The organism is Micromonospora sp. NPDC000316 (genome assembly GCF_042898885.1).
GTDB lineage: Bacteria > Actinomycetota > Actinomycetes > Mycobacteriales > Micromonosporaceae > Micromonospora.
On record NZ_JBIAZG010000003.1, the window covers coordinates 1 to 56,270 of the forward strand.

Sequence of the window (56,270 nt, forward strand, 5' to 3'; positions counted from 1 at the left end):
CAAGGGCACGGCTGGTTAGCTACGTTCGGAAGGGATAACCGCTGAAAGCATCTAAGCGGGAAGCCTGCTTCAAGATGAGGTATCCCACCCACCTTTGGTGGGGTAAGGCCCCCAGCTAGACGACTGGGTTGATAGGCCGGAAATGTAAGCCCGGTAACGGGTTCAGTTGACCGGTACTAATAGGCCGAGGACTTGACTACTAAGCTGCTACGCGTCCACTGTGCAACTCTAGACAAACGAACAACAAACCCCTGTGTGTGGTGTTGTTTGATATGTCTATAGAGTTACGGCGGTCATGGCGGAGGGGAAACGCCCGGTTACATTCCGAACCCGGAAGCTAAGCCCTCCAGCGCCGATGGTACTGCACTCGTGAGGGTGTGGGAGAGTAGGACACCGCCGGACAATCTTTCCAGAATGGGTCACCCTCACGGGTGACCCATTCTGCGTTTCTGTATGTGCCGACGCAGTAAAGAGTCACCTGCATGGGTGACCCCTTATTGCGTACCCCTGCTTGGTCAGTCGCGGGTCTGCATGTCGGCGCGGAGGTCGCGCAGCAGGGCGCCGGCGTCGGCGACCGACCGCCCGGGGAACATGGCCATCACGACGCTGCCGTGGTCGGCCCAGCCGCACACCGCGAAGTCGCCCCCCTCGCCTGTGGTGCTGCCGCACTTCATCACACCGCCGAGGTCGCCCGCGGGCACCTCGCGCAGGCCCGTCACCGCGCCGGTCTCGTCGGACATCAGGCCGAAGAGGCTGTCCAGGTCGCGCTCCGGCTGCCACAGCAGGGTGGTGCCGCCGAAAATCAGCACCGAACGCTTGTCGTCTGCCGGATCGCGGTAGACAGTGCCGAAGCTGCGGTCCAGCTCGATGTCGGCGGCCAGGCCGCTGCGCAGGTAGTCAGCTGTGCTCTTCGCCCGCTCGCTGTCGTCCCGCGTCAGCCCCGCCACCTGGTCGGGTGAGGTCAACCGGGTGTCCTTCTGCTGTGCCACACGCCACCCACCGACGGCAAGCGTGCCCGCACCCGCGAGGCCGACGGCAAGGGCGATCGCCCAGCCGATCCGGCGACGCCGGGACCAGCCGCCGGAACGCTCGTCGGGCCCGCCCCCGGTGTCCCGGGTGCTCAGCTGGATCGGCTCCTCGGTCAGCTCGACCGGCTCGCGACCGTCGTCGAGCGGGCGCTCAGTGAGATGTGCGTCGGACATAGCCGACACCGTACGCGAATGGCAGGTGGCGCACGCCAGGTCCGCGGAAGCCCTCCGTAGACTTGTCAGGTGACCGAGAGACTGGATGCCCGACGCCCCGACGCCCCGACCCTTGCCAGCCAGTACCTGCCGGGCGAGGTAGAGCAGCGACGGTACGAGCAGTGGGTAGCCGCCGGACACTTCCGGGCCTCCGCGACCAGCGACAAGCCGCCCTTCACGATCGTGATCCCGCCGCCGAACGTCACAGGCTCGCTGCACATGGGTCACGCGTTCGAGCACACGCTTATGGACTCGCTGACCCGGCGCAAGCGGATGCAGGGCTTCGAGGCGCTCTGGCTGCCCGGCATGGACCACGCCGGCATCGCCACCCAGAACCTGGTGGAGCGTCAGCTCGCCGCCGAGGGCCTGTCCCGGCACGACCTCGGCCGGGAAAAGTTCGTCGAGCGGGTCTGGCAGTGGAAGGCCGAGTCCGGTGGGGCGATCCTCGGGCAGATGCGGCGCCTCGGTGACTCTGTCGACTGGGACCGCGAGCGCTTCACCATGGATGAGGGCCTGACCAAGGCCGTTCAGACGATCTTCAAGAAGCTCTTCGACGAGGGCCTGATCTACCGGGCCAACCGGATCATCAACTGGTGTCCGCGCTGCCTGACCGCGCTCTCGGACATCGAGGTGGAGCACACCGACGACGACGGTGAGCTGATCTCCATCCGATACAGCGACGAGGTCGTGGTGGCCACCACCCGCGCCGAGACGATGCTCGGCGACACCGCAGTGGCCGTGCACCCGGACGACGAGCGCTACAAGCACCTGATCGGCACCGAGGTCGAGCTGCCGCTTACCGGTCGCCGCATCCCGATCGTCGCGGACGCGCACGTCGACCCGGCCTTCGGCACCGGCATGGTCAAGGTGACCCCGGCACACGACCCGAACGACTTCGAGATCGGCCAACGCCACGATCTCCCCGCCCTGACCGTGATGGACGAGCGCGGCGTGATCACCGTGCCCGGCCCGTTCGAAGGGCTGGACCGGTTCGAGGCGCGGCCCGCGATCGTTGCGGCGCTGCGCGAGCAGGGCCGGATCGTGACCGAGAAGCGGCCGTACGTCCACGCTGTCGGGCACTGCTCCCGCTGCAAGACGACTGTCGAGCCGCGGCTGTCGTTGCAGTGGTTCGTCAACACGGCCCCGCTGGCCCAGGCCGCCGGTGACGCGGTCCGCGACGGCCGGGTGCGCATCGAGCCCGCCGAGTTGTCCAAGCGCTACTTCGCCTGGGTCGACAACATGCACGACTGGTGCATCTCCCGCCAGCTGTGGTGGGGGCACCGGATCCCGGTCTGGTACGGCCCGCAGGGCGAGATCGTCTGCGTCGGCCCGGACGACCAGCCGCCCACCGGTGACGGCTGGCACCAGGACGAGGACGTGCTGGACACCTGGTTCTCCAGCGCGCTCTGGCCGTTCTCCACCCTCGGCTGGCCGGAGCAGACCCCGGACCTGGCCAAGTTCTATCCGACAAGCGTCCTGGTCACCGGCTACGACATCCTCTTCTTCTGGGTCGCCCGGATGATGATGTTCGGCCTGTACGCGATGGACGGCAAGCAGCCGTTCGACGTGGTGGCCCTGCACGGCATGGTCCGCGACGAGCACGGCAAGAAGATGTCCAAGTCGTTCGGCAACGTGGTCGACCCGCTGGACTGGATCGACAGGTTCGGCGCCGACGCCACCAGGTTCACCCTGGCCCGTGGCGCGAACCCCGGCCAGGACGTCCCGGTCAGCGAGGACTGGTGCCAGGGCTCGCGCAACTTCTGCAACAAGCTGTGGAACGCCACCCGGTTCGCGCTGATGAACGGCGCGCACACCTCGGGTGACCTGCCCGCCGCCGAGCAGTTGTCCACCGTCGACAGGTGGATCCTGTCCCGGCTGGCGCACGTGACCGCAGAGGTCGACGAGCAGTTCGAGGCGTACGAGTTCGCGAAGGTGTGCGACCTGCTCTACCACTTCGCCTGGGACGACGTCTGCGACTGGTACGTCGAGCTGAGCAAGCCGGTGCTCGCCGAGGGTGGCGAGCGGGCCGAGGCCAGCCGCCGCGTGCTCGGGCACGTGCTGGACCAGCTGCTCCGGCTGCTGCACCCGATCATCCCGTTCGTCACCGAGGAGCTGTGGCTCGCGCTGACCGGCGGCGAGACGGTGCAGACCGCCGCGTGGCCGGTGGCCGACCGGGCGCTCATCGACGACGCCGCCGAGGCCGAGCTGGTGAGTGTGCAGCGGGTGGTAACCGAGATCCGCCGGTTCCGTTCCGACCAGGGGTTGCGTCCGACGCAGCGGGTGGCCGCCCGCCTCGACGGGCTCACCGGCGCTGGCATCGCGGCCCACGAGCCGCTGATCCGGTCGCTGGTCCGGCTCGACCCGGCCGGCGACGACTTCCAGGCCAGCGCCACGCTGGCCATGCCCGGCGCGGTAGGTGTCGCGTTGGACACCCGGGGGTCGATCGACGTGGCCGCCGAGCGGGCCCGGCTGACCAAGGACCGCGCCGCCGCCCAGAAGGAGGTCGCGCAGGCGCGGGCGAAGCTCGACAACCCCGCGTTCATCGGCAAGGCCCCCGAGCCGGTGGTCGCGAAGATCCGCGACCGGCTCGCCACCGCCGAGGCCGACCTGGTCCGGATCGACGCTGCTCTGGAGGCGCTTTCCTCGTGACCGACCGTACCGAATTCGCCGCCGTCGAGGCCGAGCTGAACGCCCGCGGTTTCACCCGCATGGCCTTCGAGCTGGACCGCATCGAGTCGCTGCTCGACCTGCTCGGCAGCCCGCAGCGGGCGTACCCGTCGATCCACCTGACCGGCACCAACGGCAAGACCTCCACGGCGCGCATGATCGACTCGCTGCTCCGGGCGTTCGGGCTGCACACCGGCAGGTACACCAGCCCGCACCTGGAGACCGTTCGGGAGCGGATCAGCCTGGACGGCGAACCGGTGAGTGAGGAGCGGTTCGCCTCGGTGTACCGGGAGGTGAAACCGCTGGCCGAGCTGGTCGACGCGCGCTCGGACGAACCACTTACCTACTTCGACATGACCACAGCGCTGGCGTTCGCGACGTTCGCCGACGCGCCTGTCGACATCGCGGTGGTTGAGGTGGGGCTCGGCGGCGCCGAGGACGCCACAAACGTCATCCAGGCCGGGGTCTGCGTGATCACCCCGATCGGTCTGGACCACACCGAGTGGCTTGGCGACACCCTCCAGGACATCGCGCTCGCCAAGGCCGGCATCATCCACTCCGGCGCCACCGTGATCGCGGCGGCGCAGGAGGAGGAGGCCGCGCAACCGCTGCTCGAACGCTGCTCCGAGGTGGGCGCCACCATCGCCCGGGAGGGCGCCGAGTTCGGCGTGCTGGGCCGGGCCGTGGCGGTCGGCGGGCAGGTGCTCACCCTCCAGGGCCTCGGTGGTGTCTACGAGGACGTGTTCATCCCGTTGCACGGCGCGCACCAGGCGCAGAACGCCGCAGTGGCGCTCGCCGCGGTGGAGGCGTTCCTGGGTGCCGGGGCTCGACGGCAGCTCGACGTCGAGGCGGTCCGGGAGGGCTTCGCGTCGACCAGCTCACCGGGCCGGCTGGAGCGGGTGCGCAACGCCCCGACCATTCTGTTGGACGGCGCGCACAACCCGCACGGCATGAAGGCCACGGTCACCGCGCTTCAGGAGGAGTTCGCGTTCAGCAAGCTCGTGGCAGTCGTCGGCGTACTCGCCGACAAGGACGCCGAAGGTCTGCTGGAGCTGCTGGAGCCGGTGGCCGACCAGGTGGTGGTCACCCGGAACAGCTCGCCACGGGCGATGCCGACGGCGGAACTCGCCGCGCTGGCCGCGGAGATCTTCGGTGAGGAGCGGGTCGCGGTGGCCGAGGAGATGCCGGACGCCATCGAGTTGGCGGTCGCGTTGGCCGAGGAGGACGTCCCCGGCGAGCTGAGCGGCGTCGGGGTGCTGGTCACGGGTTCGGTGGCCACGGTGGCGGACGCCCGCCGGCTGCTGAAGCGATGAGCGGCCCGGAGCGGGACCCCCGGACCGCAGAACACCCACCAACTGAGCAGCCGACCGCCGCGCAGCTCGCGGCCGACCCGTCGGCGGAGCAGCCCGCCGCCGGGCAGCCGCGCCGTTCCGGGTTGCGCAACCCGGAAGGGGCGGTCCGTGGCCTGGGCGCCGGGACACTCAGCCTGGAAGCGCTCGTGCTGCTGCTGGCCATCCAGCCGATCCGGGTGGTCGGTGGTGACTTCGGCGGCGCCGCGATCGGCGCGGTGGTGGCCCTCGCGGTGGCCGCCGCGCTGCTCGCCGGCATGATGCGCCGCCCCTGGGCCTGGCACGCCGGCACCGTGCTCCAGGGCCTGCTGATGCTTGCCGGTCTGCTGCACTGGTCGCTGCTCGCGCTGGGCATTATCTTCGCCCTGGTCTGGGCGTACGCGTTGCACGTTCGCCGGACCATCCTCGGCTGACGCCGCACTCCACCCCGCTCACTCCACCCCGCTGCGGGGGAGTGGGCCGGGTCAGGCGTCGGCGCGTTCCCGCCACTGGGTGAGGGCGATGCCGTGGCCGTCCGGGTCCCGGAAGGCCGCCGCCCACACCTCCAGCTTGCTGCCCCGGCTGATCACCCGGGGTGCGTACGTGAAGCGGACACCGGAGTCGCGCATCCGCTCGTACGCCCCCTCGATGTCGTCCACCTCGAGGTTGACGTGCACGAGCCGGCGGCTGATCGGCGCCGCTTCGGTCAGCTCGCGCAGCACCAGCCGGGTCGTGCCGGAGGCGAGCACGGCGTTGCCGGTGCCCTGGTCGACCTCTGTGAAGCCGAGCCGGTCGCGGTAGAAGGTGAGCGACCGGGCCAGGTCGGTGACCAGCAGGGTGAGGCCGACCCCGCTGATCGGGCCGGCCCGGTCCGCGACGGCCGCGCCGTCGTACCCGAAGATCGCCTCATCCAACTCCTCGGCGGTGACGGTCTCGCGGGCCGTTGCGCCCACGGCCGGGTCGTCCAGCGGCAGGTCCAGTGGGTCCAGTGGGTCCGCGGCGACCGGGCTGGTCCGCTGCGTCGGCGGCGGGTCGAAGCGCTGTGCTGTGGGCCTGTCGACGTGTTCCTCCGCAGGTGCGGGCCTGTCGTCCTCCGGTGGGCGCTGCGTGGGGGTGGTGGCCCGTCGGGGCAGCCCGCCCCCGGCCTGCTGCTCGACCACGACGCCCTCCAGCACCACCCGGCCGCTCGGGCTGTGGCTCATCACCACCGGCTCGTGCTCCTCCGGCGCGACGATGGCGTCGTCACGCAGCGGGTCGGAGCTGTGCGGGTCCCGGAACGGATCGCCGTGCGGGTCGCGGAACGGGTCGCCAGCGCGGGGGTCCCGAAACGGGTCGCCACCGTGCGGGTCGCGGAACGGGTCGCCACCGCGCGGGTCGCGGTAGTCGTCGTCCGCGGGGTGGTCGGCCCACGGCGGGGCGTCCTGCTGGATCAGCACCTCGTCCACGGCGTCGATGTCGGCGAACTCCGGTGGGAGGTCGGCGACCGCCGCCGCCGTCTCGGCGTGGGTCGGCACCTCGTCCCACAGGACCTTGACGTGCCGCTGGTCGTCCAGCGCGACCCGGATCGGCAGGGCCTGGCCCAACGACGGCCACTTGGAAACCGGCACGCGTGGCTCGATGATCTTCTTGGAACGGGGCGGCAGGCCCGGCGCGTCCAGCACCAGTTGCAGCTCGCAGCGGCCGAACGCGTACTGGGTGGGTGGTTCGGAGGCGCTGTGCACGTGGCCGACGCCCACCACCCAGGTGCGCCCACCGCCGCGTACGGTGGCCAGCGCGATCGCCAGCACCAGCAGGGCGACCCCGAGGGCCACGATGGCCCAACTGGTCATGCCCAGCCCGAAGAGGACGACGAACGTGGCCACGGTGCCGAGCACCATGCCGATCAACTTGCGTACCGGCGCGATGGGCCGGTTCCCGCCATTCGCCACAGTGGACCTCCCGGGGTCAGGGCCAGGCTAGGCCGGATCGGCAGCCGGGGGAAAGACCGACCGCCGCGCCGGCGCCGGGACCGGGTCGCTAGGCTGACCGTACCGAAGCCCGAGCGTTCTGCGCGTACAGGAGGAACTCAGCGTGTCCAGCAACAGCCCGGATGAGCGCAGCCTCGTTCTGATCAAACCGGACGCGGTTCGCCGTGGTCTGGTCGGCGAGGTCCTCTCCCGCTTCGAGCGCAAGGGGCTGCGGATCGACGCGATGACGCACCGGACGATGGACGCGGCGCTCGCCGACGAGCACTACGCCGAGCACGTCGACAAGCCGTTCTACCCGCCGCTGAAGGACTTCATGACCAGCGGCCCGCTCGTCGCGCTCGTGCTCTCCGGCGACCAGGTCATCGACGTGGTCCGTGGGCTGGTCGGCGCGACCGACGGCCGGAAGGCCGCCGCCGGCACCATCCGGGGCGACCTGTCGCTGTCCAACCGGGAGAACCTGGTGCACGCCTCCGACTCACCGGACAGCGCCAAGCGCGAGATCGCGCTCTGGTTCCCCGAGCTGGGCTGACCCGAGCCCGTCGACCGCGAGCCCGTCGACTGCGAGCCCATCGACCGCGAGCCCGTCGACCGCGAGCCCTCGACGCGGGCTCGCGGCGGCGGGTTCAGTCGACAGGCGGCAGCTTCGCCGGGTTGCCCACCACGTAGATCCCGGTGATCCGGCCGTCTGCCGCGGCGACGGTAAGCGTGTAGCGGTCGCCGTTCGCGCGGGTGAGCAGGGCGGCGGGTTCGCCGTTCAACTCCAGCCGCCGCACCGCCCATTCGCGGTCCGGGCCGTAGATCCCGGCGAAGAACCGGGCGACCCGGTCGGCGCCGGTGACCGGATTGCGGGCGGCCTGCACCCGACCGCCGCCGTCGTTCCACGCCGTGGCGTCCGCGGCGACCAGGCCGGTAAGCGCCGCCAGGTCCCCGTCCCGGGCGGCGGCCAGGAACGCCTCCAACAGCCGCTCCCGCTCCGACCGGCTGGCGGTGAACCGACGCCGCTCCTGGTGTACGCGGGTGACCGCCCGGTGGTGCAACTGCCGACAGTCCTCCGGGGTCCGGTCCAGGATCTCGGCGATCTCCGCGTATGGCAGTTCGAACGCGGTGTGCAGGACGTACACCGCGCGTTCCGGCGGGGTGAGCCGCTCCAACACGTGCAGCAGTGCGGTGGACAGCGAGTCGCGCAGCTCCGCGCTGTCGAGCGGCCCGAACGGAGAGGGCTCGGTCGGCACCGGCTCGGGCAGCCACGGCCCGACGTACGTCTCGCGGCTCGCCTGCCGCGCGCGCAGCCGGTCGAGGGCCAGCCGGGTCACGACGCGGGACAGGTAGCGGCGTGGCTCGGCCACCGTCGAGCGGTCCACGCCCAGCCAACGCAGGTACGCCTCCTGGAGCACGTCCTCGGCGTCGTACCGGCTGCCGAGCAGGCGGTACGCCAGCCCGAGCAGCATCGGCCGGTGCGCCTGAAGCGCACCGGCCGCCTGCGTCGCCTCGGTCGTCACACTTGCGCCGGGAGCTCCGTGCGCGTGGTGATCGCCACTCGGTTCCATACGTTGATTGTGGCAATCGCGAGGACCAGGTCCGCCAGCTCCTTCTCCGACCACACCTTCGCCGCAGCGTCCCAGACGTCGTCCGGTACACCGTGGTCGCCGAGGCGGGTCACCGCGTCGGTGAGCGCCAGCGCGGCCCGCTCCCGCTCGTCGAAGAAGGGCGCCTCGCGCCAGGCGGCAACCGCGAACAGCCGCCGGCTCGACTCGCCGGCAGCGAGCGCGTCCCGGCTGTGCATGTCCACGCAGAAGGCGCAGCCGTTCACGATCGACGCCCGCATCTTCACCAGTTCGAGGACTGTGTGGTCGACATTCGTCTGGACGTACTTCTCCAGGCCCAGCACGGCCCGGTATCCCTGCGGCGCTACCTCGGCCGCGTTCATCCGCTGCATGACTACCTCCTGGTCGGTTCTGACACCCACACGACGAACCAGCCGGGGTACGCCGTGACAGCTCCGGCTGTGATCCCGGTCATGTGGGGTCAGCGGTGTACGGCCAGGGCGCCTCCTTCGGGTGGCGCTGCAGCACGAACAGGCTTGTCAGAACCTCCCAGAGCGGGCTGGTGGCGATCCGCGTACGGGCCAGCGTCGATTCGTCCAACTCGATCCGGATCACGCGGCCAGCCTGGGGGCCCGGCACGCGGGTTTACTCGGCGGCGGGGCGGCGGGTGGGTCGAGTATCGTTGACCGTCGTAAGGCGATGACCCGGCTATCACCGGTGAGCCTCCGGAAGAACAGCCGGGTGACCGGCCCAGTAGAACCGGACGGGTGCGGCCCGTCACAGCCGGCAATGAGCGGGCGGTCGATCCTGACCGCCAAGCGGGGTGGTACCGCGGACCACCCGGGAGCGCCGTTTCAGGCGTACCCCGGAAGGTTCGTCCTCGCAGACCCACGTTGAGTGAGCTGCGCGAGGAGAGCGACAGGCGATGGCCTATCCGTTGCACGACCCGACCGCCGCCGGTGTCCCGGCGAGCCCGGACCTGCCCACGGTCGAGCGCCGGGTGCTGGAGCACTGGACGGCCGACAAGACCTTCGAGGCGTCCGTCGAGGCCCGTCCGGCCGGCGACGACGGCAAGAACGAGTACGTCTTCTACGACGGCCCGCCGTTCGCCAACGGCCTGCCGCACTACGGCCACCTCTTCACCGGGTACGTCAAGGACGTGGTGCCGCGCTACCAGACCATGCGCGGGCGGCACGTCGAGCGGCGCTTCGGCTGGGACTGTCACGGCCTGCCCGCCGAGGTGGTGGCCGAAAAGCAGCTCGGCATCACAAGCAAGGCGGAGATCATCGATCTGGGCGTGGCCCGGTTCAACGAGGCCTGCCGCACATCGGTGCTGGAGTTCACCCAGGACTGGGAGCGGTACATCAACCGGCAGGCCCGCTGGGTCGACTTCGCCAACGACTACAAGACCCTCGACCTGGACTACATGGAAAGCGTCATGTGGGCCTTCAAGACCCTGCACGACAAGGGTCTGATCTACGAGGGTTTCCGGGTGCTCGCGTACTGCTGGCGCTGCGAGACGCCGCTGTCGAACACCGAGACGCGGATGGACGACGTCTACCGCGACAGGCACGACCCGACGCTTACTGTGTGGTTCGAGCTGACCCCGGACGAGTCCGCGCCGGAACTGGTGCGCGGGCCGGTCAAGCTGGGCGTCTGGACGACCACGCCGTGGACGCTGCCGTCGAACCTCGCGCTCGCCGTCGGCCCGGACATCCGGTACGCGGTGCTGGAGCGCGACGGCCAGCGGTACGTGGTCGGGGAGTCCCGGCTCGGGGCGTACGCCAAGGAGCTGGAGGGCTACGAGCAGGTCGGCTGGGTGACCGGCAAGGCCCTGGTCGGACGCCGCTACACGCCGCTCTTCGACTTCCTCGTCGAGCACGCGGGCGAGAACGCCTACCAGGTGCTCGGCGCGGACTTCGTCACCACCGAGGACGGCACCGGGATCGTGCACCTCGCCCCGGCGTTCGGCGAGGACGACCAGAACGTCTGCAACGCCGCCGGCATCCCCACCATCGTCACCGTCGACGACCACACGCGTTTCACCGCGCTCGTCCCGCCCTACCAGGGTGAGCAGGTCTTCGACGTCAACAAGCCGGTGATCCGGGAGCTGAAGGACCGGGGGGTGGTGCTCAAGCAGGACACCTACACCCACTCGTACCCGCACTGCTGGCGCTGCGACACCCCGCTCGTCTACAAGGCGGTGTCGTCGTGGTTCGTCGCCGTGACGCAGTTCCGGGACCGGATGGTCGAGCTGAACCAGGAGATCAACTGGACGCCCGGCCACATCAAGGACGGCTCGTTCGGCAAGTGGCTCGCCAACGCCCGGGACTGGTCGATCAGCCGGAACCGGTTCTGGGGATCGCCGATCCCGGCGTGGAAGTCCGACGACCCGAACTACCCGCGCCTGGACGTCTACGGCTCGCTCGCCGACATCGAACGGGACTTCGGCGTACGCCTCACCGACCTGCACCGGCCCGCGGTGGACGACCTGGTCCGCCCCAACCCGGACGACCCGACAGGCAAGTCGATGATGCGCCGGGTGCCGGAGGTGCTGGACTGCTGGTTCGAGTCCGGGTCGATGCCGTTCGCGCAGGTGCACTACCCGTTCGAGAACGCGGACTGGTTCGAGCACCACTACCCGGGTGACTTCATCGTCGAGTACATCGGGCAGACCCGCGGCTGGTTCTACACCATGCACGTGCTTGCCACCGCGCTGTTCGACAGGCCGGCGTTCCGCAACTGCCTCAGCCACGGCATCCTGCTCGGCTCGGACGGGCGCAAGATGTCCAAGAGCCTGCGCAACTACCCGGACGTCTACCACGTCTTCGACGCGTACGGCTCGGACGCGATGCGCTGGATGCTCATGTCGTCGCCGGTGCTGCGCGGCGGGGACATGGCGGTCACCGAGGCGGGCATCCGCGACGCCGTCCGGCAGGTGCTGCTGCCGCTGTGGAACGTCTGGTACTTCTTCTCGCTCTACGCCAACGCCGACGGCCACACCGCCCGTCGTCGGACGGACTCGACGCACCTGCTCGACAGGTACGTGCTGGCGAAGACGAACGAGCTGGTGTCGACTGTCGGCGCGCAGATGGACGCGTACGACATCTCCGGCGCGTGCGCCACCGTCCGGTCCTACCTGGACGCGTTGACCAACTGGTACGTGCGCCGGTCCCGGGACCGCTTCTGGGCCGGCGACGCCGACGCGTTCGACACGCTCTGGACCGTGTTGGAGACGCTCTGTCGGGTGGTGGCGCCGCTGGCGCCGCTGACGGCCGAGGAGATCTGGCGGGGGTTGACCGGGGAACGCTCGGTGCACCTGACCGACTGGCCCTCTGCGGAGGAGTTCCCCGCCGACCACGACCTGGTCGCCGCGATGGACGCCACCCGGGCGGTCGCCTCGGCGGCGCTGTCGCTGCGCAAGGCCAAGGGGCTGCGGGTGCGGCTGCCGCTGTCCAGGCTGGTCGTGGCCTCGCCTGCGGCGGAGCAGTTGCGCCCGTTCGCCGACCTGGTCACCGACGAGGTGAATGTGAAGGCCGTCGAGTTCAGCACGGACCTGGCCGAGTACTGCCAGCAGGTGCTGACAGTGGTGCCTCGGGCGCTCGGCCCGCGCGTCGGCAAGCAGGTCCAGCAGGTGATCAAGGCGGTCAAGGCGGGCGACTGGGAGCTGGTCGACGGGGCCCCGGTGGCCGCCGGCATCACCCTTGCCGAGGGCGAGTACGAGCTGCGCCTCGTCGCCGCCGACGCCGAGCACTCGTCGCCGCTGCCCGGCGGTGAGGGCGTGGTGGTGCTGGACACCGAGGTCACACCGGAGTTGGCCGCCGAGGGGCTGGCCCGCGACGTGGTGCGGGTGGTGCAGCAGGCCCGCCGCGACGCCGACCTGAACGTCTCGGACCGGATCGTGGTGTCGGTGTCGGCATCGGAGGAGGTGCGCGCGGCGGTGGCCGCGTACGGCGACTTCGTGGCCGGTGAGGTGCTTGCCGACTCGGTCGACTTCGCCGAGGGCCTCGACGGCTTCGCCGGTGAGGTAGGCGACGGCGAGCGGGTGACGGTAGTGGTTCGACGGGTGTAAGGAAAGGCCCCTTTCTGACGCCTGATGTATCGAAAAGACCCTTCCTAACGGAACATCGTCAGGGTGCGGACGCCTCACCACCTCCGTCCGGGAGGTGTGGAGGCGTCCGCTACCGTGACACCGCCCATTCGTCTACCTGATCGCGCCGGAGGACCAGTGCCCCTGCTCTACACCATCGGCAAGCTCACCGTGGCGCCCACGCTGCGGTTGGCGTTCCGCCCGACCGTGGAGGGGCTGGAACACCTGCCGGCGACGGGCGGCGCGATCTTCGCCGGCAACCACCTCTCGGTGGCCGACGAGCTGTTCCTCGGCACTGTGGTGCCCCGCCACCTGGCGTTCTGGGCGAAGTCGGAGTATTTCAAGGGCACCGGCGTGAAGGGCGCGATCTCCAAGTTCGTCCTCACGGGCCTGGGTGCCATCCCGGTCGAGCGGGCCGGCGGGCGGGCGGCACTGTCCGCGTTCGACGCCGCCATCCCGGCGCTCAAGGGCGGTGACCTGGTGGCGGTCTACCCGGAGGGCACCCGTTCACCAGACGGCAAGCTCTACCGCGGGCGGACCGGCGCGGCCCGCCTGGCGATCTCCGCCGGTGTGCCGATCATCCCGGTCGGCATGATCGGTACGGACAAGGCCCAGCCGATCGGTGCCCGGCTGCCCCATCCCGGCACCGCCAAGATCATTATTCGGTTCGGCAAGCCGCTGGACTTCACCGGCCGCCCGGACGACCGCGCCTCGCTGCGGCAGATGACCGACGAGCTGATGAGCGAGATCCAGAAGCTCACCGGCCAGGAGTACGTGCCGCGCTACGCCCCGCCGCGCGCCCACCCCGACCCGACCCGCGACGCCTGACGCTCGCGGTTCCGGGCTCACGCCTTGGGTTGGACGATCTCGTTGCGCAGAGTGGACAGCAGGGCGGCACTGTCGGCGACGGAGAGCCGGGTGAACACGCCTGTCGCGATGCTGCCGTGGTCGACCGAGGTGCAGACCACCACGTCGGCACCGGCGGAGCGGCCGACCGCGCAGCGCTCGTGCCGGCCCCGTACGCCGGTCTTCACCGTCTCGGGTGCGCCAAGCGTGTAGCGCTCAGTGAGCCGGGTGATCTCCGCGTCCGCGTCCGCCTCCGGGGTCAACCGGAAGCCGGTGCCGCCGAACACCGTCACCCGCTTGCCGTCCTTCGTGCCGTAGACGCCGGCGAACGTGTCCTCGGCCAGCAAGTACTCCTGGCGTACCTCCTTCTCCAGCTCGCGGGCGGTCTTGGCGCTGCCGTCGTCCTGACGGAGGCTCAGGTCGGCCACCTGCTCGGGTAGCGCCGCGCCGGCCGGGTACTGGGCCGAGATCGGGAACCCGTAGTAGGCGGGGCAGCCGCAGCAGCAGGCCAGGGTGAGCAGCAGCAGCCACGGCCAGCGGCGACGTCGCCGCACCGGCACCGGCACGTACCCCTTCGGCGCCTGCCAGCCCGGCGGCGGCGGTGGCGGCGCGGCGGATCGCCGACCCCGGCGCTGCTTGGGTGGCCTGGGCGGTGCCGGCGGTGGTGCGGGCGGCGACATGGGCCGGCTCGGCATCGCGGGCCCCACGGCCTGCGGCGGCCTGGGCGCGGCCTGCGGTGGCCTGGGTCCGACGGCCTGCGGCGGCCGGGGTGCGGCCTGCGGGGGCATCGGGGGAGCCTGCGGCGACACCGGGTGCGCCCCGACCGAGGGAACGGGCGGGCCGGACCACTGCCGGGTCGCCGGCGGCACCGGGTAGCCCAGCGTCGGAGGCAGCGGGGGCAGTTCGGCGGACGGCAGGTCCCAGCCGCCGGTGTCCACGCCGGCCCACGGGTCGACAGGCGTCTGGTGCTCCGGCGATGCGACGGGCACGGGCGGTGGCGGGGTCGGCTCGGCCGACTCGCCCCAGGCGCGTCGACGCGGCAGCGGGGGAGGCACCGGAGCGGACCCGCTCCACCGGGGCGCGGGAACATCCTCGGTCGCGGCGACGGGCTCCGGCGTCGTCGGCTGCTCCGGGGCTTGCGGCTGGCCCGTGGGCCGCGGCTCGTCCGTCGGTTCGGGCTGCTCCCGGGTCTGGGGCTCGTCCGTCGGTTCGGGCTGCGCCGAGGGGTCCGGCTGCTGCGGCGGTACGGGTGGGGAGGTCGGCTCGTCGGCGACCGCCGGACCCTTGTCCGGCCCCGCGCCCGGGGTGTTCCCGTCGGCCGGCCGTGCTCCCGGCTGGGGCTCCGGCATCGCGGCAATCTCCTCTCGCGCCGGTCCGAGGTTAGTACCGCGTCGCCACCGCCGCTCAGCGGGCGTTGAGGCGGGGGCGACGGCGCGGGGTCGGTACGGCAGGAGAAGGTGAAGGCGCGTCGTGGCGGCGTGCGCGCGGCCGCCGGCGGGTGGGCGCGTACCCTTGGCCATCATGAGTGCCCCGTCCACGACGCCGCGTGCGGCCGCGACCAATTCCGTCTGGCCCCGGCTCGAGCCGCTGCTCCCTCAGGTCTCCAAGCCCATCCAGTACGTCGGCGGTGAGCTGGGCGCTGTGGTCAAGGACTGGGACACGGCGACAGTGCGCTGGGCGCTTATGTATCCCGACGCGTACGAGGTGGGCCTGCCCAACCAGGGCGTGCAGATCCTCTACGAGGTGCTCAACGAGCTGCCCGACACCCTCGCCGAGCGGACGTACGCGGTCTGGCCGGACCTGGAGAACCTGATGCGCACGCACGGCGTGCCGCAGTTCACTGTCGACGCGCACCGGCCGGTGCGTGAGTTCGACGTGTTCGGCATCTCGTTCTCCACCGAGCTGGGTTATACGAACCTGCTCACCGCGATCGACCTGGCCGGCATGCCGATGCTTGCCGCCGACCGCACCGACGCCGACCCGGTGATCGTGGCCGGTGGGCACGCGGCGTTCAACCCGGAGCCGATCGCCGACTTCATCGACGCCGCCGTGCTCGGTGACGGCGAGGAGGCCGTCCTGGAGATCACCGCGATCGTCCGGGAGTGGAAGGCCGAGGGCTCCCCGGGTGGCCGCGACGAGCTGCTGCTGCGGCTGGCCCGCACCGAGAGCGTGTACGTGCCGCGCTTCTACGACGTGGACTACCTCCCCGACGGGCGCATCCAGCGGGTCGTGCCGAACCGGGCGGACGTGCCGTTCCGTGTGCACAAGCGCACGACGATGGACCTGGACGCCTGGCCGTACCCGAAGAAGCCCCTCGTGCCGCTCGCCGAGACGGTGCACGAGCGGTACGCGGTGGAGATCTTCCGGGGATGCACCCGTGGTTGCCGGTTCTGCCAGGCCGGCATGATCACCCGCCCGGTGCGGGAACGCTCGATCACCACCGTGGGGCAGATGGTCCAGCAGGGGCTGGAGTTCTCCGGCTTCTCCGAGGTGGGCCTGCTGTCGCTGTCGTCGGCCGACCACTCCGAGATCGGCGACATGTGCTCCGGCCTGGCCGAGCAGTACGCGGGCACCAACGTCTCGCTGTCGCTGCCGTCGACGCGGGTGGACGCCTTCAACATCGACCTCGCCCAGGAGCTGTCCCGCAACGGGCGGCGCACGGGTCTGACCTTCGCTCCGGAGGGCGGGTCGGAGCGGATCCGCAAGGTCATCAACAAGATGGTGACGAAGGAAGACCTGATCCGCACCGTCGTCACCGCGTACAGCAACGGCTGGCGGCAGGTGAAGCTCTACTTCATGTGCGGCCTGCCCACCGAGACCGACGAGGACGTCCTCGAGATCGCCGAGATGGCCCACGAGGTCATCAAGGCGGGTCGGGCCGCCACCGGCTCCAAGGACATCCGCTGCACGGTCTCCATCGGCGGTTTCGTGCCGAAGCCGCACACCCCGTTCCAGTGGGCGTCGATGGTGCGTCCGGAGGTCATCGACCACCGGCTCAAGATCCTCAAGCAGGCGATCAACTCGGACCGTTCGCTGGGCCGGGCCATCGGCTACCGCTACCACGACGGCGAGCCGTCGCTGATCGAGGGCCTGCTCTCCCGGGGTGACCGCCGGGTCGGTTCGGTGATCCGCAAGGTGTGGGAGAACGGCGGCCGGTTCGACGGTTGGAGCGAGCACTTCTCCTACCAGCGCTGGGTGGACGCGGCGGCCGAGACGCTTCCCGCGTTCGGGGTGGACCTCGACTGGTACACCACGCGTCAGCGTGAGGAGTTGGAGGTCCTGCCCTGGGACCACCTGGACTCGGGCCTCGACAAGGACTGGCTCTGGCAGGACTGGCAGGACTCGGTGAGCGGTTTCGAGCAGGACGACTGCCGCTGGACTCCGTGCTTCGACTGCGGGGTCTGCCCGTCGATGGACACCGAGATCCAGATCGGCCCGACAGGCAAGAAGCTCCTGCCGCTAACCCCCCTGAAATCCCTCAAAGCCCCCACCGCCTAATCGGCCGGCCCGCCCCAGACCGCGTTGATCATGAAGTTGTTGCCTGCGGCACTGCGTGTCGCGGACAATAACTTCATGATCAACGGTTACTGAGTTCCGAGGAGCGAGACGATCAGTAAGAAACCACAGCCGGAGGGCGGGCAGGCGCCGATCGTTCAGCGCGTCCGCATCCGGTACGCCAAGCGCGGGCCGCTGCGGTTCACCTCACACCGGGACTTCGCCCGCGCCTTCGAACGCGCCCTGCGTCGGGCCGCCGTGCCGATCGCCTTCTCCCAGGGCTTCACCCCGCACCCGAAGATCTCCTACGCCAGCGCGGCGCCCACAGGCGTTGCCAGCGAGGCGGAATACCTGGAGATCGGCCTCCAGGCCCCGGTCGACCCGGAGGCGTTGCGCGCCGCACTGGACGCCGCGCTCTCGCCCGGGCTGGACGTGCTGGAGGCGGTGATCGCCGACGGTGGCAACCTGCCGGACCGGATCGAGGCGTCGCACTGGCACATCGTGCTGCCCGAGGTCGACCCCGAGGTGCTGCGCGCCGCCGTGGACGCCTTCAGCGCCGCCGACGAGGTGCTCGTCGAGCGGATGACCAAGCAGGGACGACGGACCTTCGACGCTCGCGCGGCCGTTATATCAATCAATGTCATGGCGTCGACAGAGACGCCTTCCGGGGCGCCGGCCGTACCGTGTGCGATACTCGAACTGGTCGTGCGGCAGGTCACCCCGTCCGTACGGCCCGATGACGTCCTTTCCGGCCTCCGCGTGGTGGCCGACCTGGAGCCGCCGGTCTCGCCGAGGGTGACCCGGCTGGCTCAGGGCACGTTGACCGCGCAGGGTGCGATCGTGGATCCGTTGGATGCGGACCGCGGCGGGGCAGCCATCGTTGGGCGCTGACCGACGGTCAGTGCTCTGGCAGGCAGACTTCGGCGGTCGCGCACCACGCGCGCCCGGCGGAAACACTTTTGCGGCAACCCTGCGTGGCAGCGCTCACCCGCGCCCGGGGCAGCCAGAACTGGAGAACGTCCATGCTCGAGAACGAGCCCGAGGGCGGCGAACGGACCGGCTCACAGCCGGCCGGTGACACCGCTGACCAGAGCACCACCGACGGCGCTTCCGCCACGGCCGCCGGCTCGGCTCCGCTGGAGCCGACGGATGCGCCGAGCGCGGAGCCCGCAGCTCCGGTGCGGCGTGCCCGGACGACCCGTCGTCGGGCCGCACCGCTCAGCCAACCGGAGCAGACCGACGCGCCGGTCGAGGCGTCCACCGGTGGAACGGGCAGCGCCGAGTCGCCGCAGGCGGAGGTCCTCGCCCCGATCTCCGGCGACCAGGATGTCGCCCCGAAGACCCCCCGGCGCCGCCGCAAGGCCACCGCTGTCGAGACGACAGCCGCGGAGCCGCTTGTCGCGGCCGCCGCCGAGGAGGCGTCCGCCGAGGTGGTGCCCCCGGTCAAGGTGACGCGTACGCGGCGGAAGAAGGCCACGCCGGCAGCAGTCGAGGAACCCGCAGCAGTCCAGGAGCCGCCTGCCGTCGAGGAGCCCTCCGTCGAGGAGCCCTCCGTCGAGGCGGAGGCCGTCGAGACGCCGGCGGAGTCGGACCTGCGCGAGGCGGAAGCCGAACTGAACGAGGTGGAGATCGACGCCACCGCCGCGCCGACACGCACCAGTGGCGCCCAGGCGAGTTCCGGCGACGTACCGCCAGGGGTTTCGGTGGCCAACGTGGCGAACGAGCCGATCGAGCCGGCCGAGGTCATCGAGCCGGAGCAGCCGCGGACCCGGCGTCGGCGGGCGGCGCTCTCCGCGCCCACAGTGCTGTTCATGGCGCCGCAGCCGGACGCCGTGCCGGTGACCCGACCGGCCGAGCCCACCCCGGTCGCCGACGAGTTCGCCGTCGAGGCCGAGCCGTCCCGTCGGCGGCGGCGCGGTCGCCGCGACGTCGAGCCGGTGGAGCCGGTCGAGGCCATCGAGGCCGAGGAGGAGCCCGTCGACGAGGTCGACGAGGCTGCCGAGGCGGATGAGGACGACGAGGACAGCGCCGCCGCGCGTCGGCGCCGCCGGCGTGGTCGCCGTGGCCGTGGCCGGGGCAAGGGCGGGGCCGACGACGCCGAGGACGAGGACTCCGAGGAAGCCGCGCAGGCCGACGAGGAAGAGACCGCCGAGGCCGAGGGCGACGAGGACGAGGAGTCCGAGGGTGGGGACGGGCTGACCCGTCGCCGCCGGCGTCGCCGTCGCCGTGGCGCCGGTGACACCGAGGGGGCCGCCGACGACGGCGTACCCACCGTTGTCAAGATCCGTGAGCCACGCCGTACCGTCGACGAGGTCCAGGGTGTGTCCGGCTCGACCCGGCTGGAGGCCAAGCGCCAGCGCCGCCGGGACGGCCGGGAGCAGCGGCGTACCCGACCGCCGATCCTCAGCGAGTCGGAGTTCCTGGCCCGCCGCGAGGCGGTCGACCGGGTGATGGCGGTCCGGCAGCGCGGTGACCGCACCCAGATCGCCGTCCTGGAGGACGGGGTGCTTGTCGAGCACTACGTCACCCGCAACTCCTCCGGCACGATGGCCGGCAACGTCTACCTGGGCAAGGTGCAGAACGTGCTGCCCAGCATGGAGGCGGCGTTCGTCGACGTCGGTCGGGGCCGCAACGCGGTGCTGTACGCCGGCGAGGTCAACTGGGACACCTCCGGTCTGGAGGGCCGCGCCCGCTCGATCGAACAGGCGCTGCGCTCCGGTGACTCGGTGCTGGTGCAGGTCACCAAGGACCCGATCGGGCACAAGGGCGCCCGGCTGACGAGCCACATCGCGCTCTCCGGCCGGCACCTGGTCTACGTGCCCAACGGCAACGCCTCCGGCATCAGCCGGAAGCTGCCGGACAACGAGCGCAAGCGGCTGCGCGACGTACTCAAGAAGTTGGTCCCGGACGGCGCCGGCGTGATCGTCCGCACGGCAGCCGAGGGCGCCAGCGAGGACGAGCTGGCGCGCGACGTCAAGCGGCTCCAGGCGCAGTGGGAGGACATCCAGGCCAAGGCCGCCGAGGGTGGCGCCCCGGTGCTGCTCTACGAGGAGCCCGACCTGGTCATCCGGGTGGTCCGAGACCTGTTCAACGAAGACTTCCGCGAGCTGGTGATCGAGGGCGAGCAGTCGTACGGCATGGTCGAGTCGTACCTGTCGCACGTCTCTCCGGACCTGGTCGACCGGGTGCGCAGGCACGTCGGCACGAGCGACATCTTCGCCGAGTACCGGATCGACGAGCAGATCATCAAGGGTCTGGACCGCAAGGTGTTCCTGCCGTCGGGCGGCTCGCTGGTGATCGACAAGACCGAGGCGATGACTGTCGTCGACGTCAACACCGGCAAGTACACCGGCTCCGGGGGCAACCTGGAGGAGACGGTCACCCGCAACAACCTGGAGGCGGCCGAGGAGATCGTCCGTCAGCTCCGGCTGCGGGACATCGGCGGCATCGTGGTGATCGACTTCATCGACATGGTGTTGGAGTCGAACCGTGAGCTGGTGCTGCGGCGGCTCACCGAGTGCCTGGGCCGGGACCGCACCAAGCACCAGGTCACCGAGATCACCTCGCTCGGCCTGGTGCAGATGACCCGTAAGCGGATCGGCGCGGGCTTGCTGGAGGCGTTCAGCGAGACCTGCGAGTGCTGCAAGGGTCGGGGCGTCATCATCCACACCGAGCCGGTGCCGGAGAAGCCCCGCACCGGTGGGGCGGGGGAGAAGGTCAAGGCGGTCGCCTCGTCGGCCCCGGTGGCCGCCCCCGCCGCCGAGCAGGCCACCGCGTCCTCCCGCCGCCGGGCGCGCAAGAACGCCCCGGCCGAGCGGGCGGTTGTCGAGGTCGTCGACACCGACACCGACATCGACACCAGCGCTGAGCCGGACGCCGACTACCAGGACACCATGGGCTACGACCTGTCCCGCTACGAGTCGGAGGCTGCCGCCGGGCCGGCGGTCACCGACAGCCAGCAGGGCGAGTCGGCCCGGCTGGCCGCGGCGGACGACCCGGACGCGCTCGCCGACGGCGACGCGGACGAGGAGAGCAGCGAGGGTGGCTCAGGGCGTCGCCGTTCCCGGCGGGGTGGCACCCGCCGGCGGACCCGCCCCTGACGCCTGACCCGCGGCATGTTTGACGAGGTCCCTTCTCCGGCAATCTGACGGGGGAGGGACCTCGCCGTTTCGGGCCCACCGTGCCGCTCCCGGTCAGCGTGCCGCTCCCGGTCAGGAGGAGAGGATGAGTCGCCTGCTCGCCGCGATCGTGCTTGTCGGCGCGCTCACCGCCGGGGCGGGTTGCGCCGCCGACCGGCCGGCCGGTGAGGGCACGGCCAGTGCGACCACAGCGGGGTCCGGCCCGACGGCGGCCGGGTCCGAGGGAGCTTCCGCCGGGTCGAGCGGTACGCCCCCGGCGGGGGACGCGCAGGTGTGCTCCGAGGCACGGCAGGCCGGCACGACCGCCCTACGGGTGTACGTGGAGGAGTTGGGCCGGATGGTGGCGGCGATGGGTGCCGGCGACAGTGCCGCTGCCCAGGCGGCCCGCACAAGGGCCGAGGCGGCGCTGGCACGGTGGCGTGCCGCCCTGCGGGAGCAGTCGGCCCGAGCCGTCGATCCGCAGCTCAAGGCACTGCTCACCGACATCGGCACCGAGGCCGCCGCGCTCGGCGCCGACGTCGAGTCGATCGACGAAACCGAACTCGACAGGCTCCAGCAGCGCCTCGACCAGCTCTGCGCACGCTGAGCAGGGCGGGCCGGTTTGGGGTCCGGGCCAGGCATGGCGTACTCTTGCCTGCGGCGCACCTTTGGTGTGCTGAGTTCCCGTGTGCCCGCGCCGCCGTGCACTGCTACCCGGCGAGCCGCCACGGGGACGACCGTCAGCAGCCTAACGACAGGGAGTCCGCCTCCGATGTACGCGATCGTCAAGACCGGCGGCAAGCAGTACAAGGTCGCCGAGGGCGACGTGATCGAGGTCGAGAAGCTCACCGGTGCCCCCGGTGACGCGGTGAAGCTCACCGCGGTGCTCCTCGTCGACGGTGACGACCTGGTGACCGACGCGGCAAAGCTTGCCGAGGTCGCGGTGTCCGGCGAGATCGCCGCGCACACCAAGGGCCCGAAGATCCGGATCCACAAGTTCAAGAACAAGACCGGCTACCACAAGCGCCAGGGTCACCGCCAGCCGTTGACCCAGGTCAAGGTGACCGGCATCTCCAGCGGGAAGTAGGTCGTCCTCCAATGGCTCACAAAAAGGGTGCGTCCAGCTCGCGTAACGGTCGTGACTCCGCGGCCCAGCGACTCGGCGTGAAGCGCTTCGGTGGTCAGGTCGTCAGCGCCGGTGAGATCCTCATCCGGCAGCGTGGCACCAAGTTCCACCCCGGTGACCTGGTCGGCCGTGGCGGCGACGACACGCTGTTCGCGCTGTCCGCCGGTGCGGTCCTGTTCGGCACCAAGCGCGGTCGTAAGACCGTCAGCATCGTTCCTCAGCAGTAGCTTTCAGGCTTTGCGGGCCGCGGACCTCCGGGTCCCGGCCCGCTTCGCTTTTTTCGAAGTGCGGGGTCGACCCTCGCTGGAAGGATTGACGCCGTGGCGACGTTCGTTGACCGGGTCGTCCTGCATCTGCAGGCCGGCGATGGCGGGCACGGGTGTGTCTCGATCCACCGCGAGAAGTTCAAGCCGTTCGGGGGGCCGGACGGCGGCAACGGCGGGCATGGCGGCAGCGTGTCGCTTGTTGTCGACCCGCAGGTGACCACGCTGCTGGACTTCCACTTCCACCCGCACGTCAAGGCCGACAACGGCAAGGGCGGCGCCGGGTCGAACCGGGACGGGGCCAACGGCCGCAACCTGGTGCTCAAGGTGCCCAACGGCACAGTGGTGCAGACCACCGACGGCACCGTGCTCGCCGACATGGTCGGCTCCGGCACCACCTTCGAGGTGGCCCGCGGCGGGCGCGGTGGGCGGGGCAACGCCTCGCTTGCCAACGCCAAGCGCAAGGCTCCGGGCTTCGCCGAGTTGGGGGAGCCCGGCGACCAGTTGGACATCGTGCTGGAGCTCAAGAGCGTCGCCGACGTGGGTCTGGTGGGCTTCCCGTCGGCCGGCAAGTCGTCGCTGATCTCGGTGATCTCCGCCGCGAAGCCGAAGATCGCCGACTACCCGTTCACCACTCTCGTGCCCAACCTCGGTGTGGTCCGGATGGACAACCACACCTTCACCGTCGCCGACGTGCCGGGTCTGATCCCCGGCGCGGCCACCGGCAAGGGGCTGGGCCTGGAGTTCCTGCGACACATCGAGCGCTGCGCGGTGCTGGTGCACGTCATCGACTCGGCGACCCTGGAGCCCGGCCGTGACCCGGTCGCCGACATCGACGCCATCGAGGCCGAACTGAGCCAGTACGGCGGGCTTACCGACCGGCCGCGGCTGGTGGCGGTCAACAAGGTCGACGTGCCGGACGGCCGGGACCTGGCCGAGATCGTGCGCCCCGACCTGGAGGAGCGCGGCTACCGGGTGTTCGAGGTCTCCGCGGCCACCCGCGAAGGGCTCAAGGAGCTGACGTACGCGATGGCCGAACTTGTCGACGCGGAGCGTAAGGCCGCGCCGCCGGCCGAGCCCACCCGGATCGTCATCCGACCCATGGCCGTGGACGACGACGGCTTCACCATCACTGCCGAGACGGACGGCTCCTTCACCGTCCGGGGCGTCCGGCCGGAGCGGTGGGTCAAGCAGACGAACTTCGACAACGACGAGGCAGTCGGCTACCTGGCCGATCGGCTGGCCCGGCTCGGTGTCGAGGACAAGCTGGCAAGGGCCGGCGCCAAGCCCGGTGACCTGGTGCGGATCGGCGAGCGGGAGTTCGACTGGCAGCCGACGCTCCACGCCGGCGTGGAGTTCGTGCCCGGCAACCGGGGCACCGACATCCGGCTGGAGGAGAAGTCGAACCGGGCCTCGGCGGCGGAGCGGCTCGCCGCGCGCAAGGCCCGCCGGGTGCGTTCGGCGGACGAGGTGGGCGCGGACACCTCCGACGACGACGACTTCGACGACGACTTCGACGACGACATTGACGACGACACCGAGTAGCCCGTTGCGCTCCGTGACCGGGTTGACTGCTGGAAACCTCCGCGAAATCCACCCGGCCTAACGTCGGATGATGCTGATCGAGTCGCGGCCCGCCACCGATCCCGAGATCGCCACCCTGGTCATCGCCCAGCAGCGTGAGCTGCGTGTGGCCGACGGCGGGCTGGACGGGCAGGTCACCATCACCCACGACGACATCCGCTACCTGGCGGTGGTAGCGAACGGCCAGGCGGTCGCGTGCGGCGGCCTCCAGCCGCTCGACGCCACCACCGGCGAGATCAAGCGGATGTACGTCCGTCCGGCGCACCGGGGGCGGGGGATCGCCCGCCAGTTGCTCGCCGCGCTGGAGGAGTTGGCGTTCCGGCAGGGCCACTCGGTGGTTTGCCTCGAGACGGGCACCTACCTGCCCGCGGCCCTCGGGTTGTACGCCTCGTGCGGGTACGACCGGATCCCGGTGTACGGCGAGTACGTGGGTAACCCGTACAGCGTCTGCTTTGCCAAGCGGTTGCCGGTTGCGGCCTGACGGCTAGGCCGGTTGCGGCCTGACGGTTTTGCCTGTCGCGGCCTGACGGCGGTGGTCAGGCGGCTCCGGTCTCGGCGTGCGCCACGGTGACCGGCTTCGACTCGGGCGAGGCGTGCTGGCGCAGGACGATGCTCAGCAGGATCAGGGCGCCGACCGCCAGGAACTCGCTCTGCCAGTTCTGCATCGACTGGAACCAGAAGTCGCTGGTGCCGAGGAAGTCCCACACCCCGATCGGTGGTGCCCCGCTCTGCAACGCCTGCTCCTGGTTGTAGGCGGCCGTGCCGCCGAGCAGGTGGCCGACGAACGAACCGGCGAAGATCAGCAGCAGTGCGATGGACAGGCTGTTGCGGTAGACCACCAGCGGCAGGCCGCCGACGCGCGCCGGCCAGGGTGACTGCGGGGTGGCCCGACGCTCGTCGTCCTCGGGCCGGTCGGTCTGGTCCACAGGCTTCGACTCGGCCGAGCCGCGCTGCACGAGATGCGCCGTGAGCAGGACGTACCCGCCCATCTGCAGGAACTCCGACTCCCAGTTCTCGAAGACCGCCTCGGCGAAGTGCCCGGTGGTCAGGTACGCCGGCCAACTCAACGGCGCGGCACCGAACTCGGTCAGCTCCTCGTTGTGGGTCTGCCACCCGAAGATGCTCTGCAACACCAGGAAGACCAGGAACGCCCCCAGCATGGCGACGGTCAGGGCGTTGTCACGTATCCACCGAGGCATCATCGACCTCCTTGACGGGATCATCGACGCGCTGATACCCATGCCGGTGCGGCCGTGAAACCCGGAACGGGCAGGTCAGGGCCGGTCGAGCGGGGTGTCCAGTCGCCCGCCGGTGCCCACCTGGTTGGACAACAGCAGCCCGAGCGCGACCATGCCGAAGCCGAGCGCGAGGTGCAGCCAGTTGTCGGCGTTGTTCACCGGCAGGATGTTCGCGCCACCCGCCTCGTCGAGCCCCTCGACCACCAGCCCGTACAGCCAGAGGGCGAGGTAGATGGCACCGCCGCCGGCCAGGAAGAGTCGAGCGCCGGCGATGCTGCGGGCCATCACCAGGCCGACCAGCCCGAACAGCAGGTGCACAGCATTGTGCAGGATCGACACCTGGAACAGCCCGAGCAGCTTGGCCTCCGAGTGGTGCCCCGCGAAACGCAACTCGCCGTAGTCGGTGGTGATGCCGGGGATGAAGCCGAGGACACCGATCAGCAGGAAGACCCCGGCCACGGCCAGCGCGGCCACCTGCACCCGGGGCCGCTGCGCGGCAGGTCGGCTACCTCGCGCGTCTCGTGCCATCCCCTGCCCCCTCCGTGGATCTGCCAGCCCCGCGAATCTCGCTGTCCGTAGCGGCGACGTGACGCAGCCCGACGATCCTCCATTTTGAAGTCGATCCGGCCCGCCGCGCAGAGAAATGCGCGAAGAGGTATGGAAGCGAAAACGCAGGGTAGGTGATTTGTCGGCGGCCACGGCGACGCGGCCGCATCCCCCAGCACAACCGCGACGACATTCCGAGCGGAAGGGAAATCATGACTTACGATCTTTCACCCACGTCTTCCACGTACGGGCAGGAGTCGACGAACGGCGGAGGCGTTCGCGAGCAGGCCCGCCAGGTCGGGTCCGAGGCGGCGCACGCCGGTGGGGCGGTCGCCCAGACCGCCAAGGAGCAGGGCACCGAGGTCGGCCGCGAGGCAGCCCGGCAGGCCCGCAACCTCTACGGCGAGGCGCGTACCCAGCTCGCCGGCCAGACCGCCGAGCAGCAGCGGCGCGCCGCTGGCGGGCTGCGCTCGATCGCCGACGAGATGCGCTCGATGGCCGAGCAGGGTGGCCAGGCCGGCCCGGTGAGCGAGCTGACCCGTCAGGCCGCCGACCGGGTGCACGGCGTGGCCGGCTGGCTCGAGGAGCGCGAGCCCGGCGACCTGATCAACGAGGTACGCAACTACGCGCGGCGCAACCCGGGCACCTTCCTGGTCGGCGCGGCGGTCCTCGGCGTGCTCGCCGGCCGTCTCACCCGTGGCATCTCGGCGGGCAGCGACGACACCGGCAACGGTTCCGCCGGCTACCGGGGCGCCGGGGCGTACGACCCGGAGCAGACCGCTGTGATCCCGACGCCGCCGCCGGCACCCCGCGCCGCGCCGAACGCGACCCCGCCGGGTGGCTACCTCGACCCGACTCCCGGCACGTACACCGAGCCGACCTCCGGCGGCTACACCGACCCGACTCCGGGTGGCTACACCGACCCGACTCCGGGCCGGGCCACCGATGACGGTCGAGACGACTACTCGGAGCCGACCAGCACCGGGCAGCCGCTGCCGCCGGTGACCCAGACCGACCCGCTGCCGGGCGTGCCGTCCACCGGTAGCCCTCGCCCGTGAGCCACCGAGTCATCCGAAGGGAGGCGACGGCATGACCATGCCGACGCAGGGGTCCGGACTGGACTCCGGATACCACCCCGACGCGGGTGCCCCGCACACCGCTGCGGAGGTGAAGGGCAGCTCGCTCGGTGACCTGATGCGTCAGGTCACCACCGACCTGTCGACGCTCATGCGCCAGGAGGTCGAGCTGGCAAAGGCCGAGATCCGCCAGGAGGGCAAGAAGGCGGGCAAGGCCGCCGGGCTCTTCGGTGGCGCCGGCTTCGGCGGCTACATGGTGGCGCTCTTCGTGTCCATCGCCGTGTGGCAGTTCCTGGACAACGTCATGGACTCCGGCCTGGCCGCGCTGATCGTGGCCGTCATCTGGGCCGCGGTCGCCGCCGTTCTGTACTCCAAGGCCAAGCAGAACGCCCAGCACGTACGCGGGCTCAGGCAGACCAACGACAGCGTGCAGCAGATCCCCGACGCGCTCAAACCCCACCCGGAGGGAGTCACCCGATGAGCACCGATCCCGACCAGATCCGCCGGGAGATCGAAGCCACCCGCAACAGCCTCAGCTCCGATGTGGACGCGCTGGCGTACAAGGTCAGCCCCAGCCGCATCGTCGACGACCGCAAGCAGCGGGCACGCTCCGCGCTGCAGAATGTGAGGGACAAGGTCATGGGAACCGCAGCTGACCTCGGCCACGGCACCGGCCACGCCGCACACTCGGTGGGCGACCGCGCCTCGTCGGCGGCGTCCAGCGTCAGCGACGCCGCGCACTCGGCGGCCTCGACCGTCAGCGACGCCGCGCACGACGCGCCCCGGGTGATCCGGCAGAAGTCCCAGGGCAACCCGCTTGCCGCCGGGCTCATCGCCTTCGGGGTCGGCTGGCTGGCCTCCTCGCTCATCCCGGCCTCCCGCCGGGAGCAGCAGGCCGCGACGCAGGTCAAGGAGAAGGTCAGCGAGCACAGCGGGGCGGTCAAGGAGAAGCTGAGCGAGGTGGCGAGCGAGCTCAAGGACGAGCTGCGCGAGCCCGCCCAGCACGCCGCCGACTCGGTGCGGACCACGGCACAGGACGCGGTGCAAACGGTCAGGGACGACAGCAGGTCCGCCGCGCACGACGTCAAGGACCACGCCCAGCAGTCCCGCTCCTGACTCCGCTCGATCCTGACAGCTCGCGGTCACCCCGGTGCCCGCGAGCTGTCGCGCGCCCCCACCCTTCTGCCCCCACCCCCGCACCCCGCCCTCGCACCCCGCCCTCGCACCCCGCCCCGCCCTCGCACCGCGCCCCGCCCTCGTCCGCGATCTTGCAGTTTCGGTCTAGCTTTTGTCGGGTTCAAGCATTTTTGTCCCGACAGGAAGTGCAAGATCGCGGGCGCGGGCGCGGGCGCGGGCGCGGGCGCGGGCGCGCGGCGCGAGGCGCGAGCCGCAGGCGCGAGGCGCAGGCGCGAGCGCGAGGGGCCAGGGCGGGGTGCGAGGGGACCAGGGCGGGGCGCCGTTTTAGGTGCGGCGGATGTTGGTGAGGGTTAGGCCGCTGGGTGGGAGGGCGGGCAGTCGGCGTAGATCCAGGGTGAGGTCCTGCGGGGGTACGTCGTAGGTCATGGCGCTGGTCAGGTTGGTGACCGCCCGCTTCATCAGGTCGATGGTGATCCACTCGCCGGCGCAGCGGTGCCCGGTGGAGAAGTCCCCGCCGCCCTGGGGGACCAGCTCGAACGGGTCCACCCGGCGGCCGGCGAACCGTTCCGGTCGGAACAGTTCCGGCTCGGGCCAGAGCGCCGGGTGGTGGTTGGTGCCGTAGAGGTCGAGGAGTACCCGACGGCCCCGGGGGAAGTGGTGGCCCGCCCAGTCGAAGGAGCGCCGGACCCGGGCGACGGCGGACGGGAAGAACGGGTAGTAGCGGCGTACCTCCTGGACGAACTGTTCGGTGGCCCCGTCGTCGCGGACCCGCTGCCGCCAGGCGGGATGGTCGTGCAGGGCGAGCGCGGCGAATGTGATGTACCGGTCCACGGCCACCACCGGTCGCAGAATGTTGAGCAGTTCGACGGCCGCGATCCGGTGGGGGAGCAACGCGCCCCGCGCGTCGCGGTGCTCGGCGATCACGTCCAGCACGCTGCCGGCCGGTGCCGGTTCTGTGCCGACCCGGGCCCGCTCGATGCGGTCGGCGAGCCAACGCTCGGCTCGGCGGCGGGCGAGCAGCCCTCGCCAGTGCCGGGGGCCGACCACCGCCGGACCTTCGATCATGGCGTGCAGGTCGACGGCCCGGCGGTCGACCTGCGACGCGGGCAACGGGACCCCGGCCCAGGCGCAGACCACGCGGGTCAGCAGGCGGCCCACCTCGTCGTAGAGCGTCACCGGTCCGGCGGCCTCCCAGGCGGGGAGCCTGGCCCGCCACTCGTCGTCGAAGAGCTGCCCGAGCTGCCCGATCCGGTCCGGCGTCATGATCGACATGAACATCGCCTTGCGGTCGGAGTGCTCCGCGCCGTCCAGGCCCTGCACGCCACCCCGCCCGGTGAGCGTGCGCTGCACCCGCAGCGGCATCGCGTTGCCCCGCTGGAAGCGCTCGGTGTCGTAGAACAGCGTCGCCGCCGGCCTGCCCCGCAGGCAGATGGTAGGTGTCAGCAGGATCCGGGTCTGGAAGACGTCGCTGCCGTACCGGTCGCAGCGCTCACCGATGAACCGGTAACCGGAGCGCAGGAACGCGAGGGTGCTGTCCGGGCTGCGGTCGACCGGCATGGTCGCCATGGGTGTCTCCCCACGCACTCGTGGCAGCCGTCGACCTCCTGCCGCCCTGGTGCCGTGACTACCCCGGTCGCCGCCGCTGAATCCCGCCGATCGGCGCGCCGGCTGGCCCCTCCCAGGGGCGGCGGAACCTGGTTGGCTGCTGGTGGGGCCGCCGCCTGCCGGCGCCGGACCTGCCGGGCCTGGGGGCCACGACTACGGGGAGGGCGAGATGCGGGAGAACAGGTCGCCGCACTGGCGGCAGCGACGGGCGGCTGGGGCACCGGGCGGGGGCCGCGACGGTCGATCGCTGATCGGGCCGCCGGGTCGGCCCACCCGACCCCACCGGTTCTTCACCGTGCACCTGGGCTTCACAGTGCCCGGCCCGGCCGACGCACGCGAGGTGGCTGTGGCGTACGCGGAGGCGCTGAGCCTGCTCCGCCCGGAGTTGGCACTCGGCGCGGCGGCCCTGTCCCCGGCGGACGCCTGGCACCGTGCCGAACGACTGTTCTGCGGGGCGGTCGGCCCGGACGGTGAGCGCTGCGTCGACGTCGCCGACCATCCCGGCTTCCACCACGCCCCCGGCCCCGGCGGCCTCGGCTGGGGCGACGGCGACAGCGGCGGCGCTGGCGACAGCGATGACTGACAGCGAGCGACGGCGGCGGGCGGCAGCGCCGCCCGCGGCACCCGATCCCGGTCAGTCCAGGTCGAACTCGCCGTCCTGCGCGCCGGCGACGAATGCGTCCCACTCGGCCTGCGTGAAGACGAGCACCGGCCCGTCCGGCTCGGCGGAGTTGCGCATCCCGATCAGGTCGTCGACGAAGGCCACCTCGACCGCACTGTCGGAGGTGTCCCCCTCAGCCCGTTGCCAGACCGCCCGGGAGAGATCGAAATCGCCCTTGGGGTGCTGTGCCATGGTTCTTTCCTCCAGTGCCGAGGGTCGTGTGGTGACCGATTGCCGATCCCCATCGGGCAGGATAAGCGGATGCCGAGCTTGACCCGTGTAGAGGCGACCGCGCGTGGCGCGGCGATTACTGTCGAGACCTATCAGGTGGATCTTGACCTGACCGGCGACGGTGATCTGTTCCGTTCCCGCGTCGAGATCCGGTTCCGGGCGACCCCCGGCACCGCGACCTTCGTCGAGATCAAACCCACCACCCTGCTGGGTGTACGCCTCAACGACCGCGACCTCGACCCGGGCTCGTTGACCGACAACCGGCTCCCGCTCGGCGACCTGGACGCGGAGAACACGCTTGTCGTCGAGGCGGAGATGGCCTACTCCAACACCGGGGAGGGGATGCACCGCTTCGTCGACCCGGCCGACGGCGAGACCTATCTCTACGCCGTGACGTTCCTCGACAACGTGCAGCGCATCTTCGCCGCGTTCGACCAGCCCGACCTGAAGGCGTCGTTCGTGCTCACGGTGACAGCCCCGCCCGCGTGGACGGTCGTCGGCAACGCCGAGGTGGCCGCCAACCCGGCGCCGGGGCGCTGGGAGTTCGCCCCGACCGCGCCGCTTGCCACGTACTTCTTCTCGCTGATCGCCGGGCCCTACCACGTCCGGCGGGCCGAGCACGACGGTGTGCCGCTGGGCATCTACTGCCGCCAGTCGCTCGCCGAGCACCTGGACGCCGACGCCGAGGAGATCTTCACCGTCACCCGGCAGTGTCTGGACCGGTTCCACGAGCTCTTCACCGAGCGCTACCCGTTCGGCAAGTACGACCAGGCGTTCGTGCCGGAGTTCAACGCCGGCGCGATGGAGAACCCGGGCATCGTCACCTTCCGCGACGACTACGTGTTCCGCTCGGCGGTCACCGACACCGAGCGCGAGCAGCGGGCCACCACCATCGCCCACGAGATGGCGCACATGTGGTTCGGTGACCTGGTCACCATGCGCTGGTGGGACGACCTGTGGCTCAACGAGTCCTTCGCGGAATACCTGGGCACCCGGGTCACCGCCGAGGCGACGCGCTTCGACCAGGCGTGGACGACGTTCGCCATGCGCCGCAAGGCCTGGGGGTACGCCGCCGACCAGCGTCCGTCCACCCACCCGGTCGCCCCGGCGGAGGTGGCCGACGCCGACGAGGGCCTGCTCAACTTCGACGGCATCTCGTACGCCAAGGGCGCCAGCGTGCTGCGGCAGTTGGTCGCGTGGCTCGGCGACGAGGCGTTCCTCGCCGGCCTGAACGCGCACTTCGCCGCGCACCGCTTCGGCAACGCCACACTGGCCGACCTGCTGGCCAGCCTCTCCGCCGCCAGCGGCCGGGACCTGTCCGACTGGGCCGAGCGGTGGCTGCGCACCCCGCAGGTCAACACGCTGCGCGCCGAGGTCGCCGTCGACACCGACGGCCGCTACACCGAGGTGGCAGTGGTGCAGACCGCGCCCACGTCGCACCCGGTGCTGCGTCCACACCGCATCGGGGTGGGCCGCTACTCGGTGGACGGCACGGCTGAGCGCGACGAGGTCGACCTCGACCCGGCCGCCGCCGACGGCCGGACGGTGCTCGGCGCGCTTACCGGCGTGCCGGCGGCCCGGCTGCTGCTGCCCAACGACGGCGACCTCACCTTCGCCAAGGTGCGCCTCGACCCGGCGTCGGCGGACGCCGTGCCGCTGGTGCTGCCCAGGCTGGCCGACCCCCTCACACGGGCGGTGCTCTGGGGCGAGGCGTTGGACGCGGCGACCGACGGGGAGCGGCCGGTCGCCGGCCTTGTCGACCTGATGGTCGCCGCGCTGCCCGCCGAGACCGAGGTGATCATCGCGGAGGACGTGCTGACTCTCAGCCGGTCGCTGATCGACCGTTACCTCGACCCGCTGACCCGGTCGGCTGCGCTGGCCCGGGTGGCCGGGGCGTGCCGGCAGTTGCTTGACAGCGCCCCGGCGGGGGAGTCCCTCCAGCTCGCCGCAGCCCGGGCCTGGGTCGCCGCGACCACCGACGCGGATCTGCTCACCGGCTGGCTCGCCGGCCGCGACGTGCCGGCCGGGCTGAAGGCCGACGCCGAGCTGCGCTGGTCGGTGCTGCGTCGACTCGTGGTGCTGCGCGCGGCCGGCGAGGTGGAGATCGCCGCCGAGGCGGCCGCCGACCCGAGCTCAGCGGGTGCCGAGCGGGCCGCCCGTTGCCGGGCCGCCCTGCCGGACCCATCCGCGAAGCAGGCAGCCTGGGACGTCATCGTGGGGGACACCGAGTTGTCCAACCGGCTGCTGGAGGCGACGGCCGAGGGGTTCTGGCAGCCCGAGCAGGCCGAGCTGACCGCCGCGTACGTCGAGCGGTACTTCGCGGAGATGCCGGCCGCCGCCCGTCGACGTACCCCGTGGACGGCCGACCGGGTGGCGAAGCTGGCCTTCCCCCACTACGCCGTGGCGCAGCCGACCCGGGAGGCGACCGCGGCGCTTCTGGCCCGCGACGACCTGACCCCGGGTCTGCGTCGGGTTGTCACCGACGCCGACGACGACCTGCGTCGCGCGCTTGTCGCCCGGACGGCGGTGGCCGCCGGGGCGGCCTGAGCCGAGTCGGGCGCAGGTGGCGGGCCGCGTCGGCTGCGGGGCGGCGTCGGCCGTGTCGGGCGCGGGGTGGCCCGTGGGTCCCCCCGCGCCCGACAGCTCAGCGCAGTGCCGGGTCCGCCGTGACCGGGGCGTCCCAGTCGATGACGTAGCGCTGCTCGTGGGCGACGGTCTTCTCCGGGTCCATGGCGGTGCGCGTCAGCAGCGGCATCAGCAGCGGCATCAGCGCCCGGGCGAACGGCCCCGGCGCTTTGGCCTGGTTGATGCGGGCGGCGCGGGCGGCGACCTTCTCGACCCGGGCGCGGCGCAGCCGCACGAACGCGGCAAGTGCCGACTCCACGTCCGGCAGGTCGCGCAGGCAGCGGGCGAGCTGCACGCCGCTCTCGATGGCCAGCGACGCTCCCTGCCCGGAGCTGTTCGACGGCGCGTGCGCCGCGTCGCCGACCAGCACCATCCGCCCTCGGTGCCAGTGCGGCACCGGCGGCATGATCTGCATCGCCCCGACCACCTGGAGTTCGTCGGCGTTGCTGGTAGCCGTCAACTGCCGCCCCGGGTCGTCGTCGCCGTAGCTTTCGCGCAGTGTGTCCAGCCACTGCGCCGCTGGCACCGCGCGGGCCTCGACGAGGCTCAGCGGTCGCTGGTACGGCAGGTTGGCCCCCCACCGGGTGCCGCCGCCGGGCTCCGGCCAGTACAGGTAGTAGCCGCGTCGGCCGAACGCGAACGTCATCGTGCCGGGTTGGACGTCCACCTCGTGTCGGGCGACCGCCTCGAAGCCGAGCAGGCCGGTGAACCGGGGGCCGGGCGCGGCCGTGTCGATGAGGCCCCGGACCGTGGACCGGATGCCGTCGGCGCCGACGAGGAGGTCGGCGGTGGCGGTGCTGCCGTCCTCGAATCGGGCGGTCACAGCGCTGTCGGTCTGGTCGGCGTGGACCAGCCGCTTGCCGTACGCGAAGGAGACGCCCTCGGTGACCGCGCGGTCGTGCAGGACGCGGTACAGCTCGGCCCGGTGCACCACGCGCAGGGGCGGCACTCCGGCCAGTGTGGGCAGGTCGATGCGTCGACGGCCGACGGCCATCGCGCTGCGCTCGATCGGGGTGGCGATCGCCGTCACCGCCTCGTCCGCGCCGATCGTGCGCAGCGCCGCCACGCCGTTGGGCGCGAGCGCGAGGGTGCCTCCGATGCCGCCGGCCTCACTGGCGGTGGCGGGGTACGCCTCGTAAACGGTTGCGGTGATGCCGGCGCGGCGTAGCGCGAGTGCCGTCACCGGTCCGGCGATGCCGCCGCCGATGACGATAGCGGTTCGTACGGTGGTCATGGTCTCTCCCTGAGGTTCGTCGGTGCGTGCGCGTGCGAACCGACCTGGGAGGGAACCCGGTTATCCTCGTGGTTGCCGCTTCGGGCCGGGTGCCTCAACAGGTGTCGGTTCGAGGTAGGGCTCCGGCGGGGTGTTGGCGCACCCCGCCGGGGCCGTCTTTTCAGTAGGTGGTGTCGCGGCTGGTCCTCTCCGCCAGCTCGGTCAACTCCGCCGGCATCTCGCCGGTCTCGTGGAAGGTCCGCCAGGTGTCCAGGCCCGGGTAGGTGCCCGAGGTCAACTCGCCAAGCAGGGCCCGCAGCCAGGTCGCCTCGGCGGCTCGCATGGCCAGGTCGTACTCCGACTCGACGAGGAACAGTCGGGGGATGTCCCGAAGGTGCGCGTCGAGCGTGGCGCGGTCCTGGCGGATCGCGCCCTCCAGCAGTTCGAGTCGTTGGCGCAGCAGGTCGGTGGCCTCGTCGGGGTGCAGGGCGGCGAGCACGGAGAGGCCGGCGCGGAAACGGGGATGCTCCGGCACCGGTGTGGAGACCAGCTCACGGGCCCAGTCGACAAGCTCTGCCCGCCCGGCTTCGGTGATCCGGTAGACGGTGCGTTCTGGACGTCGGCTGTCGCGGACGCTCTCCACGGCCTCGATCAACTGGTGTTTGTCCAGGTTGCGAACCACCGTGTAGAAGGAGCCCCACTTGAACTCCATGTCCTGGTCCTTGCCCCAGGCGCGCAGTGTGGTGGCGATCTCGTAGGGGTGCATCGGCCGCTGGACCAGGGCGGACAGCACAGCCAGCGCCAGCAGGTTGCCGACCTTGCGCCGCTTCGGCACGACGCGCCTCCTGTCCTCGTATCCGATTGCTCGTAGGCGAGTATATGCCGGCGAGTGGTGGTGCTGCACACGGCCGGGCCGGATCGGCGGGCCACGGCGCTCCGCTTACGATCACGGGGTGGAGGAAGATATCCGGCGGATTGGGATCATGGGTGGCACCTTCGACCCGATCCACCACGGGCACCTCGTCGCGGCAAGTGAGGTGGCCGACCGGTTCGGCCTGGACGAGGTGGTCTTCGTCCCCACCGGGCAGCCGTGGCAGAAGGCCGACGAACCGGTCAGCCCTGCCGAGGACCGGTACCTGATGACAGTCATCGCCACCGCTTCCAACCCCCGCTTCCAGGTCAGCCGGGTCGACATCGACCGCAGTGGGCCGACCTACACGGTCGACACCCTGCGCGACATCCAGGCCGAGTACGGCCCCAAGGTGCAACTGTTCTTCATCACCGGAGCGGACGCCCTGCAACGCATCCTGTCCTGGAAGGACCTGGACGAGATCTTCGAGCTGGCCCACTTCGTCGGGGTGACCCGGCCCGGCTTCCCGCTTACCGACAAGCACCTGCCGGCGGACACGGTCAGCCTGATCCAGGTGCCCGCGATGTCCATCTCGTCGACCGACTGCCGCGCCCGGGTGGCCCGTGGCGAACCGGTCTGGTATCTGGTGCCCGACGGTGTGGTGCAGTACATCGCCAAACGCCGCCTCTATCAGCGCTGATCGCGCCCGGTATGGCCGCGTTTGTGCGCCTAACCGACCAGAACTGACGACTCGGGGTGTCAGCGGGTGTGAGACGCTTGGAGGATCGCACGGTTGATCGAAGGAGAACGGTGACAGTTTCCGAACGCGCTCACGAGCTGGCAATCGCAGCCGCCCAGGCCGCCGCCGACAAGAAGGCGCAGGACATCGCGATCATCGACGTCGGCGACCAGCTCGCCATCACCGACGCGTTCGTGCTCGCCGCCGCCCCCAACGAGCGTCAGGTGCTGGCCATCGTCGACGCCATCGAGGAGAGCCTGCTCGAGCTGCCGGAGAAGGCGAAGCCGGTGCGGCGCGAGGGCGAGCGCGGCGGCCGGTGGGTGCTGCTCGACTACGTCGACATCGTGGTGCACGTCCAGCACACCGAGGAGCGCGAGTTCTACGGGCTCGACCGCCTCTGGAAGGACTGCCCTACGATCCCGTTCGTCGATCGCGACCTGGTCGAGGCCGACGCCGGCGGGTCCGCCGCAGCCGAATGACCCGGCTGATCGTCTGGCGGCACGGCAACACCGACTGGAACGCCGCCAACCGCGTCCAGGGGCAGACCGACGTACCCCTCAATGAGCTGGGCCGCGACCAGGCTCGCGCCGCCGCGCCGCTGCTCGCGTCGCTGCGACCCGACGCCATCGTGTCCAGCGACCTGAGCCGCGCCGCGGATACCGCCGCCGCGTTGGCCGCGCTGACCGGGCTGCCGGTTCGCACCGACGCCCGGCTGCGCGAGCGGCACTTCGGCAAGTGGCAGGGCCTGCACCTCACCGAGGCCGCCGAGCGCTTCCCCGCCGAGTACGCCCGTTGGCGAGCCGGTGACCCCGACCCGGGCGCGGGCCTGGAGCCGCTGCGGGACCTCGGCGCGCGTGTCGCCGCCGCGTTCCTGGAGGCCGCCGACGCCGCCCCCGGCGGTACCGTGGTGATCGCCACCCACGGTGGAGCCTCCCGGCAGGGCGTCGGTCACCTGCTCGCCTGGGACCCGGGCGTGCTGCGCGCCGTCGGCTCGTTGGCCAACTGCCACTGGACGGAGCTGCGGCACGACGACGTCCGAGGCTGGCAGCTGCGCGGGCACAACGTCGGCCTGATCACCGCCGCCGCCGTCGTCGACGCGTTCTGAGCGCCGGCCCCGCCCGGCTGGGCGTGCCCGCGCCTCGGCGTTCGACGCCTCGATCGGCTAGCGTGCCGGGCATGCCCGTCGCGGTCGTGACCGACTCCACCGCCTACCTTCCGCCTGAGCTGGTGCAGCGGCACCGGCTGACAGTCGTCCCGCTGACCGTCGTGCTCAACGGCGCGGAGGGGCTGGAGGGGGTGGAGACCCAGCCGTCCGACGCCACACGGGCGTTGAGCGGCCGGCGGGTCACCGCGACCACCTCCCGGCCGGCGCCCGAGCAGTTCGTCCGCACGTACCGCCAGTTGCTCGACGCCGGCGCCGACGGGGTCGTCTCGGTGCACCTCTCCGCCGGCCTGTCCGGCACCGTCGAGGCGGCCCAGTTGGCCGCCGCCGACTTCGACGGCCGGGTCGAGGTCGTCGACAGCCGCTCCACAGGCATGGGGCTCGGCTTCCCGGCCATCGCGGCTGCCACCGCCGCCGAGGGCGGTGCCGACCTCGCCGGTGTACGCGACGCCGCGCTCACCGCCGTTGCACGGACCACCATCTGGTTCTACGTCGACACGCTTGAGTTCCTCCGCCGGGGCGGCCGGATCAACGCGGCCGAAGCGCTGTTCGGCACAGCCCTGTCGGTCAAGCCGATCATGCACATGCCGGACGGGGCCATCGTGCTGCGGGAGAAGGTCCGCACCGGCAGTCGGGGAGTGGCCCGACTCGTCGACCTGGCCGTCGAGGCGGCCGGAGACGACGACGTGGACCTCGGCGTGCACCACCTGGCCGCGCCGCAGCGGGCCGAGGCACTGCTCACCGCGCTCACCGAGCGGCTCGGCGACCGGGTGCACGACACGTACGTCTCCGAGGCCGGCGCGGTGGTCGCCGCGCACGCCGGGCCGGGGCTGGCCTGCGTCGTCGTGCACCGCCGCGCCGATGGCTGACCGGGTGCCCGCCTCCTATGTGGTCACCGGAGGTGGCCGCGGCGTCGGGCGGGCCGTGGTGCAACGGCTCGTGGCGACGGGTGCCGCCGTCGTCGTCGTGGAGCACGACGGCGACGCCCTCGACTGGCTGGCCGGAGACCCCGCCGCCGACCGCCTTGTCGCTGTGGTCGGCGACGCCGGAGCCGAGCCGGTGGCCGAGCGCGCCGCTGAACTGGCCGAGCGCTTCGCTCCGCTGACCGGCTGGGTCAACAACGCGGCCGTGTTCCGCGACGCCGCGCTGCACTCCGTGTCGGCCGACGCGATCCTGGACCTGATCGGGCTGAACCTGCGACCCGCCGTGGTGGGTGCCGCCGTCGCCGTCCGCCGGTTTCTCGCCGCAGGCAACGGCGGCGCGATCGTCAACGTCTCGTCGCACCAGGCTCGCCGGCCCGTGTCCGGCGCTCTGCCCTACGCCACAGCCAAGGCCGCCGTGGAAGGGCTGACCCGGGCGCTGGCCGTCGAGTACGGGCGGCACGGCATCCGCGCCAACGCCGTCGCGCTCGGCTCGATCGCCACCGAGCGGCACGCCGAGTTCCTCGCCGCGCAGGAGCCCTCCCAGGCCGAGTGGATCGACGCCGAGCTGAACCGACTGCACCCGGTAGGCCGTATCGGGCGGGCCGACGAGGTGGCAGAGGCCGTCGCGTACCTGCTGTCGCCGGCGGCGAGCTTCGTCAACGGGGTCATCCTGCCCGTGGACGGGGGACGGGCCATTCTCGGCCTCGATCCGGAGGCCCGCTGACCTGCTTCGACGGTCAGCATTCCCGTGCGCCTCGGGTTGGACCGCTCGGAGGTCTCTGACGCCCTTAGCAGATCGGCGCATGATCAGGGCGCTGTCCACAGTGGCAGTGGTTGTCCACAGGCAGAGGTCGTCGTGCCCCGCCACGCCGTGCGCCACCATAGCGTCGGGCCGTGTCGCACGACGAGGAGACAGAGGTACGCCAGCGCCTGCGCCGACTGACGCACCCACCGGCTGGCGTGCAGCCACCCCGGCCTGGGGCGCCGCTCGCGGGCGTACCTCTGATGGGCGCGCAGCCACCCTGGGCCAAAGCGCCGCTCGCGGGCGTACCCCTGGTGGGCGTGGTGCCGCCTCGGGCCAAAGCGCCGCTCGCGGGCGTACCCCTGGTGGGCGTGGTGCCGCCTCGGGCCGGGGCGCCGCTCGCGGAGCCGGCCCCGGACGGCCCGGCGGGCCAGCCCTCGTCGCTGCTGCCCGGGCCGGGAGCGTTCGATCCGGGGCGGCGCGGGGTGCGGGTGCTGGCGGTCGTCGCCGTGCTTGTGGTGCTGGCCGCCGCCGGTTGGGCCTGGCGGTCCCGGCCCCAGTCGGAGCGGGTCGCACCGCTGGCCACTGAGGCCGCCCCAGCCGCCACGGCGGGTGTCCCCGGTGCGTCCGGCTCGGGCGAGCTTGTGGTGGCGGTCGCGGGCAAGGTCCGCAAGCCCGGGCTGGTGCGGCTGCCGGCCGGCGCCCGGCTTGCCGACGCGGTGCAGGCGGCAGGTGGCCCGCTGCCTGGTGTCGACGTGGCGCTGCTCAACCCCGCCCGCAAGGTCACCGACGGCGAGCTGATCGTGGTCGGGGTGACGCCACCGCCGGTGCCGGCCGGCGCGATCGGCGCGGAGGCCGGTGGGGCACCGCCGGCCGGTCCGCTGAACCTGAACACCGCTACGCTTGCCCAGCTCGACGCGCTGCCCGGGGTGGGGCCGGTGCTCGCCCAGCGGATCCTCGCCTACCGGGATCAGCATGGCGGCTTCAAGGGCGTCGGTGATCTGCGCCAGGTCGACGGGATCGGCGACACGCGATACGAGCAGCTCAAGGACCTGGTGACAGTGTGAGCGCCCACCCCGTCGTCGGTGACCCGACCCCACCGGACCTCCGGCTGGCCGGGTTGGCCGTCGCCGCCTGGCTCACCGCGCTCGTCGGCCTGCACGTCGACGCCCATCTCCTCCTACTGGTGGCCGGGACGGCGACGCTGTTGACCGCGCTCACGAGCCTGCACCTGCTCGGCCGCCTCGGGCGACCCCGAGCCGTGGCCCGCCGGTACGGCTGGATCGTCGTCGCGGTCGGCCTCGGCGTGGTCTGCGGCGCGGCGGCAACCGCCGCTCGGCTGGCCGTCCGGGACTCGCCGCCGATCCGCGCCCTGGCCGAGGCGCGCACCCCGGTCACCGCCGACCTGGTCGTCCGGGACGACCCGCGCCAGATCCGATCCGCAGGCGGTCCCGGCATGCTGCTGGTGCCGGCCCAACTCGTCAAGCTCACCGGGCCGGACGGCGAGCGGGTCCAAACCTCGGTACGGCTGCTGATCCTGGCCACCGACCCGGCCTGGCGAGGGCTGCTGCCCGGGCAACGCGTGACCTCCGAGGGCCGGCTCGGCGTTCCGCGCGGTGGCGACCTCACCGCGGCGGTGCTCAGCACCACCGGGCCGCCCGAGCGGCAGGGCACGCCATCCTGGGCGCAACGTGCCGCCGGCACGCTGCGCGCCGGCCTGCAACGAGCCTGCGCGCCACTGCCCGACGACCCGGGTGGCCTGCTGCCGGGCCTTGTGGTGGGGGACACCAGCCGCTTGCCGCCCGCAGTCGAGGAGGACTTCCGGGCGACAGGCATGACACATCTCAATGCCGTCTCCGGCAGCAACGTCGCGATTGTCCTGGGTGCGGTGCTGCTGCTGGCCCGCTGGGCACGCGCCGGCCCCTGGCTCGCCGTCGGGCTCTGCGGGCTGGCGCTTGCGGGCTTCGTCATCCTGGTGCGTCCGTCGCCGAGCGTCGTACGGGCCGCCACGATGGGCGCGATCGGGCTCGCCGCGCTGGCCGCCGGCCGGCCCCGGGCCGCGCTGCCCGCGCTGGCCGCCGCTATCGCGGTGCTGGTGCTTGTCGACCCCGAGCTGGCCGGCGACGCCGGGTTCGCGCTCTCCGTGCTGGCCACCGGCGGTCTGCTGCTGCTCGCCCCACGCTGGCGGGACGCGCTGCGCCGCAGGGGCGTCCCGGGCGGGCTGGCCGAGGCGTTGGCGGTGCCGGCGGCGGCCCAGGTCGCCTGCGGGCCGGTGGTCGCCGCGATCTCCAGCACGGTCAGCCTGGTGGCGGTGCCGGCCAACCTGCTTGCGGTGCCGGCCATCGCGCCGGCGACGGTGCTGGGCGTGACGGCGGCCGTGCTGTCGCCGGTCTGGCCGGCAGGCGCCGAATTCGTCGCGTGGCTGGCGAGCTGGCCGGCCTGGTGGCTGGTCCTCATCGCCCACCACGGCGCACGACTGCCGGCCGGCACCCTGCCCTGGCCGGGTGGGGCGACAGGTGCCCTGCTGCTGGCCGGACTGACCGTGGCGCTGCTGGTCGCCGTACGCCGGCCGTTGGTGCGCAGGCTGGTCGCGGTCGTCGCCGTCGCCGCGCTTGTCGGCGCCCTCCCGGTCCGGCTGATGGCCTCGGGCTGGCCGCCGCCCGGCTGGGTGGTGGTGGCCTGCGCGGTGGGGCAGGGCGACGCCCTGGTGCTGCCGGTCGCCGCCGGCCGGGCCGTGGTGGTCGACGCCGGACCCGAGCCGGGGCCGGTGGACGCCTGCCTGCGGCGGCTGGGTGTGCGGGAGGTGCCGCTGCTGGTGGTGAGCCACTTTCACGCCGACCACGTGGGCGGGGTGGCCGGGGTGTTCCGGGGCCGGCGGGTGGCGGCGGTGCTGACCCCCGCGTCGACGGATCCGGAGGGCGGCCGGGACGCGGTCCGCTCGGCGGCAGCCGGCGGGCGGGCCGCGCTGCTCAGCACCACCGCCGGGGCGCGCCATCCGGTCGGCGGTGTCGACCTGCTCGTGCTCGGCCCGCCGTACTCGCTGACCGGCACGCGATCCGACCCGAACAACAACTCGCTGATGCTGCGCGCCACGGTCGCCGGGGTGCGGATCCTGCTGCCCGGCGACGCGGAGACCGAGGAGCAGCACGCGGTGCTGACGCGGGCGCTGCCGGGGCAGTTGCGGGCCGATGTGTTGAAAGTTGCTCACCATGGGTCGGCGTATCAGGACGGAAGCTTCCTGGACGCGGTGCGGCCGGCCGTCGCGCTGGTGCCGGTCGGTGCCGGCAACACGTACGGGCACCCGAACCCAGGGTTGCTGGCCCGGTTGGGCAGGGGCGGCGCACGGGTGCTGCGGACCGACACCGATGGCGATCTGGCGGTGGTTCGTGCCGGCGACGGGCTGGCGGTGGTCCGCCGAGGCGTGCCACCAGGGCGACAGCCGTGACAGCCGGCGGCAGGTGCTTGCCATGGAAATTGCGGCACCGCCAGAGCAAATGGCGGGCGTATTGCGGATTAGATGGTGAATCGAGATAGATGTCTGGATTTGCGCTAAGTGCGGGCTACGCCGACCGGGTGGCGAATGAGCAGGCCCGATCCCGCCGTGGGCCGTGCGAATATGGGCGACGTGACCCCCGCCAGCCTCGCACCCATTCTGCTCGTCCTCGGTGACGAGGAACTGCTCGCCACGCGCGCGGTCACCGAAGCTGTCGAGAAGGTCCGCAGCGTCGACCCCGATGTGGACGTCCGCGAATACCAGGCCGGTGTGCTCACCGTCGGCGAGATCGCCGAGATGCTCAGCCCATCGCTGTTCGGCGGGCGGCGGCTGCTCATCCTGCGCTCCGGCCAGGACGCCCGAAAGGACCTGGTCGCCGCCCTGCTGGCGTACGCCAAGAACCCCGACCCGGAGGTCCAGCTGCTGGTGCAGCACCTGGGTGGCGCCAAGGGCAAGGCGTTCGCCGACGGGCTGCGGTCGGCGGGTGCCACGGTGGTCCCGGCGGCCAAACTCAAGGGGCACCGTGAGCGGGTGGCCTTCGTCCGGGACGAGATCCGCCGGGCCGGCGGCAAGTGCACCGACGACGCCGCCGAGGCGCTTATCGCCGCGGTCGGCAACGACATGCGTGAGCTGGCCGCAGCCTGCTCCCAGCTCGTCGCCGACACCGACGGGCGGATCAGCGCCGACACAGTCGCCCGCTACTACAAGGGTCGGGTCGAGGTGACGGGCTTCACGGTGGCGGACGCCACAATGGTCGGCGACGTCCCCGGGGCTCTGGAGGCGCTGCGCTGGGCTCTGCACGTCGGTGTCGACCCGGTGCCCATCGCCGATGCACTCGCCGACGGTGTGCGCACGGTGGCCCGGGTGGCGTCGGCGGGGCGGGGCAGCCCGTACCAGCTCGCCAGCAGCCTCGGGATGCCCGCGTGGAAGATCGAGCGGGCACAGCGCCAGGGGCGCGGTTGGACGCCGGAAGGGCTGGTCCGGGCCATGCAGGTCGCTGCCGAGTGCAACGCGGCAGTCAAGGGCGGCTCGGACGACAGGGCGTACGCCCTGGAGCGCGCGGTCTTCTCGGTCGCGGCGGCGCGGCAGGGCAGCAGCCGGTGACGGGGCCGAACCGCACGGCGTGGGCCACCATCCCGGCCGCCGAGGAGCGTTACCGGCCGCTCTATGCCCGACTCCTCGGCCTGCGGTTCGTCAACCCCGGCGGGGTGCTCTGCTTCCTCTTCTTCGAGGGCACCGTCGCCCTGGCCGTGCTGCTCGCCTTGGCGGAGCTGGTCACCTGGTGGGCGGTGCTGGTGCTGCCCCTGGTGGTGGCGGTGATGGTCAAGCTCAACGACATGGTGGCCGCGACAGTGGTCCGGTCCGCCGCGCTCGTGCCGGAGCAGGAACGGGACCGCTTCCGCAGGCAGATGGAGCCGGTCGTCGGCCGGGCCCGGGTCGAGTGGATCTCGCACGGCGTAACCGGGGTCGTCGTCACGGTAGACGCGCCAGCCACGCACACCCGCCCGCCCGCCGAATCGCAGTAGATCTTGGAGGGAAACTGCCCCTCCAGGGGCGATTTCCCTCCAAGATCTCAGCCGGGTGCTGTGCCACAGACACGCGGAAGCCCCGGACCGGAGTCCGGGGCTTTCCGAATCAGTCTGACAGCGAGCGTCAGGCGGAGAGGGACACCACGCGCTTGGCGATCGCGGACTTGCGGTTCGCGGCCTGGTTGGAGTGGATCACGCCCTTGCTGACGGCCTTGTCCAGCTTGCGCGAGGCCTCCTGCATCAGAGCGGTGGCCTTCTCGACGTCACCGGCCTCTGCAGCCTCGTTGAACTTCCGGACGGCGGTCTTCAGCGACGACTTGACCGACTTGTTGCGCAGCCGGGCCTTCTCGTTCTGCCGGTTGCGCTTGATCTGGGACTTGATGTTCGCCACGCGACAGCCTCGTCTTGATAGCTCGGGTTGGTCAGCTTAGGTGCGCGGGATGACGAACATGCGTCAACGCTGCGCGAAGAGCCAGGTTACCAGGTCGCTCGGGACGAGCCAAAACGGCTCGACCACCGCGCGGCCGATCCCGGCTCGCCGGGGACCACGATACGCCCTCGGCCGCGCCGGCCGCGTCACTGCCAGCCCTGGCGGCGGGTGAGCCAGTCGAGGGCCTGCTCGCCGGTGCGTCGCCGGTGCGCACTCAGGTGCGGGGAGCCCGCCGCGTCCGCTCCGGTGAGGTAGTAGCCGGCCAGCGCGGCCAGTGTGGCGTCGAGGGCGTCCGGGGGCGCGCCCGTGGACGCCTGGTGCGCGGCGAAGAGCCGGTCGGCGTCCAGCCCGTCGGCGTACGCGGTGAGCAGCAGACCTGCCACGTCGAACCAGGCCGGGCCGGAACACGCCCAGGTCCAGTCGCAGAACCAGGCCCGACCGTCGGTGTCGACGAGCACGTTGTCCGCCCGCAGGTCGCCGTGGATCAGGCCGGTCGCCTCGGCGGCGTACCGGGGGAGGCGGGACTCCAGCGCCACCAGCTCGGGCAGCCGGCCCCGTACGGCCACGGGCAGCGCCGGGGTGGGCTCCCGGCCGGCGGCGACCTCCTCCCACCAGAGGATGTCCGAGCGGGCCAGGTCGGCGAGATGCGGCAGGCCGAGCGCCCTCAGCCCGGCCGGCGGGTCGGCAAGCGCGGCGGCGACCTCGGCGTACCCGGCGAGCGTGGCGCCCAGCTCGGCCGGCGCCCAGGGCCGGCGCGGGGTGTGACCGTCGACGGCGTCGGTGCAGAGCACGAACCAGCCGACCTCGTACAGGGTCCACCGAAGGCGGGGCGCGGGCAGGCCCACCGGCAGCCGTTCCAGGATCGCGGCCTCCCGGGCGTACGAGTCGACAAGGTGCGGCTCAGCCGCCGCCTTGACGAAGACCCTGCCCCCGTCGGCGGTGTCGAGCACGGCGGCGAAGCCGCCGGTGAAGCCGTCGGCGGCGACCCGGGTGGCGACCACCGCCGCACCGAGGCGGCCGGCGATCGTGGCCCGCAGCGCCGCAGGCAGCGCCGACCACGACGGGCGCGGCGCGCCCGCCTGGTGCGGAGGCGGCGGGGAAGACACCACACCATGCTGCCCCGGGGTACGTGCGCGGCGCGCGGCGACACTGCCAGACTGCCAAGCCATGAGGACCGAGGACTTCTGGCAGCTGATCGACGAGGCCCGGGCCGGCGGCGGGGGAGAGCCCGGCCCGGTCGCCGCGCGGGCCGTCGCCCTGCTCGCCGAACGCGACCCGGAGGACATCGTCGGGTACGCCCGGCACCAGACGCGGGTGCTGGCCGCCTCGCACAAGGCGGACCTGTGGGGCGCTGCGTACCTGATCAACGGTGGCGCCTCGGCGGACGGCTTCGAGCACTTCCGGGGCTGGCTGATGACCCAGGGGCGGGCCGTCTTCGCCCGCGCGGTCACTGACCCGGACTCGCTCGCCGAGTTGCCGCAGGTACGGGCTGCCTCGCTCAGCGGCGAGGAGTTCTCCGCCGAGCAGATGTTGGCGGTGCCCTGGGACGCGTACCGCAAGGCGACCGCGACGGAACTGCCGGCGGACCGGGACCCGGTGCGTACCCCGGATCTCAACGACTTCTGGGATTTCGACGACGAGGAGGAGGCCCGCCGCCGGCTGCCCCGGCTTGCCGCGCTCTTCGTCGAGCCGCCCCTGGAGTGAGGGGTTCTCGGAGCGATCCATCGCCCGCACAGCGGGGGCACCCCGGCGGCGTGGGAACATAGAGGGGGTCGGCGGCGCGCCGGCCTGTTCAGTCAGTCGACCAGAACGGACCGCTGTGCCACCGAAGCTCGATCCCGGCGCGAACGCTCCTGGTGCCACCGACCCCGGTCGCATCCGGAACTTCGGCATCATCGCCCACATCGACCACGGGAAGTCGACCCTGGCCGACCGGATGTTGCAGCTCACCGGTGTGGTCGACCCCCGGCAGATGCGCGCCCAGTACCTGGACCGGATGGACATCGAGCGCGAGCGCGGCATCACCATCAAGAGCCAGGCCGTCCGGATGCCGTGGACCATCCGCGAGGGCGAGCGGGCCGGTGAGCACGCGGTGCTCAATATGATCGACACCCCCGGGCACGTCGACTTCACCTACGAGGTGTCCCGGTCGCTTGCCGCCTGCGAGGGCGCGGTGCTGCTTGTCGACGCCGCGCAGGGCATCGAGGCGCAGACCCTTGCCAACCTCTACCTGGCGCTTGAGAACGACCTGCGCATCATCCCGGTGCTCAACAAGATCGACCTGCCGGCCGCCCAGCCGGAGAAGTACGCCGAGGAGTTGGCCCACCTGATCGGCGGCGACCCCGCCGACTGCATCCGGGTCTCCGGCAAGACCGGCGAGGGCGTGCCGTACCTGCTCGACGAGATCGTCCGGCAGTTCATCCCGCCGGTCGGTGACGCCGTGGCGCCCGCCCGCGCGATGATCTTCGACTCGGTGTACGACGTCTACCGTGGCGTGGTCACCTACGTCCGTGTCATCGACGGCCGGATCAGCGCCCGGGACCGGATCAAGATGATGTCCACGGGCGCCGTGCACGAGCTGCTGGAGATCGGCGTCATCTCACCCGAGATGGTCAAGGCCGAGGCGCTCGGCGTCGGCGAGGTCGGCTACCTGATCACCGGTGTGAAGGACGTCCGGCAGTCCCGGGTCGGTGACACGGTCACCATCAACAGTCGGCCGGCGGCCGAGGCGCTCGGTGGCTACAAGGACCCGAAGCCGATGGTCTACTCCGGCCTCTATCCGATCGACGGCTCGGACTACCCGAACCTGCGTGAGGCACTGGACAAGCTCAAGCTCAACGACGCCGCGCTTGACTACGAGCCGGAGACCTCCGGCGCGCTCGGCTTCGGTTTCCGCTGCGGCTTCCTGGGCCTACTCCACCTGGAGATCATCCGGGAGCGGCTGGAGCGTGAGTACAACCTCGACCTGATCTCCACCGCGCCGAACGTCGTCTACCGGGCGATCACGGACGACGGCGAGGAGATCGTCGTGACCAACCCGAGCGAGTACCCGACCGGCAAGATCGCCGAGGTGTACGAGCCGGTGGTCCGGGCGACAGTGCTGACGCCGAACGACTACGTGGGCGCGGTGATGGAGCTCTGCCAGGGCCGGCGCGGCACCCTGCTCGGCATGGACTACCTCTCGGCCGACCGGGTGGAGTTGCGCTACACGCTGCCCCTCGCCGAGATCATCTACGACTTCTTCGACCAGCTGAAGAGCCGTACCAAGGGCTACGCCTCGCTCGACTACGAGCCCTCCGGCGAGCAGGCGTCCGAACTGGTGAAGGTGGACATCCTGCTGCACGGCGAGCCGGTGGACGCGTTCAGCGCCATCGTGCACAAGGACAAGGCGTACAACTACGGCGTAACCATCGCCGCCAAGCTGCGGACGTTGATCCCGCGGCAGCAGTTCGAGGTGCCGATCCAGGCGGCCATCGGCAGTCGGGTCATCGCCCGCGAGACCATCCGCGCGATCCGCAAGGACGTGCTCGCCAAGTGCTACGGCGGTGACATCAGCCGTAAGCGCAAGCTGCTGGAGAAGCAGAAGGAAGGCAAGAAGCGGATGAAGATGGTGGGCCGGGTCGAGGTGCCGCAGGAGGCCTTCATCGCCGCGCTCTCCTCCGACTCCGGCGACGGCAAGGCCGGCAAGAAGTAGCCCGCACCCAGCACCCCACCACCCGGGCCCGGGTGATCAAGAGGCTTCGATCGGACGCGAGGTTCTTGATCAACAGTGCCCGAGGGCGGTGGGGTGCGGGTGCCTGTGGAGATTTTTTCGGTCCCGGCCGGTGGTCCGGGCACCTGGTCGCAGGGCACGTGACCTGTGTGGACGCGCTCCCACCCCAATCGACGCAGCCATCCGGCATTGACGTCTGCCGCTCGTTTCGTGGCGAGTCGGTTTGGTTTTTCCATGGGTCGGGCACTTAGCGGTCACGACAGGAAGCACACACATTGTGTGTCAGACGTTCTTTGAAGGAGGGCGACCGTGGAGCTCACCGTGTGGGGCATCATCACTGCCATCGTTATTGGTCTCATCGTCGGGGCGCTGGGTCGCCTGGTCGTTCCGGGCCGGCAGAACATGCCGATCTGGCTGCACCTGCTGATCGGTGTTGGCGCGGCCCTGCTGGGCACGGTGCTGGCGCGGGCGGTCGGCATCGCGACGGAGACGAACGGTGTCGACTGGGGCGAGCTGCTGGTGCAGGTCGTCGTCGCGGCCATCGCTGTCGCGCTCGTGGCCGGTGTGGGTGGCCGGCGTCGTGTGACCCGGTAACACAAGCATCACAGCGCACCACCGCAACCTTCGATGGCGCCCGACCGACAGGTCGGGTGCCCATCGGCGTTAGTCGTCCTGCGCGAAGTCGGCGCACGGCGTGGCGGCGCGGCCCCGCCAGACCCGATCGACCCCGAGCCGTGTCGCACGTCCCCTTGTATGCGTGATTGTGATCGTTCGGGGTGCCGAGTCGGTTTGGATTTTCGGGCGGTCGGGCACTTAGCGGTCACGACAGGAAACACACATTCGTGTGTCAGACATTCTTAGAAGGAGGGCGACCGTGGAGCTCACCGTGTGGGGCATCATCACCGCCATCGTTGTTGGTCTCATCGTCGGGGCGCTGGGTCGCCTGGTCGTCCCGGGCCGGCAGAACATGCCGATCTGGCTGCACCTGCTGATCGGTGTCGGCGCGGCCCTGCTGGGCACGGTGCTGGCGCGGGCGGTCGGCATCGCGACCGAGACCGCCGGTATCGACTGGGCTGAGCTGCTGGTGCAGGTCGTCGTCGCGGCCATCGCCGTCGCGCTCGTGGCCGGCGTGGGTCGCCGCCGCAGCGTCACCCGGTAACAACCTGGCATCACCCGCACCGCGAACGAACGCCCGGCCGATGGTCGGGCGTTCTTTCGTGGCGGAGTGCCCGACTTCGACCTGATGCCACGACCCCTCGCGTCGATGCCCTTGCGGTACCGTCGCCACGCTTCGGGCGCTCCGACCACTGTCGTAAAGGATTTCTTCGTACTAAGGTGCGGCGGAGAAGGTTAGTTCCAGGCGGCGCGAGGGGAGAAGTGGCGTGAACAGGTGGAAGCGGCTGGCCCCGGTCACCGCCGTGGTGGCCTCGGCCGCGATGGTGCTGACCGGCTGCGGAGGCTCCGGCGAGGACGCGGCCGACGACAGCAAGCTCACGGTATGGATGATGGGCGAGGGCGGCGACGCGCAGAACGCCTTCCTCGACTCGGTCGAGACGGAGTTCCGGCAGAAGCACCCCGACACCGACGTGGTGGTGCAGTACATCCCCTGGCTCGAAGCGCCCAAGAAGTTCCAGGCCGCGCTCGCCGGCGGTGAGGGACCGGACATCACCGAGCTGGGCAACACCGAGACCCAGGGCTGGGCCGCCCAGGAGGCGCTCGCCGACGTGAGCGGCCGGATGGGCGGCTGGGCCGACGGCAAGGACCTGCTGCCCGACCTCGTGAAGAACGCGCAGCTCGACGGCAAGCAGTACGGCGTGCCCTGGTACGCGGGCGTGCGCGCCATCTACTACCGCACCGACTGGTTCGCTGAGGCGGGCGTGCAGCCGCCGAAGACCTGGGACGACCTGGTGAGCGTGGCCAAGGCCGTGCAGGCGAAGAAGAAGGGCACCTACGGCATCGCCCTGCCGGGCAACTCCGAGCTGCCCTTCTACTCGTTCCTCTGGGGTGCCGGCGGCGAGATCGCCAGCAACCAGGGCGGCGCCTGGAAGTCCGGTTACACCACAGCCGAGGCGCAGCGGGCGGTCAAGTTCTGGACCGACCTGGTGACAGTGCACAAGGTGGCCCCGCCGGCCGCTGCCGGCTGGAACGAGATCGACGCGCGTACCCAATTCGCCACCGGCAAGGCCGCGATGGCCTTCGCCGGCAGCTGGCAGCAGGGTGCCATCAAGAAGGACAACCCCGAGATCGAGAAGGTCTGGGGTACGTTCCCGATCCCCGGCCCGGACGGCAAGGCGGCACCCGCGTTCGCCGGTGGCTCGGACGTGGCGATCTGGAAGGACAGCGCGCGGCAGGACCTGGCCTGGGACTACCTGACCGTGCTGCTCAACAAGAAGAACGCGCAGAGCTTCGCGAGCAGCCTCGGCTTCTTCCCGGTCTACAAGGACCTGGTCGCCGGTGACACGTACGCAAACGACAAGGTGATGGCCGCGTTCGCCACCACCATGCAGAACACCAAGCTCACGCCGCTCACCCCGAAGTGGGTGGAGGTCAGCCGCACCAAGACGGTGACCCAGGCGATGAACAGCTCGGTCATGAAGGGCCAGAAGACGGTCGAGAAGGCCACCGCCGACGCGGCCGCCGAGATGGAAGGCATTCTGAACAGCAAGTGAGCGCACAGACCAAAAGCCCGGAGACGGCCGCCGCGCGGGAGATCCCCGTGCGGCGGCGTCGCCGGGTGGACCGCCTGCCGTACCTGCTGCTCCTGCCCGCCCTGGTGATCATTGGGGTGTTGCTGCTCTGGCCGCTCGGCCAGGTGGTGACGATGTCGTTCTACCGGCTCAACAGCGTGCGGCAGTTGCGCGGCGACCGGGAGTGGCCCTGGGTGGGCCTCGGCAACTACATCGAGATCCTCACCGACCCGTTCTTCCTGACGGTGCTGCGCAACACCGTCCTGTTCGCCGCCGCCAACGTGCTGCTCACGATGGTCCTCGGCACCCTTGTCGGGCTGCTGCTCAACCGGCTCGGCCGCAAGATGGCGACATTCGTGGCCAGTTGCGTGATGCTGGCCTGGGCCACCCCTGCGCTGACCGGCACGATCGTCTGGAAGTGGATCTTCGACGACACGAGCGGCCTTGTCACCTGGCTGTTCAACGCACTGCCGGACGGCCTGTCCAACGGGCTGTTCGGCCGCAGCGACTGGACCGGCTACGGCTGGTTCAACTCCCCGCTGCTCTTCTTCGCCATCCTCACCCTGGTGGTGGTGTGGCACTCGTTCCCGTTCATCGCGGTGAGCGTGCTCGCCGGCCTGAAGAGCGTGCCGAGTGAGCTGCACGAGGCGGCCCGGGTCGACGGTGCCAGCCCGTGGCGGGTCTTCTGGAAGATCACGTTCCCGCTGCTGCGCCCGGTCTTCGGGATCCTGATCGTGCTCTCCACCATCTGGGACTTCAAGGTCTTCACCCAGCAGTTCGTGTTGGCCGGCGGCACCCAGGACCGGCCGACGTTCATGCTCTCCATCTACTCGTACGCCGAAGCGTTCTCGCCACCGCCGAAGTACGGCCTCGGCGCGGCCATCGCGGTGATCCTCACGCTGATCCTGCTCGTGGTCACCGGCTTCTACGTACGGATGGTGCTCAGGCAGGAGGACGAGTCGTGAAGAAGGTCGCGCTCAACGCCGCCGGGCTGCTGGTCGCGCTCTTCGCGGCCTTCCCGGTCTACTGGATGATCTCCACCTCGTTGAAGCCGAGCAGTGAGATCTTCTCGTCCACCCCGCAGCCGGTGCCGGCCCACCCGACGCTTGCGCACTACCGGGAGATCCTGACCGGCAACCTCATCCCGGGCGTGAGCTTTTTCGACTTCTTCCTCAACAGCGCGCTGGTGGCGGTCGCGACGGTGCTGCTCAGCGGCCTGGTCGCCCTGCTCGCCGCGACGGCGGTGGCCCGGTTCCGCTTCAAGCTGCGGACCAGCTTCCTGATCATGCTGCTGGTGGTGCAGATGATCCCGCTGGAGGCGCTCGTCATCCCGCTGTTCCTGATGATCCAGCGCCTCGGGCTCTACAACACCCTGCCCAGCCTGATCCTCACGTACCTCGGCTTCTCGTTGCCGTTCGCGGTCTGGATGCTGCGGGGCTTCGTCGCGGCGGTGCCAAAGGAGTTGGAGGAGGCCGCCGCGATCGACGGCGCGAGCCGCGCCCAGATCTTCCGCCGGGTCCTCTTTCCTCTTGTCGCGCCGGGCCTGGTCGCCACGAGCATCTTCTCGTTCATCACCGCCTGGAACGAGCTGATCTTCGCGTTGACGTTCATCAACGACCAGAGCCGCTACACGCTGCCGGTGGCGATGACGTTCTTCTTCGGACGGGACGACACCAACTGGGGGCCGGTCATGGCCGCCTCCACCCTGTTCACCCTGCCGGTCATCATCTTCTTCCTGCTGGTGCAGCGACGAATGGTCTCCGGCCTGGTGGCTGGGGCCGTCAAGGGCTGACCGCCGCGAGAGTCGACCCGGATGGAGCGCCGCTAGGCTGACGTCCATGACGGGCAGGGTGGCAGCGGTGAACCTCGGCGTGGTGACCGAGGCGAAGTGGGCCGGCGACGCGAGCGGTCGCAGCGGCATCGACAAGCGGCCGGTGGACACGCCAGTGCTGTTCCGTGTCGACGGCGTGGTCGGCGACTTCATCGGCGAGCGAGCCCACCACGGCGGCGAGGACCAGGCGGTCTACGCCTACGCCGAGGAGGACGCCGCCTGGTGGGCGACCGAGTTGGGGCGCGACATTCGGCCCGGCGGCTTCGGCGAGAACCTCACCACCTACGCGGTCGACCTGACCGGCGCGGTGATCGGTGAGCAGTGGCAGATCGGGTCCACAGTGCTCCAGGTGACCAAGCCGCGTACGCCGTGCACCACGTTCGCCGGCTTCTGGGGCGTACCGGACCTGATCAAGCGGTTCACCGCGCGGGCTCTGCCCGGCGCCTACCTGCGGGTGCTCCAAGAGGGCGAGGTGGGTCCGGGCGACCCGATCGAGGTGGTGGACCGGCCCGCCCACGGGGTGACAATCGGCGAGGTGTTCCGAGCCACAAGTCTGGAGCCGGAGCTGCTGCCCCGGCTGCTGGAGGCGGACGACCTGCCGGAGTCGATCCGGGAGAAGGCCCGCCGCCGGCTCGCCAGTCGCGCCTGATCGTCCGGCAGAGAGGCGGTCGCCGGAGCCGCAGATGTGAGGAAGGGCCCCCTGCTATACAGAAAGCGATAGCAGGGGGCTCTTCCTCGGGCGTCAGCGGAGCCAGGGGATGTTGCGGTCGAGCAGACCGCGCTCCTTGAGCTCCTTGCGCAGCGGGATCTCGTCGTCGACGTACCCGTCCCAGTTGATGCCCCAGTAGTTGGCGGTGTGGGTGCCCTCGCCGATCAGCTGGCGCTGCACGGGGGTGCGGTTGCGGTACCACTCGCCGTTCACGTCCGGGTGCAGCTCGTCGAGCGGGCGGATCCACCGGTAGGTGTAGCCGACGAAGAGCATCTTGCGGGTGATCGTCGACAGGTTCGTCGACCGGGAGTGCCACTGCCGGCGGTCGAAGATGAACGCGTCGCCCGGGTTGGCGGTGATCTCCACCGTGCCCTCCGGGTCGGGGTTCTGCACGGTGAGGTCCGCCGGCCGGGGCAGCGAGTTCTTCAGGTGGCTGCCCGGGATGACCTTTGTGGCACCGCGGCCGGTCTCCGAGAGGTCGGAGAGCACGTACGCGACCTTGAGCGAGAACATCGGCCGGGGCAGGTTCGGGTCCATCGTCTCCGGGTCGGAGTTCTGGCGGTACCCGTCCTGGTGCCAACCCCAGTACGGCTTCTCCGGCTCGGCGGCCGGGGGAGTGACGTCCAGGTGGTTGTGGTGGGTGTAGATGTTCCAGCCGGCCAGCCCCCACATGTACGGGAAGGCGATCGGGTGGGTGAGCAGCTCACCGAAGAGTTCGTCGCGCTCCAGGAAGCCCAGCAGGTGCAGCGTGCCGTCCTTCTTGGTGGTGCCCTTGGCCTGCTCCTCCGCGTAGACGCGGTCGACAGCCGCCTCCAGCGCCGCCCGGTGGTCCTCCGTCAGGACGTTGCGGAGCAGGAGGAAGCCCTGCTCGTGGAACTCCTTGCGGTCAGTGTCGCTGATCGGTTCGTAGCCGGTCCGGTCGCCGTAATCGAACACCGCGTCGTACCCCTCCCCATGAGGTGAATATGTTTCTGGCACAGGCCGCCGATCGTAACGCGGCGGCCTCGGCATCGGGGAGAGTGCATCGCACGAATGGGATTCGGCGGGACACCACGCAGCGGGGAGACTGCGAAGAGTGAGTTTTCGGTGATCAATAGGGGTGTTCGTGGATCAATGCCCGATTGTGCGGTGACTGCCGGTTAAGGGCTCCGGATCGGTCAGCCCTCGTTGAACACCTCGGCCACCACCTGGCCGGAGGAGTTCTGCTCCTCGGTCACCCGATCCCAGGTGCCGTTGCGGGCGGTCCACTCCTGGTCACCGAAACGGACCCGCTTCACGCCGTGGTCCCGGGCGTGCGAGACCAGCCAGTGCGCGTACCGCCAGCCGTCCCGCTGGTCGTCCGGAGTCACCGCCAGCCCGGTCGGGTCGGTCGGGTCGGTCCCCTTCAACCCCCAGTCCAGCACCAGGTTGCGGGTCAGCTGCGTGGCCGCCGCCGCCCCACGCATCACAGGGGTACGCCCCACCGTGCACGCCACCGCGCCTGTGACGTCGCCGAGCAGGGCCCGGCTGAGGACCTCGGACTCGTCGGCCCACTTCTGGTACGCCTCGGGGAACGCCGAGCGCTGCACCCGCTGGGCGGCGTCGGTGACCCGCATCTTCTCCCAGCCGCGCACCTTCTTCAGTGCCGCGTAGAAGCGGTTCGCCGCGTAGCGCTGGTCGCGGATCTGCGCCGGGGTGCCCCAGCCCTGGCTCGGGCGCTGCTGGAACAGGCCTACCGAATCCCGATCGCCGTCGGCGAGGTTGCGCAGCCCCGACTCCTGGTACGCGGTCGCCAGCGCGACCACCACGGCCCGCTCGGGCATCCCGCGCTGGGCGCCGATCGCCGCGATCGTCGCCGCGTTGGCCATCTGGTCGGCGTCCAGCACGACCCGGCCGTCGGCCTGGACCGTGCAGGTCCGACCCGCCAGCGGCAGCCGCAGTCGATCCCCGGCCTGCCGTACGACGAGCCAGATCGCGATCACGGCGACGAGGATGAGAACCACACCACCCGCCACGGCTGCCCGAGTTCGCACTCACACCCCCAGATCGACAGTCCGACAAGCGTACGTCCCCGTTGGCGTCGTCCGGGTCGTCCGGGCGTTTCTCGACCCGGGGAGCGGGGAAGGCCGAAGTGACGTTCCCCGCCGTCGCCAGGACAAACCGGCTACTCGTCGACCGGCACCCAGGCGGCGTCCCGCTTCTCCCGGAACGCCATGATCCCCTCGCGCCCCTCGTCGGAGAGGAAGTAGCCGGTCGACAGCGCGGACAACCGGGCCAGGTCCTCGCGCAGTTCGGCGGTGCCGGGCCGGCGCAGCAGCCCCTTCGCGCCGGCCAACGCCGCCGGTGCGCCGCGCACCAGCGAGTCGCAGTACCGGACCACCGCCGCGTCCAGCCCGTCCGCCGGCACGGCGGCGGTGACCAGGCCGATCTCGGCGGCCCGTCGGCCGTCGAAGGTGTCAGCGGTCAGGTACAGCTCGGCGGCGGCACGCGGGTGCAGCCGGGGCAGCACGGTCGCCGAGATCACCGCCGGGATCACGCCGATGCGCACCTCGGTGAACGCGAACGTGGCCTCCTCGGCGCAGACCGCCAGGTCGGCGGCCGCGATCAGGCCCAGCCCGCCGGCCCGGGCCGGACCGGCGACCTTCGCCAGCACGGGCTTCGGGCAGTCCCAGAGCGCCGCCAGCACGTCACCGAGCATCGCGGCCGGCACCGTCCCGCTGGCGTACGCCATGGCGGTCTCCTTGAGGTCCGCTCCGGAGCAGAAGACCGGGCCGGTGTGGTCGAGCACGATCACCCGGACCGTGTCGTCGGCGACCGCGTCGGCCAGCCCGGTCAGCAGTTGCGTCATCAGGGCGGTGGAGAGCGCGTTGCGGTTGTGCGGGC

The 56,270-nt window shown here is 71.2% G+C and carries 53 protein-coding genes and 2 rRNA genes (1 of these 55 running past the window's edge); 38 read left to right on the top strand and 17 right to left on the bottom strand.

All coding sequences use genetic code 11. The features are described from left to right. Both ACFY2Q_RS08190 and rrf read left to right on the top strand, forming a co-directional pair. Positions 1-200: ribosomal RNA gene (locus tag ACFY2Q_RS08190) — 23S ribosomal RNA — on the top strand; the annotation flags it as partial. An 85-nt stretch (positions 201-285) separates the two neighbouring features. Next, positions 286-402 (top strand): 5S ribosomal RNA (rrf, locus tag ACFY2Q_RS08195). Between the two features lie 113 nt (positions 403-515). Here the strand turns inward: rrf and ACFY2Q_RS08200 are convergent. Continuing rightward, the gene (locus ACFY2Q_RS08200) at positions 516-1,202 is read right to left on the bottom strand and encodes a hypothetical protein (protein WP_387128492.1); all 687 of its coding nucleotides are present in this window, start codon (positions 1,200-1,202) and stop codon (positions 516-518) included. 69 nt (positions 1,203-1,271) lie between these two features. On the opposite strand from ACFY2Q_RS08200, the gene ACFY2Q_RS08205 reads away from it, so the two are divergent. From ACFY2Q_RS08205 to ACFY2Q_RS08215, 3 genes are read left to right on the top strand one after another with little or no spacing between them, the layout of a single operon-like run. Beyond that, complete coding sequence (locus ACFY2Q_RS08205) at positions 1,272-3,890, top strand: valine--tRNA ligase (RefSeq protein WP_387128493.1); 2,619 nt, start codon at positions 1,272-1,274, stop codon at positions 3,888-3,890. Continuing rightward, positions 3,887-5,221, top strand: a complete 1,335-nt coding sequence (locus ACFY2Q_RS08210) for a bifunctional folylpolyglutamate synthase/dihydrofolate synthase (RefSeq protein WP_387128494.1) — start codon at positions 3,887-3,889, stop codon at positions 5,219-5,221. The genes ACFY2Q_RS08205 and ACFY2Q_RS08210 overlap by 4 nt, the downstream gene beginning before the upstream one ends. Beyond that, complete coding sequence (locus ACFY2Q_RS08215; protein WP_387128495.1) at positions 5,218-5,670, top strand: DUF4233 domain-containing protein; 453 nt, start codon at positions 5,218-5,220, stop codon at positions 5,668-5,670. The genes ACFY2Q_RS08210 and ACFY2Q_RS08215 overlap by 4 nt, the downstream gene beginning before the upstream one ends. A gap of 51 nt (positions 5,671-5,721) precedes the next feature. Here ACFY2Q_RS08215 and ACFY2Q_RS08220 read toward each other — a convergent pair whose 3' ends face one another. Beyond that, a complete protein-coding gene (locus tag ACFY2Q_RS08220; protein ID WP_387128496.1) occupies positions 5,722-7,164 on the bottom strand; it encodes a VOC family protein in 1,443 nt (480 codons plus the stop codon). A gap of 142 nt (positions 7,165-7,306) precedes the next feature. On the opposite strand from ACFY2Q_RS08220, the gene ndk reads away from it, so the two are divergent. Continuing rightward, entirely contained in the window at positions 7,307-7,732 is a 426-nt protein-coding gene (ndk, locus tag ACFY2Q_RS08225; RefSeq protein ID WP_355598064.1) for a nucleoside-diphosphate kinase, read from the top strand. 94 nt (positions 7,733-7,826) lie between these two features. On the opposite strand, the gene sigJ is transcribed toward ndk, so the two are convergent. The 3 genes from sigJ to ACFY2Q_RS08240 all read right to left on the bottom strand — a co-directional run bounded on the left by sigJ (position 7,827) and on the right by ACFY2Q_RS08240 (position 9,362). After that, a complete protein-coding gene (gene sigJ / locus ACFY2Q_RS08230) occupies positions 7,827-8,702 on the bottom strand; it encodes an RNA polymerase sigma factor SigJ (RefSeq protein ID WP_387128497.1) in 876 nt (291 codons plus the stop codon). Further along, on the bottom strand, positions 8,699-9,139 hold the full coding sequence (locus ACFY2Q_RS08235; protein ID WP_387128498.1) for a carboxymuconolactone decarboxylase family protein: 441 nt from the start codon (positions 9,137-9,139) through the stop codon (positions 8,699-8,701). Before ACFY2Q_RS08235 ends, sigJ begins: the two co-directional genes overlap by 4 nt. Before the next feature lie 79 nt (positions 9,140-9,218). Next, a complete protein-coding gene (locus ACFY2Q_RS08240) occupies positions 9,219-9,362 on the bottom strand; it encodes a hypothetical protein (RefSeq protein WP_387128499.1) in 144 nt (47 codons plus the stop codon). Positions 9,363-9,672: 310 nt separating this feature from the next. Between ACFY2Q_RS08240 and ileS the strand changes: the two genes are divergently transcribed. Together ileS and ACFY2Q_RS08250 are read left to right on the top strand one after the other, a co-directional pair. Next, positions 9,673-12,819 (top strand): isoleucine--tRNA ligase, encoded by a 3,147-nt coding sequence (gene ileS, locus ACFY2Q_RS08245; RefSeq protein ID WP_387128500.1) that lies wholly within the window; start codon positions 9,673-9,675, stop codon positions 12,817-12,819. Between the two features lie 156 nt (positions 12,820-12,975). After that, positions 12,976-13,665, top strand: coding sequence for a lysophospholipid acyltransferase family protein (locus ACFY2Q_RS08250; RefSeq protein WP_387128501.1), 690 nt, complete (start codon positions 12,976-12,978; stop codon positions 13,663-13,665). Positions 13,666-13,682: 17 nt separating this feature from the next. Here ACFY2Q_RS08250 and ACFY2Q_RS08255 read toward each other — a convergent pair whose 3' ends face one another. Further along, positions 13,683-15,032 carry a hypothetical protein gene (locus ACFY2Q_RS08255; protein ID WP_387128502.1) on the bottom strand — a complete coding sequence of 450 codons (1,350 nt, stop codon included), beginning with the start codon at positions 15,030-15,032 and terminating at the stop codon, positions 13,683-13,685. A 172-nt stretch (positions 15,033-15,204) separates the two neighbouring features. On the opposite strand from ACFY2Q_RS08255, the gene ACFY2Q_RS08260 reads away from it, so the two are divergent. The 8 genes from ACFY2Q_RS08260 (at position 15,205) to ACFY2Q_RS08295 (ending at position 24,750) form a co-directional block, all read left to right on the top strand. Continuing rightward, a complete protein-coding gene (locus ACFY2Q_RS08260; RefSeq protein ID WP_387128503.1) occupies positions 15,205-17,181 on the top strand; it encodes a TIGR03960 family B12-binding radical SAM protein in 1,977 nt (658 codons plus the stop codon). Between the two features lie 168 nt (positions 17,182-17,349). Continuing rightward, complete coding sequence (locus tag ACFY2Q_RS08265) at positions 17,350-18,069, top strand: TIGR03936 family radical SAM-associated protein (protein ID WP_387129102.1); 720 nt, start codon at positions 17,350-17,352, stop codon at positions 18,067-18,069. Positions 18,070-18,200: 131 nt separating this feature from the next. Next, the gene (locus ACFY2Q_RS08270) at positions 18,201-21,278 is read left to right on the top strand and encodes an Rne/Rng family ribonuclease (RefSeq protein ID WP_387128504.1); all 3,078 of its coding nucleotides are present in this window, start codon (positions 18,201-18,203) and stop codon (positions 21,276-21,278) included. 124 nt (positions 21,279-21,402) lie between these two features. Then, entirely contained in the window at positions 21,403-21,903 is a 501-nt protein-coding gene (locus ACFY2Q_RS08275; protein WP_387128505.1) for a hypothetical protein, read from the top strand. Positions 21,904-22,068: 165 nt separating this feature from the next. Next, positions 22,069-22,383: a 50S ribosomal protein L21 gene (rplU, locus tag ACFY2Q_RS08280; protein ID WP_007464063.1), complete on the top strand. Its 315-nt coding sequence runs from the start codon at positions 22,069-22,071 to the stop codon at positions 22,381-22,383. A gap of 11 nt (positions 22,384-22,394) precedes the next feature. After that, positions 22,395-22,649: a 50S ribosomal protein L27 gene (rpmA, locus tag ACFY2Q_RS08285; protein WP_074313740.1), complete on the top strand. Its 255-nt coding sequence runs from the start codon at positions 22,395-22,397 to the stop codon at positions 22,647-22,649. 93 nt (positions 22,650-22,742) lie between these two features. Next, positions 22,743-24,230 carry a GTPase ObgE gene (gene obgE, locus ACFY2Q_RS08290; protein WP_387128506.1) on the top strand — a complete coding sequence of 496 codons (1,488 nt, stop codon included), beginning with the start codon at positions 22,743-22,745 and terminating at the stop codon, positions 24,228-24,230. Positions 24,231-24,300: 70 nt separating this feature from the next. Further along, positions 24,301-24,750 carry a GNAT family N-acetyltransferase gene (locus ACFY2Q_RS08295; RefSeq protein WP_387128507.1) on the top strand — a complete coding sequence of 150 codons (450 nt, stop codon included), beginning with the start codon at positions 24,301-24,303 and terminating at the stop codon, positions 24,748-24,750. Between the two features lie 55 nt (positions 24,751-24,805). Here ACFY2Q_RS08295 and ACFY2Q_RS08300 read toward each other — a convergent pair whose 3' ends face one another. Continuing rightward, positions 24,806-25,468: a DUF6766 family protein gene (locus ACFY2Q_RS08300; protein WP_387128508.1), complete on the bottom strand. Its 663-nt coding sequence runs from the start codon at positions 25,466-25,468 to the stop codon at positions 24,806-24,808. Between the two features lie 75 nt (positions 25,469-25,543). After that, positions 25,544-26,035, bottom strand: coding sequence for a DUF4383 domain-containing protein (locus ACFY2Q_RS08305; RefSeq protein WP_387128509.1), 492 nt, complete (start codon positions 26,033-26,035; stop codon positions 25,544-25,546). Between the two features lie 230 nt (positions 26,036-26,265). On the opposite strand from ACFY2Q_RS08305, the gene ACFY2Q_RS08310 reads away from it, so the two are divergent. From ACFY2Q_RS08310 to ACFY2Q_RS08320, 3 genes are read left to right on the top strand one after another with little or no spacing between them, the layout of a single operon-like run. After that, on the top strand, positions 26,266-27,111 hold the full coding sequence (locus ACFY2Q_RS08310; protein ID WP_387128510.1) for a hypothetical protein: 846 nt from the start codon (positions 26,266-26,268) through the stop codon (positions 27,109-27,111). Between the two features lie 31 nt (positions 27,112-27,142). Continuing rightward, on the top strand, positions 27,143-27,610 hold the full coding sequence (locus ACFY2Q_RS08315; RefSeq protein WP_387128511.1) for a phage holin family protein: 468 nt from the start codon (positions 27,143-27,145) through the stop codon (positions 27,608-27,610). Beyond that, positions 27,607-28,245, top strand: a complete 639-nt coding sequence (locus ACFY2Q_RS08320) for a DUF3618 domain-containing protein (RefSeq protein WP_387128512.1) — start codon at positions 27,607-27,609, stop codon at positions 28,243-28,245. The genes ACFY2Q_RS08315 and ACFY2Q_RS08320 overlap by 4 nt, the downstream gene beginning before the upstream one ends. A gap of 345 nt (positions 28,246-28,590) precedes the next feature. Here ACFY2Q_RS08320 and ACFY2Q_RS08325 read toward each other — a convergent pair whose 3' ends face one another. Next, complete coding sequence (locus ACFY2Q_RS08325; protein WP_387128513.1) at positions 28,591-29,832, bottom strand: cytochrome P450; 1,242 nt, start codon at positions 29,830-29,832, stop codon at positions 28,591-28,593. Positions 29,833-30,040: 208 nt separating this feature from the next. Here ACFY2Q_RS08325 and ACFY2Q_RS08330 point away from each other — a divergent pair, with 208 nt between their 5' ends. Beyond that, a complete protein-coding gene (locus ACFY2Q_RS08330; RefSeq protein WP_387128514.1) occupies positions 30,041-30,454 on the top strand; it encodes a hypothetical protein in 414 nt (137 codons plus the stop codon). Positions 30,455-30,505: 51 nt separating this feature from the next. On the opposite strand, the gene ACFY2Q_RS08335 is transcribed toward ACFY2Q_RS08330, so the two are convergent. Further along, positions 30,506-30,724, bottom strand: a complete 219-nt coding sequence (locus ACFY2Q_RS08335; RefSeq protein WP_030336536.1) for a DUF397 domain-containing protein — start codon at positions 30,722-30,724, stop codon at positions 30,506-30,508. A 69-nt stretch (positions 30,725-30,793) separates the two neighbouring features. Here ACFY2Q_RS08335 and pepN point away from each other — a divergent pair, with 69 nt between their 5' ends. Next, on the top strand, positions 30,794-33,310 hold the full coding sequence (pepN, locus tag ACFY2Q_RS08340; RefSeq protein ID WP_387128515.1) for an aminopeptidase N: 2,517 nt from the start codon (positions 30,794-30,796) through the stop codon (positions 33,308-33,310). Between the two features lie 97 nt (positions 33,311-33,407). On the opposite strand, the gene ACFY2Q_RS08345 is transcribed toward pepN, so the two are convergent. Next, complete coding sequence (locus ACFY2Q_RS08345; protein WP_387128516.1) at positions 33,408-34,622, bottom strand: FAD-dependent monooxygenase; 1,215 nt, start codon at positions 34,620-34,622, stop codon at positions 33,408-33,410. 160 nt (positions 34,623-34,782) lie between these two features. Continuing rightward, a complete protein-coding gene (locus ACFY2Q_RS08350; RefSeq protein ID WP_387128517.1) occupies positions 34,783-35,436 on the bottom strand; it encodes a PadR family transcriptional regulator in 654 nt (217 codons plus the stop codon). A 118-nt stretch (positions 35,437-35,554) separates the two neighbouring features. Here ACFY2Q_RS08350 and nadD point away from each other — a divergent pair, with 118 nt between their 5' ends. From nadD to ACFY2Q_RS08395, 9 genes are all read left to right on the top strand, one after another. Beyond that, complete coding sequence (nadD, locus tag ACFY2Q_RS08355; protein WP_357012636.1) at positions 35,555-36,151, top strand: nicotinate-nucleotide adenylyltransferase; 597 nt, start codon at positions 35,555-35,557, stop codon at positions 36,149-36,151. 110 nt (positions 36,152-36,261) lie between these two features. Next, entirely contained in the window at positions 36,262-36,669 is a 408-nt protein-coding gene (rsfS, locus tag ACFY2Q_RS08360) for a ribosome silencing factor (RefSeq protein WP_387128518.1), read from the top strand. After that, positions 36,666-37,295 (top strand): histidine phosphatase family protein, encoded by a 630-nt coding sequence (locus tag ACFY2Q_RS08365; protein WP_387128519.1) that lies wholly within the window; start codon positions 36,666-36,668, stop codon positions 37,293-37,295. Before rsfS ends, ACFY2Q_RS08365 begins: the two co-directional genes overlap by 4 nt. A 71-nt stretch (positions 37,296-37,366) precedes the next feature. Further along, positions 37,367-38,221, top strand: coding sequence for a DegV family protein (locus ACFY2Q_RS08370; protein ID WP_387128520.1), 855 nt, complete (start codon positions 37,367-37,369; stop codon positions 38,219-38,221). Beyond that, positions 38,214-38,999: an SDR family NAD(P)-dependent oxidoreductase gene (locus tag ACFY2Q_RS08375; protein ID WP_387128521.1), complete on the top strand. Its 786-nt coding sequence runs from the start codon at positions 38,214-38,216 to the stop codon at positions 38,997-38,999. Before ACFY2Q_RS08370 ends, ACFY2Q_RS08375 begins: the two co-directional genes overlap by 8 nt. Before the next feature lie 170 nt (positions 39,000-39,169). Next, the gene (locus ACFY2Q_RS08380) at positions 39,170-40,084 is read left to right on the top strand and encodes a helix-hairpin-helix domain-containing protein (RefSeq protein WP_387128522.1); all 915 of its coding nucleotides are present in this window, start codon (positions 39,170-39,172) and stop codon (positions 40,082-40,084) included. Further along, positions 40,081-42,462, top strand: a complete 2,382-nt coding sequence (locus tag ACFY2Q_RS08385) for a ComEC/Rec2 family competence protein (protein ID WP_387128523.1) — start codon at positions 40,081-40,083, stop codon at positions 42,460-42,462. The genes ACFY2Q_RS08380 and ACFY2Q_RS08385 overlap by 4 nt, the downstream gene beginning before the upstream one ends. Positions 42,463-42,633: 171 nt before the next feature. Further along, complete coding sequence (holA, locus tag ACFY2Q_RS08390) at positions 42,634-43,614, top strand: DNA polymerase III subunit delta (protein WP_387129103.1); 981 nt, start codon at positions 42,634-42,636, stop codon at positions 43,612-43,614. Further along, positions 43,611-44,036: a hypothetical protein gene (locus ACFY2Q_RS08395; protein WP_387128524.1), complete on the top strand. Its 426-nt coding sequence runs from the start codon at positions 43,611-43,613 to the stop codon at positions 44,034-44,036. Before holA ends, ACFY2Q_RS08395 begins: the two co-directional genes overlap by 4 nt. Before the next feature lie 127 nt (positions 44,037-44,163). On the opposite strand, the gene rpsT is transcribed toward ACFY2Q_RS08395, so the two are convergent. Continuing rightward, a complete protein-coding gene (gene rpsT / locus ACFY2Q_RS08400; protein ID WP_074313654.1) occupies positions 44,164-44,430 on the bottom strand; it encodes a 30S ribosomal protein S20 in 267 nt (88 codons plus the stop codon). A gap of 185 nt (positions 44,431-44,615) precedes the next feature. Continuing rightward, positions 44,616-45,575 carry a phosphotransferase family protein gene (locus ACFY2Q_RS08405; protein ID WP_387128525.1) on the bottom strand — a complete coding sequence of 320 codons (960 nt, stop codon included), beginning with the start codon at positions 45,573-45,575 and terminating at the stop codon, positions 44,616-44,618. Positions 45,576-45,636: 61 nt separating this feature from the next. Between ACFY2Q_RS08405 and ACFY2Q_RS08410 the strand changes: the two genes are divergently transcribed. The 8 genes from ACFY2Q_RS08410 (at position 45,637) to ACFY2Q_RS08445 (ending at position 53,348) form a co-directional block, all read left to right on the top strand. Further along, complete coding sequence (locus tag ACFY2Q_RS08410) at positions 45,637-46,173, top strand: DUF4240 domain-containing protein (RefSeq protein WP_387128526.1); 537 nt, start codon at positions 45,637-45,639, stop codon at positions 46,171-46,173. Positions 46,174-46,288: 115 nt separating this feature from the next. Then, entirely contained in the window at positions 46,289-48,163 is a 1,875-nt protein-coding gene (gene lepA / locus ACFY2Q_RS08415; RefSeq protein WP_387128527.1) for a translation elongation factor 4, read from the top strand. A gap of 327 nt (positions 48,164-48,490) precedes the next feature. Next, positions 48,491-48,775, top strand: coding sequence for a GlsB/YeaQ/YmgE family stress response membrane protein (locus tag ACFY2Q_RS08420; RefSeq protein WP_387128528.1), 285 nt, complete (start codon positions 48,491-48,493; stop codon positions 48,773-48,775). Between the two features lie 280 nt (positions 48,776-49,055). Continuing rightward, complete coding sequence (locus tag ACFY2Q_RS08425; RefSeq protein ID WP_387128529.1) at positions 49,056-49,340, top strand: GlsB/YeaQ/YmgE family stress response membrane protein; 285 nt, start codon at positions 49,056-49,058, stop codon at positions 49,338-49,340. Between the two features lie 223 nt (positions 49,341-49,563). Next, the gene (locus tag ACFY2Q_RS08430; RefSeq protein WP_387128530.1) at positions 49,564-50,850 is read left to right on the top strand and encodes a sugar ABC transporter substrate-binding protein; all 1,287 of its coding nucleotides are present in this window, start codon (positions 49,564-49,566) and stop codon (positions 50,848-50,850) included. Beyond that, positions 50,847-51,833 carry a carbohydrate ABC transporter permease gene (locus ACFY2Q_RS08435; RefSeq protein ID WP_387128531.1) on the top strand — a complete coding sequence of 329 codons (987 nt, stop codon included), beginning with the start codon at positions 50,847-50,849 and terminating at the stop codon, positions 51,831-51,833. The genes ACFY2Q_RS08430 and ACFY2Q_RS08435 overlap by 4 nt, the downstream gene beginning before the upstream one ends. Beyond that, positions 51,830-52,660 (top strand): carbohydrate ABC transporter permease, encoded by an 831-nt coding sequence (locus tag ACFY2Q_RS08440; RefSeq protein WP_387128532.1) that lies wholly within the window; start codon positions 51,830-51,832, stop codon positions 52,658-52,660. The genes ACFY2Q_RS08435 and ACFY2Q_RS08440 overlap by 4 nt, the downstream gene beginning before the upstream one ends. A gap of 46 nt (positions 52,661-52,706) precedes the next feature. Next, a complete protein-coding gene (locus tag ACFY2Q_RS08445) occupies positions 52,707-53,348 on the top strand; it encodes an MOSC domain-containing protein (protein ID WP_387128533.1) in 642 nt (213 codons plus the stop codon). A gap of 93 nt (positions 53,349-53,441) precedes the next feature. Here the strand turns inward: ACFY2Q_RS08445 and ACFY2Q_RS08450 are convergent, their stop codons facing one another. The 3 genes from ACFY2Q_RS08450 to ACFY2Q_RS08460 all read right to left on the bottom strand — a co-directional run. Further along, positions 53,442-54,344, bottom strand: coding sequence for a phytanoyl-CoA dioxygenase family protein (locus ACFY2Q_RS08450; protein ID WP_091409805.1), 903 nt, complete (start codon positions 54,342-54,344; stop codon positions 53,442-53,444). A 221-nt stretch (positions 54,345-54,565) separates the two neighbouring features. Continuing rightward, positions 54,566-55,420 (bottom strand): hypothetical protein, encoded by an 855-nt coding sequence (locus ACFY2Q_RS08455; RefSeq protein ID WP_387128534.1) that lies wholly within the window; start codon positions 55,418-55,420, stop codon positions 54,566-54,568. A gap of 131 nt (positions 55,421-55,551) precedes the next feature. Beyond that, positions 55,552-56,270, bottom strand: partial view of an enoyl-CoA hydratase-related protein gene (locus tag ACFY2Q_RS08460; protein ID WP_387128535.1) — the 3' portion only. Its footprint extends 67 nt past the window's final position; 719 of the gene's 786 nt are visible here — the last part of the coding sequence; its start codon lies beyond the right edge, outside the window; its stop codon occupies positions 55,552-55,554.

What these genes read in the sequence shown, in the direction of transcription:
- pepN (WP_387128515.1), top strand. Translation starts at nt 30,794, where the DNA reads ATGCCGAGCTTGACCCGTGTAGAGGCGACCGCGCGTGGCGCGGCGATT.
- rpmA (WP_074313740.1), top strand. Translation starts at nt 22,395, where the DNA reads ATGGCTCACAAAAAGGGTGCGTCCAGCTCGCGTAACGGTCGTGACTCC.
- ACFY2Q_RS08445 (WP_387128533.1), top strand. Translation starts at nt 52,707, where the DNA reads ATGACGGGCAGGGTGGCAGCGGTGAACCTCGGCGTGGTGACCGAGGCG.
- ACFY2Q_RS08365 (WP_387128519.1), top strand. Translation starts at nt 36,666, where the DNA reads ATGACCCGGCTGATCGTCTGGCGGCACGGCAACACCGACTGGAACGCC.
- ACFY2Q_RS08320 (WP_387128512.1), top strand. Translation starts at nt 27,607, where the DNA reads ATGAGCACCGATCCCGACCAGATCCGCCGGGAGATCGAAGCCACCCGC.
- ileS (WP_387128500.1), top strand. Translation starts at nt 9,673, where the DNA reads ATGGCCTATCCGTTGCACGACCCGACCGCCGCCGGTGTCCCGGCGAGC.
- ACFY2Q_RS08235 (WP_387128498.1), bottom strand. Translation starts at nt 9,139, where the DNA reads ATGCAGCGGATGAACGCGGCCGAGGTAGCGCCGCAGGGATACCGGGCC.
- ACFY2Q_RS08255 (WP_387128502.1), bottom strand. Translation starts at nt 15,032, where the DNA reads ATGCCGGAGCCCCAGCCGGGAGCACGGCCGGCCGACGGGAACACCCCG.
- ACFY2Q_RS08295 (WP_387128507.1), top strand. Translation starts at nt 24,301, where the DNA reads ATGCTGATCGAGTCGCGGCCCGCCACCGATCCCGAGATCGCCACCCTG.
- ACFY2Q_RS08345 (WP_387128516.1), bottom strand. Translation starts at nt 34,622, where the DNA reads ATGACCACCGTACGAACCGCTATCGTCATCGGCGGCGGCATCGCCGGA.
- ACFY2Q_RS08215 (WP_387128495.1), top strand. Translation starts at nt 5,218, where the DNA reads ATGAGCGGCCCGGAGCGGGACCCCCGGACCGCAGAACACCCACCAACT.
- ACFY2Q_RS08410 (WP_387128526.1), top strand. Translation starts at nt 45,637, where the DNA reads ATGAGGACCGAGGACTTCTGGCAGCTGATCGACGAGGCCCGGGCCGGC.
- ACFY2Q_RS08305 (WP_387128509.1), bottom strand. Translation starts at nt 26,035, where the DNA reads ATGGCACGAGACGCGCGAGGTAGCCGACCTGCCGCGCAGCGGCCCCGG.
- ACFY2Q_RS08200 (WP_387128492.1), bottom strand. Translation starts at nt 1,202, where the DNA reads ATGTCCGACGCACATCTCACTGAGCGCCCGCTCGACGACGGTCGCGAG.
- ACFY2Q_RS08325 (WP_387128513.1), bottom strand. Translation starts at nt 29,832, where the DNA reads ATGGCGACCATGCCGGTCGACCGCAGCCCGGACAGCACCCTCGCGTTC.
- ACFY2Q_RS08275 (WP_387128505.1), top strand. Translation starts at nt 21,403, where the DNA reads ATGAGTCGCCTGCTCGCCGCGATCGTGCTTGTCGGCGCGCTCACCGCC.
- ACFY2Q_RS08370 (WP_387128520.1), top strand. Translation starts at nt 37,367, where the DNA reads ATGCCCGTCGCGGTCGTGACCGACTCCACCGCCTACCTTCCGCCTGAG.
- ACFY2Q_RS08260 (WP_387128503.1), top strand. Translation starts at nt 15,205, where the DNA reads ATGAGTGCCCCGTCCACGACGCCGCGTGCGGCCGCGACCAATTCCGTC.
- ACFY2Q_RS08300 (WP_387128508.1), bottom strand. Translation starts at nt 25,468, where the DNA reads ATGCCTCGGTGGATACGTGACAACGCCCTGACCGTCGCCATGCTGGGG.
- ACFY2Q_RS08335 (WP_030336536.1), bottom strand. Translation starts at nt 30,724, where the DNA reads ATGGCACAGCACCCCAAGGGCGATTTCGATCTCTCCCGGGCGGTCTGG.
- ACFY2Q_RS08315 (WP_387128511.1), top strand. Translation starts at nt 27,143, where the DNA reads ATGACCATGCCGACGCAGGGGTCCGGACTGGACTCCGGATACCACCCC.
- rplU (WP_007464063.1), top strand. Translation starts at nt 22,069, where the DNA reads ATGTACGCGATCGTCAAGACCGGCGGCAAGCAGTACAAGGTCGCCGAG.
- holA (WP_387129103.1), top strand. Translation starts at nt 42,634, where the DNA reads ATGGGCGACGTGACCCCCGCCAGCCTCGCACCCATTCTGCTCGTCCTC.
- ACFY2Q_RS08330 (WP_387128514.1), top strand. Translation starts at nt 30,041, where the DNA reads ATGCGGGAGAACAGGTCGCCGCACTGGCGGCAGCGACGGGCGGCTGGG.
- ACFY2Q_RS08270 (WP_387128504.1), top strand. Translation starts at nt 18,201, where the DNA reads ATGCTCGAGAACGAGCCCGAGGGCGGCGAACGGACCGGCTCACAGCCG.
- ACFY2Q_RS08375 (WP_387128521.1), top strand. Translation starts at nt 38,214, where the DNA reads ATGGCTGACCGGGTGCCCGCCTCCTATGTGGTCACCGGAGGTGGCCGC.
- ACFY2Q_RS08310 (WP_387128510.1), top strand. Translation starts at nt 26,266, where the DNA reads ATGACTTACGATCTTTCACCCACGTCTTCCACGTACGGGCAGGAGTCG.